This is a genomic window from Pseudoalteromonas sp. CuT4-3 (genome assembly GCF_035666335.1).
Taxonomy (GTDB): Bacteria; Pseudomonadota; Gammaproteobacteria; order Enterobacterales; family Alteromonadaceae; genus Pseudoalteromonas; species Pseudoalteromonas atlantica.
The window spans coordinates 3,227,245-3,284,915 of sequence record NZ_CP142030.1; the positions used below are offsets into that span (position 1 = coordinate 3,227,245).

A 57,671-nucleotide genomic window follows, 5' to 3' on the forward strand; every position below is an offset into this window, starting at 1 on the left:
TCGCGGTTTATATCCACTTTAATATAACGCCCTGTGGCTACACGCTCTGAATACACTGAGACTGTGCCGGGCACATCTTTTAACAATTGCTCAATTTGCTGCCCAATGTTTTGAATTTCTAACAAGCTTGGGCCCGCAATTTTAATACCTACAGGCGTTTTAATACCGGTGGCAAGCATATCAATTCGCGTTTTTATTGGCATAACCCACGCATTTGTAAGGCCCGGTAATGCAACTAAGCTTTCCAGCTCTGCTTTAATTTTTTGCTTCGTCATGCCCTCTCGCCACTGTGATTTGGGCTTAAATTGAATAAAGGTTTCAATCATTGTCAGCGGTGCGGGGTCGGTTGCGGTATCGGCGCGCCCTATTTTACCAAATACAGTTTTTACTTCAGGCACAAAGGCTATGAGCTTGTCTGTTTGCTGTAAAATTTTTCGAGCTTCACCAATAGAGAGCCCTGGGTAAGTTGTTGGCATATACATTAAGTCGCCTTCATCTAGCAAAGGAATAAACTCACTGCCTATTTTATTTACCGGATAAAAGCCTATAACCGTCACTATAAATGCAATAAATAACGTACTTTTTGGAAATTTAAGTACGGTGGCTAACAGCGGTTTATACCCTGCAACCAAGGCTCTATTAACAGGATTTTTATGCTCAGAAATGACCTTACCCCGAATAAAGTAGCCCATTAACACCGGTACTAAGGTTATAGCTAAACCGGCAGAGGCTGCCATTGCATACGTTTTGGTATAAGCAAGCGGGGTAAACATGCGCCCTTCTTGCGCCTCTAAAATAAATACAGGCATAAAACTTACAGTAATAATGAGCAAGCTAAAAAATAACGCTGGGCCTACCTCTGTGGCCGATTTAGTCACTATTTGCCAGCGGTTTTGCTTGGTCAGTGGCGTTTTTTCCATGTGTTTATGCATGTTTTCTATCATTACGATAGCACCATCTGTCATAGCGCCAATAGCAATTGCAATCCCGCCTAACGACATGATATTAGCGTTTACGCCTTGCCAATACATCACAATAAAAGCCATTAATATACCCATAGGCAAGGTAATAATAGCCACCAGCGATGAGCGCACATGAAATAAAAATACCACGCACACTAAGGCTACAATAATGAGCTCTTCAAACAATTTACTACTTAGGTTATCAACCGCGCTTTTTATTAACGTGGAGCGATCGTAAACCGGAATTATTTCAACCCCTTCGGGTAACCCTTGTTTTAAAGACTCAAGTTTTGCTTTTACCCGAGAAATCGTTTCTTGGGCGTTTTCGCCATAACGCATCACCACAATGCCACCCGCAACCTCACCTTCGCCATTTAGCTCTGCAATGCCTCGTCGCATTTGAGGACCTAAGCGTACATCCGCTACATCTCGTAATTGTAATGCACTCCCTTGGGCGTTAACTCCTAATGGAATGGCTTCTAAGTCGGCGACACTTTTAATATAACCTGTGCTGGTTACCATGTATTCGGCTTCAGCCATTTCGATTACTGAGGCGCCAGTTTCTTGATTACCTTGGCTAATTGCAGTTTGTATCAAACTAAGAGGAAGGCCATAAGCACGTAACTTAACGGGGTCTACAACCACTTGGTATTGCTTTATCATGCCACCTACAGCGGCTACCTCAGATACACCTTCAACGCTTTGCAGTTCAAATTTTAAAAACCAATCTTGCAAGCTACGAAGCTGGCTAATATTGAGCTGATTTGTTTTATCGACTAACGCATATAAATAAACCCACCCCACTCCTGTGGCATCGGGCCCAAGTTGTGCCTTTGCACTTGCCGGCAAGCGGCTTTCTACCTGACTTAAATACTCTTGTACGCGGCTTCGGGCCCAGTAAATATCGGTATTTTCATCAAAAATAATATACACATACGAGTCGCCAAAAAACGAAAAGCCGCGCACCGTTTTAGCGCCGGGCACAGACAGCATTGCCGTGGTGAGCGGGAAGGTAACTTGGTCTTGCACTACTTGGGGTGCTTGGCCTGGGTAGCTGGTTTTAACAATTACCTGTACGTCCGATAAATCCGGAAGCGCATCAACGGGTGTCTGTTTAACACTGTAAATACCCGCGCCAAATACAATAATGCTCAGTAACAAGACCAGAAAACGATTAACAACCGACCAGCGAATAACAGCAGCTATCATAATGACTCCCCATGCATTGAATGATGAGCTGCGCCTTCATCAGTAGGGTGCTCAGCAATTTTGCTTATTACAAATTCGCCCTCAATAATGCTAAACGTAAAATGAACCTGCTGATTAGGTGAAAGCGCACTAATATCAAGCTCTTTAGCAAGTATAAAGTCCATAGTAGCAGGGCCTCTGTTCCATTTAGCAATAGCCTCTCTACTAATATTAATAACCCGCTGCGCTGCGTTTATATTATTTATGGTCCCCATTACAGTGGCTGTTTGAACCGCTTCAGCCTTGTCCATCTCCATGTTAGGCATGTCGCTCATGGCGTGAGTGCTTGGTGCGCTCATACGCTTAAAGTCCGAGTCTTTACTCGATTCAGAGTCTATTAAAAACTGCGCAGCAGTCACAACACGGTCTTCTTTGGTAATGCCCGATAGAATAGCCACCTCATGGTGGCTAATTTGCCCTACTTTTACCGCCACCGATTTAAAACGCCCATTGCCTAGGGCAAGTACTACTCGGTTTTGTGCGCCTGTACGAATAAGCGCTTGCTTAGGTATAACTAATTGCGGTGAGTCACTGTGTGTGTGAATACTTACTTGGGCAAACATATTAGGCTTAAGTAGCCCTGCGGTATTTTCAAAACGCAGCCTTACACGTAAAGTGCGATTTTGAGCATTCAGTGCTGGGTAAATGTAATCTACTACGCCCTGCCACTGCTTACCTTGAATGTAATCAAGGGTCATTGTAACGGGAAGCCCTTTGCTCACTAAAGCTGCTTGGCGCTCAAATACTTCTGCCTCTACCCATACTTGATCTAATTTAGCGATGCTCATCATTGAGGTGCCAGGCTTAACATAAAAACCTTCACGTATATTAAGCTCATCAAGCACCCCACTTTGGCGCGCGTAAAATGTAATGTTTTGCATCACTTTTTTATTTTTTTCTAAGCGCTTAATAAAGCCATCAGACACATTTAGCGACGCTAAACGCGCCTTAGCAGCTCGGAGCAATACGCTGTTTTTTCTATTTACTGCGAGTAAAAATTCTTCTTGTGCGTTCACAAGTTGAGGAGAGTAAAGTGTGTAAAGTGGCTCACCAACACTAACGGGCTCTCCTTGCGCTTTTACAAATAAAGTTTCTATCCACCCTTCTACGCGAGGGTGAATATGGGTTAACTGATCTTGATTGTATTGCACATAACCGATTGTTTGAATATCACTTTGCAGTGTTTTAACTTGCACTTTACTGGTTTTAACGCCTAAGTTATTAACCACTTCAGGGGATATTTTTATAGTACCTGGGCTGTCGTTTTCAGCGTTTGCATATACAGGCACCAACTCCATCCCCATCGGTGATAGCCCTGGTTCATCGCGCCTATAGTTACTGTCCATGGGAGCAACCCAATACAGCGGCTTCGCTTTTTTATTATTAGCGGTTGTGGCTAAGTGCTCAGTGTCATCAATCAACCAACGATTAGTAATAAACATTAACGCGGCACCAATAAGCAGCGCTACAAGGTATTTTAAGTTAGTTTTCATTGTTTTATCCTTGTAACTCAGCCATTACTAGCGAGTCTAAACTGGCTGCGTAATAATTTAAGCGAGCAATAATTATGTGTTTGTCTATTTGAATATTAAGGGCATCTATTTTGGCGTTTAGCTCACTAATACGCGCGCGCATAACATCAGAAAAGTCGCCATCGTCACGGGTATACGCGTTTAAAGTAGCCTGAGCTTGCTGCGACATTTGCGGTAATAATGTGTTTTGATAAAGCGTATTGCGCTGCTCAATTCGCTCAAGCTGACTAACCTCTTTAAAGTACTGTCCTTTTAAGCTTTGTAGCGCCACGCGTTTGTCGGTTTTAATGGCCTCTGCATTAGCAATAGCCGCATTAACTTGCTGATCTTGCCTGTTGTCGGTAAATAAAGGTAAATCAATACTCACCCCCACCGAAAGCAAATCAGCACTAGATTCACCAGCTTTGTTATCAGCACGGTAGCCATAACCCATATTTACGCCAAGTTGTGGTTTATAACTTTGTTTAGCAAGGCTCACTTGTGTGCGTTTAGCGGCTATACGTTGATCTATAGCCACCATAGAAGGATGCGCCATAAGTAACTTAATGAGCTCATCAAAGTCTAAGCTATTAAATTGGGTAAGCGGGGCTGGCGCTGTAAAAGTTAGGCTTAATGGTTGGTGTAATATGCTCTGTGGTAACCACTGGGCTAGCCCTTGTTTAGCGGCATCTAGCTGCTGCGCTAATACAATCAGTTTATCTTCAAGCCGTGTGAGCTCCAATTGTGAGCGAATAATATCTTGCTGACGGGTTTTACCTAAACTACTGGAGTAACTGGCTTCGGTAACTTCAATTAACTGGCTAAACAATGCTTTATCTTGTTCAATTAACGCAATACTTTGCTGTGCTCTGTAGGCATTTAACCACAGCTCCATTACCCTAGCTTTTACTTGCGCCTTTCGCTGCGCCCTAAGCCACGGGTGCTCAAGTGCTTCTTCTTTTATTGCTTGTTGGCTAAGTGCCAGACTATTGCCACGGCTAAAGCTTTGGCTTATACCCAGTTTTAACTGCGTCATGTTTTCTTGATCAAACGCAAAGCCATCTACGGGTACACTTTGCAAACCTATGCTTAATACGGGGTCTGGTAGAGTACCTGCAGCAATACTTTGCGCTGTGGCGGCGGCTTGCTTTTGCTCACTGGCGCTCAGCCACGGCTCGTTATTGAGCGCTAGGTTTATGGCATCCGTTAAATTAAGGGTTGATGCTTTTGCTATGGCATCACTATTAAATACAGCACCAAATAAGGTGGCGCTCAATAATACAGCTTTAAAGATTACAGTGCGGGTCATTGCCTGCTCCATCTAAAATTAAAAATAAAATCTTAAATTAATAAGCAGAACAGGCGCTTTAAGCGAATATAGCTAAATTTCACTCATACCTATGGTGTTAAATTAGTCGTTATTTATAGCGACAGTTAAATAGAGTGATTACAAGGCATAAATATCGGCATGTAGGTGTTCTACATGAGGGTTTATAACGCTGTTAACGCTTTATTTGGCACGCTAAATGACTAAATAATCAAGTCGATTGGTATCACACCTATCCTGCGTTTAAGCAAACATAGGAGGGCGATATAAAGTATTACTAGGGGGGGAGGAAATACCGCTATTAAGCTGGGTAACTTTTTCACTCGATAACGAAAAAGCAGTAAATAAGGCCGGGGACGTTAAAATAGAGCTGCTTCCACAGCCATTTATGGGGCAATGACAATCATTTTGAACATCTGCTTCATCACTGCAGCAATCCATCTCCATCATACCTGTATGCAATTTACTCTCGCTCATTACATTTGTGGCATGCTTTGCTGATAGGCTCATGTGTGGCATTTCGCACTGCTGATTTACAGACGCAACGGCTTGCCCCACAAACGTGAGTAGCATCACAACAACGAGTAAATTTGAGTAAAAACGCTGCAAAACAAAACCTATTAAGTAAATTACCCAGTAATAATATTTGAGTTATTAAGCTAACTCAAATAATTAATTTTCTTTTTTAGGCGGTTTAATTAAGCTACTCGCTAAAATAGCAAAAATACAATAAGCACTAAAATACCAAAATCCCTCACCAAAAGTGCTATGCATAATTAGTAAATCGCTACTTTGCCCATGTGCATTGCCTGCCAAATAAGTCACTATTAACGCAATAACAAACACATCCACCATGCTCCACTTGCTCAGTGCGCAAATAACCACAGCTAACTTATTTTTAAATCTGCTGGGCGACAAGCAGCAATACAGTAATTGCAGCAGTAATTTTAAGCTTGGGATCACAATAGAGAACAACCCAACTAACGCCGCTACAAATAAATTATTATTATTAGCTAGCTCGTTTACGGTTCCCCAAATACTTTGTGTTTTGCTATACGCGTTTATTTCACCCTCTAATTTATCAAGTCCCAACATACTAGAGAACATCATTAACATACTGCGAGTACGGCCATCGCCTTCCTCAGCCAGCATTTCTATACCTGCTTTGGCGAGTTGCGATTTATCAATGTTGCCCTCAATCGATAATACAGGTTTGGTAACACCAGGAAATAACAGCCCTAATGCAACCACAATACTTAAAATAGATAACCAATTACGCATACTTATTCTGCAATAGCCTCTATAATTTCGTCACTATACAACAGTGCATCAAGAACATAATTAAAAATATGACCTATATGCAAATCACTGTTTATTGCCGGCATTAACACCGCTATTTTATCCATTTCATCTAGTTCAAACGCCCTAATAAGCGCAAGGCTTTGCCCTAAGATGCCCTCATTGTTTAATAATGCCTGGGCAATACTTTCATCTAGCGAAAACTCTTTAACAATTGCTTCAAGGTTTGTATCTAAAATTGCATCCATCACAGAAAACAACCCAACCAAGTAGCCCTGACCAACCATTTCTGCGTGGTTTTGCCCTAGCAATAGCGCAATAAACTGCGCTCTGGTTAAGGCAAGTTTTGTGAGTTCTGAGGGTTTATCGGCGCCTAATTCGCTCAGCGCCAGCACGCGTACCAGTTGCCTTATGCTGTCCTCTCCTAAATACACAACCGCTTGCGAAATAGAGGTAATGGTTAATTTAGTACTGCCCGAGCGGACATTCGCTAATTTCAATACTCGCGCTGTAATTGCCACATCTCTGGCTACTTGTTTTTGTATTTCATCAAAGCATAAAGATTCTTTTGCCGTAAAGCGCAGTAAATCAAACACAATCACCTTACCCGGCTCCACATCTTTGTAAGTGATCATCTCTGGGCGGGCAAAAAAGTAACCCTGAAATAAATCGCAACCGGCTTGTTTTAACGAGTGAAATTGCGCATGAGTTTCTATGCGCTCAACAATAATTTTTGCATGCGGATTAGCGCGTTTAATTTTTTTTATGCGCATATTGGTTTTAATTATTACATCGTCCATTTCAATTTTGATGTAATCTACATGCGCAAGTAATGGCGCCCATTTATCGTCGCCATCGTAATCATCTAAGGCAAACTTGTATCCCTCTTGCTTGAGCGCTTTCACGCGCTGAGTTACCTCAGCTATTTTGTTCGTACGCTCAACGATTTCTAACACACAATTTTGTGGTACTAACAATTTAGGAAAGTTTTCTAAAATAGTGGCTGAAGAAAGGTTAATAAACGCTAAATGATGCGCTGTAAGTTTGTCTGGCCCTAGCATCATCAGTGTATTAAAAAACAAACGGCTAGTTGCTTGCTCATCAGATGTTCCCACAGGAAATGCGTTATGGGCTGAATCGCGATAAAGCAGCTCATAAGCAAACACATTCTGCTGCGCATCAAAAATAGGTTGCCTTGCAACAAACTGTGTTAGCTTTTGTCCGTTCTGAAAAATATTTGTGGGATTCACTTAATAAAAACCTATCTAATTTGGCACTGTTTATTACAATTAGGTTATACACTGTAATTCAACTGCTATGAAGATTCTAGGATCATTGCAAGCGGAGTTAAATTACATAACACTCAAGGTTAAAAGTTTAGCAAAGGTTACTTATTTGTATTTTTTAAAGTTGTTTTTATCCTTATTTATTTTGCATCTTGCTACGCTTGCTCATGCCCAACAAAACCAGCCAGAACTAAATTACAATGTCAGTGCGTCAGGTAGTCACTACCCTTTTTACACCGGCAACCCAGAAAAACCCGGCATTTTGCCAGAAATAATCACCGCTTTAATGGCGCAAGCAAATATTACCGCCAATCACGTTGAGCTCCCCACTAAGCGAATTACCAAATACTTAGAAAACGGCATAATTGATTTTGATATAATCACTCTGAAATGGTTAGCGCAAAGCGAGCGAGATAACCCTTACTATATTTTTTCAGAGCCGCTGATCCCCGCAACCGAAATGATTGTCGCACTGCCTGATAACGTCGCGCAGTATCAAACTAAGCAAAGTTTATACTCTAAAGAGGTTGGTACAGTACTTGGCTACTACTACCATGATGATGCAAAATTTAACCGCGTCGATTTTCCCTCTGAAAAAGAGCTAATGATTGCATTATCTAAAGCGCGTATTGATGTTGCTATTATGGGTATTCATACCGCAGCATATTGGTCTAAACAATTAAATATTAATACTGAGTTTGGCGCCCAGCATTCGCATGGTTATTTAAGAGTGCGTTTACTTGCTAAACACAAAGCGTTACTGCCTAAAATTAACCAAGCACTTGCACACTTACATAGCAGTGGTTACATAAAACGCATTGAAGATAAATACATTAACCCAATATCCGCACAAAATTTAAGGGATTAGTATCGCCGCCCACCTTTGCTAGGGTATAATACGGCCAAATGTAAACCTCTTCCTATATAAGAACGCCTTATGAGTATTGAAAAAGCCTTAATCGAGCGCAGTAATAACCAGTGTGAATTATGCAGCGCAACCGAACACTTATCTGTTTACGAAGTGCCTCCTGTTACCGAAACCCATTCAGACAAATGCATTTACACCTGCCAAACCTGTAAAGATCAAATAGAAAACAACAGCGAGCTTACCCCAACACATTGGCACTGTTTAAACGACAGCATGTGGAGCCAAACACCTGCCGTACAAGTAGTGGCTTACAGAATGCTAACGCGCTTAGCTGTTGATAATGGCTGGGCACAAGATGCGCTAGATATGATTTACCTAGAAGAAGACACCCTTGCTTGGGCCAAAAAAGCCCTTGCTGAAGATGACGATATAAAACACGTAGACAGTAACGGCGTAGTGCTACAAGCTGGCGATACGGTTACTTTAATTAAAGACTTAGACGTTAAAGGTAGTAGCTTGACCGCCAAACGCGGCACAGCAGTACGCAATATAGGCTTAACAAATAACCCTGAACATATTGAAGGGCGAGTAGATGGCCAACGTATTGTTATTTTAACAAAGTTTGTAAAAAAATAGCGTTAAAGCATTATATTAAGGCGCATTAGCGCCTTTTTTTGTGGCTAAAAAAATTAAGCCATGATTAAGCTCCTCCCCCCTACACTTACCAGCAATATAGGAATAAGGAGCGCAAGCATGGCAAAGCAGCAATTTAGGTTTCAAAAACGTACATTTACTGGCTTAGGTTTATTAGCCCTGAGTACACTCACATTAGCGGGTTGTGAAAAACCAGCTAACGAATCACAATCCACAGTACAAGAAAAAAGCGTTATGGGTTTAACCACGCAAGTGAGCTATAAAGATCGCAGTATGCCACGCCCTGGCTCACAACTAATTGTAACGCTATCTGATGTGTCAAAAGCAGATGTAAAAGCCGAAATAATTACGCAACAAGTAATTGATATAAATAAAGCACCGCCGTATACCGTGGAGCTAGCTTATGATGACAACAACATTGTTGACAAACACCGCTATAACCTCACCGCTAGAATCATTAATAAAGACAAGGTTCTTTATACCAGCACAATGCAGTACGACCCTTTTAAAAATGCAAACTCGGGGATTCTTCACGAAATTGAGCTTGAAAAAGTCGCCTCACCTAAAAGCGATGTTACCCTTATAAATACATACTGGAAAGCCGTTACAATTAATGCGCAAACAGTCAGTGTAAGAACAAAAGAGCCATTTATACAATTTGATAAAGATAACCGCGTTAACGGCTTTTTAGGGTGTAATAACGTCAGTGGCAGCTATAGCACAGAGCAACATTCAATTTCGTTTAGCCAATTGGCAAGTACAAAAAAAATGTGCTCACAAAGCATGGAGCAAGAAGCGGCTATGTTAAACATGCTCAATAACACGCAAAAGTGGGCTATAGAAGGCGAGTCTTTAGAATTAAAAGATAGCAGTGGCAATACGCTTGCCACCTTTAATGCGGTTTATTTTAATTAAATAAAAGCCCAGCTGGGCTTTTACTTTACATAATGGCAGGCAGTTATTCGTCGACTAACTGCTCGCTTCTATAAAACCCGCTAGGCTCACTTAAAAGTTCAACTAACTCAGGTAATATGCTGTCCATAGTTTGTTTTAATTTCCACGGTGGGTTAATAACAATCATGCCTGATGCCGTCATACCGTGTACGTCAGTATCCGCTTGCGTGCCTAACTCAAATAATTGAATATTACGCATTCCCGACTCAATCAACCCTTGCTCCATCGTATTGATTCGCTCTCTATCAACAACGGGATACCAAATCATATATGTGCCGGTAGCAAAGCGCTGGTGCGCCTTAACTAGTGTGCTTACAACAGTTTCGTAATCGTCTTTTATCTCATAAGGCGGGTCAATAAGCACACATGCACGGCGCGAAGCTGGCGGAAGTAACCCTATTAATCCGGCAAAACCGTTTTCGCCACGTACGCGAATAGAGCGCTTACCTTGCATGTTTTGCTCAAGTAACTGTAAATCGCGCGGGTGTAATTCAAAAAACCAGCCTTTGTCTTGACGGCGTAAGTAATGCTCAGCAATTTTTGGCGAACCGGGGTAAAACGCCAGTTCGTCCCCATCATTAAACGATTTAATTAATGCAATATAATCGTTTAGCGCCTCGTGCTCACTGCTATGTTGCCAAAGCTTAGCAATGCCCTCTTTGTATTCTTGTGTTTTTTGGGCATCAGATGAACTTAACTCAAAAAATCCCGCACCTGAGTGGGTATCAATATAATCGAGGGGTTTATCTTTAATGGTTTGATATTGAAGTACCTGTGCAAGTACTAAATGTTTAAGCACATCGGCAGGGTTACCTGCATGAAAAGAGTGTCTGTAACTAAGCATTGTTAATTTTCGCTATACGCAATTTAATATCGGCAGTGAACCATAAGCTCTGTATTTTGGCAACCTATACACCGCTTAGCGAGCAGTTAAGTGAACCATTTATGAACAAAAAAGCCGCCACCCTGAATTATCACTTAATAAACAATAAAATTGTGCTAAAACCACCGTAAATGCTGGCAAAACAACACACTTTGCTTTACATTTGCATGACATTAATTACAGTTATATGAGCGCCTTTATGAACAACACAACTCTTCAACAACTCGAACAACTGATTGACTCGCTTATCGAGCGCAACAACCAATTACAAACAGATGTTGCTAGCTTAAAAGAGCAAAACGCAAAACTAAGCGACGAAAACGAAATTTTACAACTAGAAGCCCTTGAAAACGAAGAAAAGCAAAAAGATGCCAGCTCTACGTTAACAGGCTTACTTGATAAATTACAAAGCGCACAACAGGCAAACTAATGTCTGAGCTGCAAAACCAGCGGGTCACAGTTGAGTTGCTAGGTAAAGAGCAGCAGTTTGCATGCCCGGTTGGGCAAGAAGATGCATTAATAGCAGCAGCACAAAATTTAAATGACTTGGTTGAGCAAACAAAGCAACGCTCATCAGTTCGCAACGAACAACAGGCGATACTTTTAGCAGCACTTACACTTAGCCATGAGTTGCTAGAAGCTAAAACGCATGCCAGTGTAGAGCAACAGCAACAAGATCAACTCATTGATAAACTCAGCCAATGCTTGGCGAGTGACCCAATAAAAAAATAAAAAGCGCCCCGTGCGCTTTTTGTTTATTATGAGGGTAAATAAATGCTGCGCAGAGACACACAATGACATTAAAACCCCTTTTAGTAACTGTAATCCCCGCCCTTTTTATTACCCTTAGCCTATTTTCTCACTCTAGTAAGGCAGCGGTTACTTGGCAGCAAATAAACGAAAATGTACAATTTTTAAAACAACAAGATAAGCTACGTTTTTACGATTCCAACCAAGTGCTCATAGAGGGCGAGCAATGCGCACTCATGGTAGATGCAAGCGGAAACTTTGCAGCCGTTGAAGCACTGGCAAAACAATTAAAAAAACACCTTAAAACCCCGCTCTGTTATTTAGTTGCGACTCACTTTCATGACGACCATTTACTCGGCATGGCCGTATTACAAAACGCTTTCCCAAAAGCGCAGCTAATAGTGCATCAACAGGTAGCCGATAATTTTGCCACATACCAACAGGCTTATGATGATAAGTTAGCAGGCTATGAAAAAAGTATAGAGCTGAGCTATCAGCGCTTAGCCACATTGCCCGAGCAACAGCAAACACAGTGGCGCGAAAAGCTCTCTTTAGCTAAACAACGTTTTTTACGTTGGAAAAAATATCACTTAAAATCACCTAGCACCGTAATCAGCGAGCAACAAAGTATTGATTTAGGTAACTTTGCGGTACAAATAACGCCCGAAAAAGCCCACACAAACGGCGATTTAACACTTAGCACCAATAATGGCACGCTGCTAATAGGCGGCGATATTGTTGACTGGCTACCCTACCCAGGCCACGGCCAGTTACAAAATTGGCAAGCCTTGCTCAAACGCTATATTAATCAGCCTAATTTGCGTACAATACTTCCCGGCCACAACGGGACGCTTGAAAAAGCGCAACTTAAGCAGCCTTTAATGTTTTTAACAAATTTAATAACTCATGTGAAAAACAATAAAAAACAAACGCTTGAGCAACTTACTGAGAGTTTCCCTGCGGATGTTTTAGCACCATATAAACAAGAAGCGTTAAATACAAAGTCGAGCCAGTTATTTTTACAGGCTGGGCTTAAGCGCGCCCAGTTAATTGAGCACGCGCAGTAGTGTTATAAAATAAAGGATTGTAGATAAGAGATGAAGATGCGTGGATTGCTTGTAAGTTGTGTAATTATTTTTTTGTATGGCTGTAACAGCACACAAACACAACCCGAAACAGACGCACCACAAATTTTTACTCACTTTGAGCCAAGCTACGAAAACCAAATAAAGCTTGAGCCTGTACAGCCAAAACAATTGCAGCAAGCCAATACTGCGCCGCCAGTAAAGGCAAAAAAAACGATTGTAAAAAAGCGCCCCGCCAAAGCTAAAAACCTATGGGTGCATATTGCCAACAACCTACATTTTACGGTGTATCAAAATCGCGCCTTAAAAAAGCGTATTAACTGGTATTTAAAACAACCTAACTATTTGCCCACGGTAAATAAACGCGCCGCGCCTTATTTGTATCATATCGTAAAAAAAATTGAGCAAAAGCGCCTGCCTATGGAGCTGGCTTTACTGCCTTTTGTAGAAAGTGATTTTAGACCCACCATTGCCTCATCTCAGCAAGCAGTAGGTGTTTGGCAGTTAGTGGCCGCCACAGCGCATCATTTTGGGATTAAATCCGATCAGTGGTATGACGGCCGACAAGATGTACTTGCCTCCACCGATGCCGCACTTGAATACCTCAGCTATTTACACAAACGCTTTGATGGCGACTGGCTACACGCCCTAGCGGCTTATAATAGTGGTGAGGGGCGTGTTAAACGAGCCATTGAGCGAAATAAAAAACGTGGCAAAAGTACCGATTACTTTTCCCTAAAGCTGCCAAAAGAAACGGCCGACTACGTACCTAAACTGTTAGCGCTAAGCTACTTAGTTAAACACCCGCAAAAAGGTTTTAAGCGTCCTAAACTGGCTAATAAACCAATAACAACGCAAATGAATGTTGGCCAACAGTTTGATTTTTCGGTCATCGCTAAGCTCTCTGGGGTTGGCTCAAAACAGTTGCACGCACTTAACCAAGGCTATTTAAAAAATCAAAGCTCACCTAATGGCCCCCACTCATTGCTTTTACCTATCGGCCAAGATGCACTGTTAAAAAGTCAGTTTTTTAAGTCTAATTTTGCAGGCGAATACATCGTTAAAAAAAATGATACGCTATACAGCATTGCAAGGCGCTTCAACATGTCGGTAAACGCGTTAAAGCAGCTCAATGGCAAACAAAATAATATGATAGGCATAGGTGAAAAACTGCTGGTTGGACAACCTAAAACGCTCCCAAAATCGCTCACTATAGATTATCAAATTAGTCCTTATTTAGAGCCACAAGAAGTCGTGATCCCCACTCTTGAAATAGACTATGAAGTAAAACAAGGCGATAGCTTGTGGAGCATTAGTCAGCTTTACGAAGTGCCGCACAGTGATTTAGCTAAATGGAACAACTTAAGTGCCTCAAGCATTTTAAAGCCTGGCACGCAATTAACGCTATTTATTCCCCAGGCAGAAAAACCCAAACAGCCGCAGCAAAAACAAGATTTACTGCAAGATCTGCAAAAATCACTTATTCAACCACGCTGAGTTTATAAAGCTCGGTATTTCGCGTAAAATCGGCTTTTAACTTAGTCAAAAACTTAAAGAGACAAGCATGCAAATTAGCAAAAATTCAGCAGTTGAATTTCATTACACATTAAGCGAAGCGGGCGAGCAACTAGAAAGCAGTGTAAACCACGCGCCTCTTAGCTATATTCATGGCAGCGAAAGCATGCTTCCTGGCTTAGAAAAAGCCCTTGAAGGCAAAGCCGCAGGCGATAAGTTTAGCGTAACACTTGAGCCAAGCGAGTCATACGGTGAGCGAGTTGACGATTTAATTCAGCGTATTCCGCTTAAGCACCTTCAAGGTGACGTAAAAGTGTGGAAACCAGGTATGACTGCGATGGTGCACTCAAACCAAGGACAACACCAGGTAACATTAGTTAAAGTAGGCCGCTTTAATGCTGATTGCGATTTAAACCACCCGTTTGCAGGCAAAACGCTAACGTTTGATTTAGAAGTGGTATCGGTTCGTGAAGCAACCAGTGAAGAGATTTCGCATGGCCATGTTCACGCTGAAGGCGGCTGTGGTCACTCTCACTAATCACACACCTTAAATTAGGAGCAAATATGTCTAAGGTTGCTATTGTTACAGGCGGTACAAAAGGCATTGGGTTAGCGGTTGTAAAACGCTTTATTGAAAATGGCTACACGGTGCACAATTTGGATATTGAGTACAGCGAGCTGGGGGTTTTTCACCAATGCGATGTGAGTAATGTTAGTGCTGTAAAAGCATGTATTACGGCCATTTGTAAACAAAGCCCACGCATAGATGTACTTGTTTCTAACGCCGGTAAACACCTCAGTGCTAGCATAGAGGATACCGATGAGGACACTTTCGATGCATTATTTGCATTGAACGTTAAAGGGGCCTATGCGGCTGTACAAAGTGTACTACCCAGCATGAAAGCGCAAAACAATGGCGCTATTATTTTAATAGCCTCAGATCAGGCAATAATTGGTAAACCTAACTCGTTTGCCTACAACCTGACAAAACATGCTCTTGCTTCTATGGCAAAAACCACAGCGCTTGATTACGCCCAATTTAATATTCGCGCGAATGCGGTATGCCCAGGGACAATAGAAACCCCTCTATTTCACAACGCGATAGATGCTTATTGTAAAAAAAGTGGGGCTAACAAGGCTGATATAGTGGCAGAAGAAGCAAGCCTTCAACCGCTAAACCGCTTAGGACAAGCTGATGAAGTTGCCGCGTTAGTTAGCTTTTTAGCAAGTGATGATGCAAGCTTTATAACCGGTAGCCTACAAAATATTGATGGCGGCTATACCACACAATGAGCACATGCCGATGAGCCTGAAAATTATTGACCCCCACGTGCATTTTTTTAACCTTGCCGAGGGGCAATATACTTGGCTGCAAGGCGAAAACCCACCAGCATGGCCAAATTTAGAGTTAATAAAACAACCTATTAGCGAAAAAGAGCTACTAGAGAGCAGTGACTTTACCCTCGTCGGTATAGTACATATAGAGGCAGGTTTTGATAACAACGCCCCCATTAACGAACTTAATTGGCTAACGGCGCATTTAAAAAAGCTTCCCTTTAAAGCCATTAGTTACGCTCAGTTAGATTGCGCACCTGTGCAATTTGCAAAAGCAATAAACGCCCTTGCCCACCCCCATTTAATAGGCATACGGGATATCACCGAAGGCGCAGATGCACAGCGATTATTAAACCCAGAGTGCTTTAGTAATTTGCAAACCCTTTGCCAGCAAGGGCTGCATTATGAAGCCCAGTTTGAGCTTGAAAATACCGCAATAGCCGCTCAGCTTGCTCGTTACGCTAAGGCGCTGCCTCAGCTAAAAATAATAATAAACCATGGCGGCCTACCTAATAATATTAATAACTGGCAGCAAAGCATTCGCATGCTAAGTGCGCACAATAATATAGCGATTAAGTTTTCGGGTTTTGAGCTTTTAGCGTTGAATTTACAACAGCAACAAGATTGTTTTGAAACTATGTTCTCGTACTTTGGCGAGCAGCGCATTATGTTTGCGAGTAACTTTCCGGTTTGCCAAATTAACGCAAGCTATAATGATGTTTGGCATAGCCATCAAGCTTTGTGTAAAACAAATAAAATATGGCACAACCTTAGCTACGCCAATGCTAAGCATTTTTATAACATATCCTAGATAAGCTATATTAAATTTAACCACTTACGTAAATGCGGCAATGACTATGACATTACATTCGCGATTATCAGCCCTTGGCATATTAACTATTTTAAGTGGTTGCGCATCTAACACGCAGCCTACTCCTAAGCTGCATCATGCCTTACTTACCGAGCCAAATAGCCAAGCGGTAGAGCGTGTTATAGAGCGCTTAATGCATATAAAAAACGTAACGCTTGCTGACGATACCTTTATTCACACCAGTACCTTTACTCTTAAAAACACAAACCGTAGCGATATAACAGCCAATCAACAGCTTAACTTTCCCGATCAATTTGAGTTAATGATAAACAATAATCGCTGCTATATACGCCACCTTGATAGTAAAGCCACCGCTGAGATAAAAGGCGTTACGTGTACAATTAATCTTGCCAATTAAACCCACTGACTATTCAAATGGTATTGCTCATCGGTATTAGAGAAACACAGCTATAAAAAAGCCGGTAAGTGAGCTATCACTTACCGGCTTTTACTTTAAACAATAGTATTTAAATAACGCTCTTTAAATAAAGCTTAAATTATTTAATTTCTACACGCTGCGAGCGCATAACAATCTCATCATTTAATTCAATGCCTAAGCCTGGCTCTTCTGATACTTCAAAAAAGCCATTTTTTGGTTGTGGATCTTGTAAGCACAGCTCTCGGTTCCACTTTTTAATGGCATATGTATGATGCTCATGAATCAAAAAGTTAGGAATAGCGGTTTCTAAATGAAGCGATGCAGCAGTGGCAACAGGCCCGCCACATACATGCGCCTGAATACGCACATCAAAAATATCGGCGTAGTCACACACTTTTTTAGTTTCAGTAAAGCCACCACATAAACCGATATCGGGTTGTAGTACATCAATGCTTTGATCTTCTAAATAAGGACGCACACCCCAGCGGTTGTATAAACGCTCACCACCTGCAATTGGCACTGCCACTTTATCTGCTACTTTTGCATGTAAAGAATGGTTTAAGTAGTTAACTGGCTCCTCGTAGTACATGCAATCAAACTCTTCGGCTATTTCACCAATTTGTATAGCAGAGGTCGCGCCAGGTAAGCTGTGGCATTCAAAAATAATATCCACTTCGTCACCAACTGCTTCACGTATAGCTTGCATACGAGCACGGTATAGCTTCATTTCACCACGAGAAATTATTTTAGTACGGTCGTAATACGTATTACCGTCTTTATCGTATTGGATAGGGTCCACTTTTACTGCATCATAACCTTCGCCAATCGCTTTTAACGCCGCTTCTGCGTATTCTTGCGGTTGTACTAACGCTTTAAATTCGCTGTCCCAATCAAACTGTAACTGCGATGCATAAGTACGCAGCTTATCGTTTACTTTACCGCCTAGTAATTGGTATACCGGTAAACCAAGTGCTTTACCTTTTATATCCCAAAGTGCTGTATCTATGGCGCTCATTGCTGCATAAACAACAGGGCCGCCACCTAAACCCCAAAAGCTTTCGCGCAACATACGCGACCATAACTTTTCGGTTTGAAACGGGTCGTGCCCAATTAAAAAAGCATCAGCCATTTCTTTTATCATTGCTGCTGCTGCGCTGTGGCCTAAATCGTAAGCTAAACCAGCTTCACCTACACCACTAATACCTTCATCGGTATGAATACGTACAAAAACCGGCGTCCAAGCTGGACGCTCTGGGCAATGAATATCAAATACTTCTACGCGATTTACTTTCATTAAAATTCCTTATTAGCCACGCAGGCTATTGTGCAAAACTGGGATCAAGTCGGTACGCTTTTCGTAACATGGCAGGCCACGCTAATTGCCCACCTGTGCTGCCGCTATGTACCACATTAGCTTGGTTATAAATATTGTCGATAATTGGCTGCGGCACCGGAATAACCTCTTGTGAGCTGGCTTGTAATGCAAGCTGAATTTCGCAGGCACGTTGCAAGTCATAAAAACGCATAAAGGCATCGCCTACGGTTGGGCCTACGGTTAAGCCACCATGATTTACCAATAGCATATGATTGGTATTGCCTAAATCATCTTGTAATACTTTGCGCTCGTCATCATTTACAGCCAGCCCTTCATAGCCATGGTACGACAGCGAAGGGAGCGAAAACATAGAGTATTGGCTTAGTGGCAATAGGCCATTTTTTTGTGTAGCAACGGCAATGGTTTCTTTAGTATGTAAGTGAATAACACAATGAGCATCTTCACGCACTTCGTGAATTGCGCTATGGATAGTAAAACCAGCTGGGTTAATGCTAAAGGGGGTGTCGTCAATAATATTGCCGTGCAAATCAACCTTTACTAGGTTTGATGCAGTTACTTCGTCAAACGTTAAGCCAAACGCATTTACAAGGTAGTGATCAGTGCCAGGTAAACGTGCCGATAAATGCGTGTATATTAAATCCCCCCAACGAAAATGCTCTACTAATCGGTAGCAAGCTGCTAAATCTACGCGCAATTGCCACTCTTGCTCCGTCACTTTATTTTTTAAATCTAGTTGGGGTAAATCAATCATAATCAGCCTTTTAAAATACGTACAACAACAAAAGTACGAATAGATGTTTAGAAGTCTAAAGCAGTATTAATTTTATAGCAAACACAAACAAAACAGCCACACAATTGTGTGGCTGTTTACGCTGCGCTTTAATTTAAAACGATAATACGTTTTTAAACGCGGTGCTTTATTTTACCTTTGAAAGGTAGTCAGCAATTGCTTCAAACTCTTCGTCCGTTACCGTTGCAACCATTGCTTTCATTGCGGCAGTCATACCATTGCTACGCGCGCCCGATTTAATATCTTTCATTTGGGCCACTAAATAGTCTTTGTTTTGACCATTAATTTTAGGGTATGCGCCCATAATAGGTGCTTTACCTTCTGCACCGTGACATGTTTGACACATTTTTTGGGTGTAAAGGGCTTCGCCATCAGCAGCGGCGGCGTTAAACGAAAAACTTGCGGCTAAACTAATACCCGCGCCTACTATTAGTGCTTTCATCTTGCTCATTATATTTACTCTTCTTTTTGACGGTTAGAAAATAGTCTATTGATTGTAGTAAACAATCTAGTAAAAAGCATACGTATCAATTTACGTTAGGCGATCAAACAAACATGACTACGTTTTCAGCCATTGTTGTTAACTTTAGCAAACAATACTGAACAGACACTTACCATACTAAATCATCTGGTACTTCAAAGTCTGCATATGGGTCGTCTTCATCTTTTGGTTTGTTTTCAGGTTCAACATGAAAAACAATGTACTTTTCATCAACTTCTGCGACTTTACGCGCCGGCTCATCATCGAGTACGTAAAACTGCCCTTCCAGTACACAAATAGCTAAACGACCACCCGATAACGCTTTTTGGGTTTTCTCGTTTACATCTATCCCTTTTACTTTGTTATCGTAAGTAAAATTAAAGGTACGCTCACCACGAATAGAGTCTTGGTTATGGTGCTCAAGTATTTGCTTAACACGAGCAACTTGCTCACGTTGCTTAAGCTCTTCTTGGCGCGACTGGTTAAGTTCTTCAGCCTTTTTTTGCTGCTCTAATTTAGTTTGCTGTATGTGCTTTTGCAGATCGCTTGGGTTACTGGTAGCCCCTTTTTTTTGCTTTTTTTGTTGCTTACGTTTTTCTGACTTAGCAACTTTAGCTTTGTGCGATGTTGTTAACCCTGCTTGCAGCAATTGGTCTTGTAATGAACCCATGGCTTTGTTCCACTAAAAACTTATATTAGGTTTATTTTAATCACCAACGAGTACAAATAACAGTGCTATTAGCATTAATCTAGCAAAGGGCTGCATATACACTTTGATTTAGCGCAATTGTTGATGATTTAACCTATGAAATATAAGCCATTTTTCATATACTTTGGCTAACTTATCAGCTTATGTTTTAAGCCTTACAATGCGTTTTGCTCATTTACTTATTTGCTCGGTGTTTATATTTTTTGTGCTGTACGCACCTCAGCCTTTATTGAGCTTATTTGCTAGCGAATTTAACGTCTCCCCTGCGCTTGCCGGCAGCTTAATGAGCGTAACCATGCTGCCTTTAGCAATTGCACCTTTGGTTTATGGGCTATTTTTAGCCAAGCAAAACCCGCTTATTATTTTACGTATTGCTATGTTTATTTTAGGGTTGAGCTGCATACTGTTTACAGTAGCGCCAAGTTTTGAGCTATTACTTTTGGTGCGTTTTATACAAGGCTTAACCTTACCTGCCGCGCTCACCGCGATGACAAGCTTTATTGGTATACGTTACAGCGCAGATGCCTTACAAAAAAATATGACCTTATACATAGGCAGTACCATAGCTGGGGGCTACTTTGGCCGAGTATTAGCCGCTTTATTTAGTGATGTATGGCATTGGCAAAGTTTTTATTATGTTATTTCGATTGTGCTTATTGGCCTGGCTATAAGTATAAAGCCCACGGGCTTTGTGGTATCTAATCAGTCAGCACTTACGCCGTTAACGTATATTAAGCAGCTAAAAGATGCGGCAGTACTAAAATTGTATGGCGCCGTTTTTTGTATGTTTTTTTGCTTTGCAGCCTTATTAAATTACCTACCGTTTATTTTGCAAAACACCTTTTTAATTACAAACACACGCGATATTGGCTTAGTGTACAGCGGCTACTTAATCGGTGCTTTAGCATCTATTGCAACACCTTGGCTTGCTAAAAAAGTGCCTTCAGCTTGGCATTTACTTGCTGCGATTTTTATCGTGTATAACTTAAGCATTGTATTACTTATAAGCCAGCAACTGAGTGTGTTTTTAATCGCGTTTACGTTATTTTGTGCTGCTATGTTTGTTATACACTCAAGCGCTGCTCCGCTTGTTAACAAGATTAGCAAAGCGCCTGCAAGTGTAACAAATGGCGGGTATGTATCGTTTTATTATAGTGGCGGGACACTGGGCTCGTTATTGCCTGGTATTGTTTATCAACACTCAGGGCAAACTGCATTTATGCTTTGCTTACTGAGTGTGTGTTTTATTGGTTTAGTCTTAGTCACTTTAGGCTATCGAGAAGGTAAAAACATTACCCGAGGCTGATGCCCTGTATGCTCAAAAAAGGTATTTAAATCATTTTTTGAAAGCAGCCAAGTTTGGGTGTTTTCAAACGGGTGACAATGAAACAGCTCGTTAAACCAAATATCTTGATCAAGCCACAAAGTAACATTGCTTTGTTTATCGTTTGCTAAAGCAAGCATAGACACACACCCGGGCGCCACTTTTAAATAACGTGCTAACCGCTCGCTAGAGGCAAACCCCAACCGAGAAAGCCCCTGTTGCTTAGATAGGGTTTTTAAATCGAGCTGTTTGTCGTGTGCGGTAATTACTAAAAAGTGCTTTTTGCCCTCGTTATCACGCAAAAACAAGTTTTTAAGTCGCGTACCTGGGCGCTCCACCATAAATGCATCAGCATCTAAACTGGTATGTAACGCAGGGTGTTCTATTACATCGTAATTTATACCTAATTGCGCTAACAACTGCGCAAGCTTTGCTTTATCGGCCAACATACTACAAACAACGCCCTCTTAGCTGCACACTTAAGTCACGCCATAGTACTTGTGTAATTTCGTGTTTATTTTCACAATAGTTATTTTCACTGAGGGTTTCGTTTAAAAACCTGACGGCTTCATCCTCAAGCTTAAGTTTTAACACACTAGAGTCTTCGAAGTGTTCTTGTTCTATGTAACGTTTTACATCAGAGCGGCTCGGTCTTTTTTCGCCTCGCCCGCCGTTATTTAAGTTTATGTTACTACGATGCTCAGCCTTTACCGATACAACATAAGCAAATATTTTGTTACCTTGCTCATCCACGTTCTCATAAAACTGCTTGTTATTTATTTCATAAGGAGGCGCTTCATTACTTGCACACCCTGCAAGTAGCAAAGCAAGTATACAGATACTTTTTTTCATTATTTTTGTCGTTTCGCGAGGTATTTTTCTCGAGTCTATCAAAAATAAACGATAACAGTTAAATATTGCTAAAAAATACTTGACCAAATTTATAAAAATATTTAAAGTTCACCCCGCTTGGAACTCAGCAGCCAAGTAATTACAACTATGTAATTTAGGAATGTGGGGCTATAGCTCAGCTGGGAGAGCGCCTGCCTTGCACGCAGGAGGTCAGCAGTTCGATCCTGCTTAGCTCCACCACTTTCCTACTCTTCTATTACTTCCTATTTTTCATCGTCTTATTATTCTTTTATCTTCTACACAATAACTTTTATATTTGCCCATTCCTTGTTTGTTTAGTCTTTGTTGGCTATAAATTATCTCATCTGTAGCAATCATACTTTTGGCTTAAACAATGGATACCCCTAAACGCACCACGTTAAAAAAGCTCGCTGTCATCGGTTTAACCGCGGGTGTAGTTACTCATGTACCATATGTGTTTGCCCGAAAAAAAGTAACCCTAAGAGTCTTAGGAACACATGTCACGCTACAAGAAGCCATTCGTAAACAAGCAATGCTTGACTTAGGCATAAATATAGAATTTTCCCCTGCAGGTAGTGCTGCCGTATTACAAAAAGCCTCCATGGACCCTGGCTCATTTGATTTATACGAGCAATGGTCAAACAGTATTAATGTACTTTGGCGGGCGGGGTCTATTCAGCCTATAGAAAAAAAACGGCTAACCTACTTTAATGAAATAAATTCTCTAACCAAGACGGGGAAGCTCACCCCCGATGCAAAATTAGGTGCAGGCGACGCTCCTTATAAATTACTCAATGTACAAGAGGACGGCACACTAAGCGTAAACGAAAGCGATTACATTAGCTTTTTGCCCTATGTACATAATGTTGACTCTTTTGGCTATAACACCGCCAAAATAAAACCTGGTATTGCCTACGAAACTGAAAGTTGGGGCTGGTTACTTGATGATGCCCACCGAGGTAAAGTAGGCATTGTAAATGCACCCACAATTGGCTTATTTGACCTTGCCTTGGCAGCACAAAGCAAAGGGTTAATAACATTTAAAGATATTGGTGCGATTACTCGCTCCGAGCTTGACCGTTTATTTAGTATTTTAATTGACTATAAACGCCAAGGGCATTTTGCAGGTTATTGGAACTCGGTGCCAGAGTCTGTTGAATTTATGAAAAGCCAACGCGTGCACATAGAAAGTATGTTTTCCCCCGCTGTGGCCGCGCTCAATAGTCAAAATGTTAACGTGCGATTTGCCGCTCCAAAAGAGGGCTACCGTGGCTGGCATGGGGTAATGTGCTTATCGTCACAGGTTAATAATAACCAAAAAGATGCCGCATACGATTACATGAACTGGTGGCTTTCGGGGTGGGCCGGCGCATTTATTGCTCGCCAAGGGTATTACATTAGTAACCCACAACGCTCAAAAGCAATGCTTTCACCAAGTGAATGGGATTACTGGTACTTAGGCAAGCCCACTACGGTTGACTTACTAAACACCCAAAAACAAGTCGCAGTAAAAGCCGGCGAGCAGCGAAATGGTGGTAGCTATTTAAAACGCTTAAGCAATGTAGCTGTTTGGAATAGCGTTATGCCGACTTACGATTACAGCTTGCAAAAATGGTATGAGTTAATAAGCAGATAATGATAACCCGTTCAATAAAATCAAAAATAATAATTGCCCTATGCGTATTAATTACTTTATTAATTTTGCAAAGTTACCTATTCAATTATTCGCAAAAATCACTTTTTGAGCTGCAAAATGCGCAGCACAAAGCTTTATTACAAAGCGAATCTGTTACCCGTTTAGAAAACGATGTGATTTCTTTACAAAGCCAAGCCATTGCTTATCTAGATCATGCTAATAGCAATACCATTGAAAAGTTTAATATGCACTTAAATGCTGCAAAAAGGGATTTAGATACGCTAAGTACATATTTAAATGAGTATGATGAAAACTATCAAAACAATATAAAGCGCCTTAACGAGTACTTAAATAATTACCAAGATACATTTAATCGCGTAGTCGTTAACAGAACCAAACGAGAGCAGCTGTACATTACACAGTTCAAACAACCTATTGAAGCGCTAAAAGCACAACTCAATGAGCTTAAAAAAAGCACGCTAACCAGCAAGCAAAATAAAATAGTGAATACCCTTTTAACTATTAGCAATATAGAACAAGCAACAACCAATTATTTACACAAGCCAAATTATGATGAAGCACAAAATGTGCAAGATAACCTAGCACACTTAAATACCCTACTGGCGAGTATTGAAACCGCTAATGTTAACCTACTTAATAATACTGACGAGCTTGAGCAAGCTTATAGCCAATTAGTTATTTTAACCCGCAGCTATACGTTTTCGATAAATGTAGTTTTAACAGGAATAGAAAACGAGCTGCTTTACCTAGCCGAAAAAATTAGGGATGTAGAGAAGCAAAAGCTCACCCAGACCGAGCAGCAGCTAAGAGACCACGTATTAAAAAGTACCGAAATGGCCAACCTTTTTGCCGCGCTGATCACTGTTATCATAATAGTAATTACCTTTTTTATATTTAACTCTGTCATTAAGCCCATTGCGAAATTAACTAAGCTGTTAAATGATATGAGCAATGAAAAGCAAGTAACACTAAATAGTGATGAGCATCATCAAAATGAAATTAACTCGGTTATTACCGCGGCTAATGCGCTGTATTTAAAAAACAAACAAACAAAAGAGCTACTAGCAGAAACCCAAGCGCTTAATTCTAAAATGGAATTAATGAATAAAGAGCTTACACTTGCCATCACCCAAGCAAAAAATGCCAACCAAGCGAAAGGTGACTTTGTAGCTAATATGAGCCATGAGCTTCGCACTCCAATGAACGGTATTTTAGGCATGCTGCAGCTATTACAAAGCAGCGCTCTTCCAGCAAAACAAAAACACTATGCAGATAAAGCGTTTTCTAGTGCTCAAAACTTACTGCAAATACTTAATAACGTGCTCGATTTTTCAAAGCTTGAGTCTGACAAAGTAAAGCTTGAATCAATCCCTTTTACTTTGCATACCGTTGCTTCTAATGTAAAAAATTTATTTTCGGTAAATGCGAAACAAAAAGGGTTGCGCCTTAATTTTGTATTGCATGTTGATGCAGGGCTAGAGCTGATGGGCGATCCACTGCACTTGAGCCAAGTTATTAATAACTGTGTAGGTAATGCCATTAAATTTACAGAGCGCGGTGAAGTAACTGTAACAATTGAAGCCACAACACAAGATGAGCAGCAAATACAGTTACGCTTTGGTATTAAAGACACTGGCATAGGCATGACCCCAGAGCAAACCGCCTCAATTTTTGACTCGTTCTACCAAGGCGATTCCAGTACAACACGTAAATATGGCGGCACCGGATTAGGTTTAACTATTTGTAAGCAACTAACCAAGTTACTAGGCGGCGAAATACAAGTACGCAGCACACCTCACGTCGGGAGTGAGTTTTATTTTACACTACCGTTTAAAATGACGAGCAAAGAAGCGCTTAAAAAGCATGCCTTACTAATTACTCCCGATACTGAGCAAATAAAATCACTCACTAAGTTATTAAGTAGCGCTGATATTACTGCAGAAATTACCCAAGAGCCGTTGCGTGCAATTGCAAAAATGTCTCAACCGAGTAACCCTTTTAATATTGTGATCATGACGTTGTCACACAAAGAACTAAAAGATAATTTTATTTTGCAGCAACTGTACTTACAAAAACAAAAAAATAAACACAAACTGCTGCTTATAGTACTCATTAACGATCAAGAGCACCCGCAGGCAGTCCCCGATAGCGATCATATTGATATTATAACAATAGGTAATACTCACACTGATTCTCAGTTAATGCGTTTATTATTGCCCGACTCAACACAGCTTAAAGAAGGAGAGTCTTACCCACAGTTTACCGGTTACACCGCACTTGCAGTAGATGATAACCCTGTAAACCAAGAGATTCTTGAAGCACTATTAACTAAAATGAATATGACTGTTATCTCTGCAAGTAATGGCGAGGAAGCACTCATTAAAGTAGAAGAAAACGCAATTGATATTATTTTTATGGATATTCAAATGCCAGTGATGGATGGCCTAGAAGCGACGCGAATACTGCGTCAAAGGGGATATACAACGCCTATTGTTGCTGTAACTGCAGCTGTATTTTCTAATGATAAAAAAGCCGCCATTCGAGCAGGCATGGATGACTATTTAGTCAAGCCGTTATTATTTGGTCTGCTTTGTGACAGCATAGAAAAGCATCTAACAAAAACCCATACGTTAAGTACATTAAACCTCAATGTAGCACGGGCTAATCTTGAAAATAATAATGAACTCATTAATTCAATATTCACTAAGTTTAATAGCGATTACAGCCACTTTATTGAGGTAGCTGTAAAGCACTTGAAAAATAATGAGCATAAAACATTAGCTAGAGCGATGCATAACTTAAAAGGCTTAGCCGGCACCCTAGGGTTAGAGCTACTAGAGCAAAGCGCTAAAAAAGCAGAGTTAGAACTGAGCAGTAACGCATGCACCGATCTTAGTGTTTTTAATGAACAATTGACCTTAGCACTTTATGCAGTCAGACAACTACTGGTAACAAACTCTTATAATCATCAGCCAGAAGCTATGAGCTCTGGGCAAAATCCAGATACATTAATTGATGAAATCTATTCTTTAGCGTTATCTGCCCGTCCTATTCCTAGTAAATTAGTTAGAGAAATTGCGCTTCAAAAATTCGATCATTCCCATCCATTATTCAAGCTAAAAGAGGCAATAGATAACTTTAACTACGCTTTAGTGATTAAACTTATTGATAAATACAGAAATAACTATAAAAACTAGACAATTATGGCAACTATAAACTAACTTTAAGGGGTAATTAAAGAATAAGGATTTAGTGTGCATTCAACCTTTCTCGCTGGCAGCAATCAACCTGCAGTAACTCAACCGCGAAAGCCTTTGATACTCATTGTTGATGATGAACCTAGCAACCTACATGTATTAGTTGAGGGCCTACTTGCAGACTACGATGTACGCATTTCAACAAGTGGTGAGCAAGCGCTTGTATTTGTTGAATCCACACGCCCAGATTTAATTTTACTCGATATTATGATGCCAGGCATGGATGGCTATGAAGTATGTAAAAGATTAAAAGCAAAGCAAAATACCAAAGGCATTCCCATCATTTTTGTCACCGCACTTACTGAGGTAGAGTCTGAAGAGAAAGGCTTTGCAATGGGTGCCATTGATTATATCCATAAACCTTACAAGTTAGCTTTGGTTAGAGCCCGCATACGTACACACATAACTGCACAAGGCATGCTAGACAGACTTATCGAAAAAAACTTTGACTTACACGACAAATTACTCGAAATAGAAGCCCTTGCAAAAGAGTTAAGCCAACGCGAGGAAGAGCTAAAGCAGCTGTCATCTAAGCAAAAGTTATTTTACCAAGCACTTACCAGCACCGCCGATGGTGTTGTAATTACTAATAGCGATGGCAAGATTATCGCTGTTAATCCATCGTTTTGTAGAATTACCGGCTATTGCGAAGCCGAATCGTTGGAAATGGATTTAAAAGAGATCAAACAAAATAATCACCCAAGTATTAGCTTTGATGAGGTATGGAAGCACGCTAACGAAGCGGGCTACTGGAGCGGTGAACTTGTAACACGAAGAAAAAATGGCGAGCTATACCCTGAGCTATTAACACTTAGCATGGTAAAAAGCGAGCAAGATACCAACATTCACTACATTGGCGTTTTTAGTGATATTTCAAGCGTAAAGGTAACGCAAGAGCGCATAGATTACCTAACTTGGCATGATGAGCTTACAAAGCTGCCAAACCGTAACGGTTTTTTAAAGCAATTAGAACAGCAACTACAAGATTGCAGTAGCGATAAAACATGTGCCTATATTTATATTATCGACATTGACAGCTTCCACTCTATTAATGATGGCTTAGGGCTTTTAGCAGGGGATAATATTTTAAAGGAGCTTGCTCAGCGTATTCATGCCAATGTAGATAAAAAAGATATTATTGCACGCTTAGGCAGTGATGAATTTGCCGCCTTATGTAGCGTAGATAAAGGAATTGGGCGTACACGTGCGCAATCAATCGCCGAAAACAAAGCGCAAGAGCTTTTAAACGCAGTCAACCACCCTTTTGACGTTGATGGGCAAGAAGTTAGCTTAACAATTAGTATAGGCACTTATATTTTCCCGCGTGACGATGTATGGGAAAGTGCTATTGAGACAATCAGAAATTGTGAAGCAGCCTGCTATAAAGCCAAAGAAAAAGGCGGAAACAGAGTTACATTTTTTGATACTACATTTGGCGAGCAAGCTAAACGACGCTTTGAAATTGAACAAGACTTAAGAAAAGCCATTCCTCAAAATGAGCTATCCATATTTTTACAGTCGCAATTTGATAGTAAGCAAACGTTAAAAGGCGCAGAAATACTGCTGCGCTGGGATCACCCTCAAAAAGGCTTTATAAGCCCATGTGAATTTATATCAATAGCTGAAGAATCTGATGTTATTTTTGAATTAGACTGCTGGGTTACAACTAATGCACTTAATTTACTTACCAAGCTTAAATACAGCCACCCAAGTTTAAATATTTCGGTAAATATAAGCGGTCGACATTTTCATGAACCGCGATTTTTAAACTTTATAAGCCAACAAATTAAAAGTGTTGATATTAATCCTCAGCAACTCACAATAGAGATAATAGAGGGGACGCTACTTAATCACATGGAAGCGGCCATTGAAGCCGTGCACTACCTTAAAAAATTGGGCGTACGTGTATCAATAGATGACTTTGGCACGGGCTACTCAAGTTTAACCTACTTAAAACAGTTACCTATTCATGAGCTAAAAATAGATCGCTCATTTGTGCTTGAAGCCCCTACTGATAACAACGATAAATTAATTATTGATATGATTGTCAGCCTTGGCAGGTTGTTTCAATTAGAAGTGGTAGCGGAGGGGGTCGAGAATCAATCGCACTTTGACTTATTACAAGAGTACCCTGAGGTTATCCTACAAGGGTACCATCTGCACCGGCCTGAGCCATTAGAAAGCTGGTTAGAAAAACTAAACCATACTTTGCAAAATGCATAAAAAAACGCCGATTAAACAATCGGCGTTTTTTATAAGTGGAGTATATTACTTACGTACTTGGCCTTCGCCATTAACTAAATACTTTTCAGTTGTAAGTGACTCAAGCCCCATAGGACCATAAGCATGTAGTTTAGTTGTAGCTATACCAATTTCAGCACCTAACCCTAATTGCGAGCCATCTGAGAAACGTGATGATGCATTTACCATTACTACCGATGCATCAACACTGCGTTGGAAAAGCTCAGCCGCAGTATCGTTTTTAGTACAAATAACCTCAGTGTGGTTTGAACCAAATTGAGCAATATGCTCCACTGCAGCACTAAAGCTTGGTACTACACGAATAGCAATTTCTAAATCTAAGTATTCTTCACCAAATTCATTATCAGCAAGTACTGTAGCATTATCGAAGTATTTTGCAGCTTGCTCATCTGCATTAATTTTCACACCTTCTTGGCGCAATACAACGGCACATAAATTTAAAAATTCATCAGCAACGTCTTGGTGAACCACTAGCCCTTCAAGCGCATTACATACGCCTGTGCGCTGTGTTTTACCATTTAATAGTAAATTAAGTGCAACCTCTAAGTCGGCATCTTTATCTACATATAAATGACACACCCCTTTAAAGTGCTGAATAACAGGAATAGTACTGTTTTCTGTAACAAAGTTAATTAAGCCTTCGCCACCACGAGGGATGATTAAATCAATACTTTCGCGTTGCTGCATTAGTTCCATAAGCAATGCACGGTCTGGATCAGGAATAACTGAGATCAGCGCTTTAGGTAAGTTATGTTTTTCAAGTACACCGTGCATTACACTCGCAATGGCTTGCGAGCTTTTAAGGGCTTCTTTACCGCCGCGTAAAATAACACCATTACCCGATTTAAAACACAATGCGCCTGCATCCGCAGTTACATTAGGACGCGCTTCGTAAATCATACATACAACACCTAATGGCACACGCATTTTACGTATTTTAATGCCATTTGGGCGCTCTGTAATGTCGCGTAGCTGACCGACTGGATCATCTAAACTTACAATAACTTCAATACCCTCTGCCATTGCTTCAATGCGCTCTTCGTTAAGCGTTAGGCGGTCGATCATCGAAGCGGCTAAGTTATTATCGCGTGCTGCGCTTAAATCACTTTCGTTTTCTTTAATTATAAATGCTTTTTCTGCGCGTAATGCTGCCGCCATTTCGGTTAACACTTGGTTTTTGGTCTCGGTGTCGAGTAAAGCAAGTGTGTTTGCAGCTTTTGCTGCCTGGCGTGAAATATCCGTAATCAAACTCATGACTTCTCCAATAATGCGATATCTTTTTCTGAAATAACAGGACCAATAGAATCCTGCATTTTTTCGCTAAATTCACTTTGCTCGTTATCTGCAATAAAGCTTAACAAGCAACTACTATAATTTGCGGTGGCTTTTGCTAAACGTGTGCCATCCTCGCTTCTAACTAAAATGGTATCGCCAATGGCAAACTCACCATGAACTTCCATTATTTCGTCGCCACGTATGCAACCGTTTTCACCTTCAAGAGACTCATCAAACGAGCCATCTACAACTACTTCACCTTGCTCATTAGCTGTATGCGTCATCCAGTGCACAGCTTCTTGCATTGGTTTTTCATAAGGAAGGAAAACACTACCAGGGTTGTCACCTGCCAATAATCTATTAAAGGTTTCTTCTTTAAAGCCATTAATAATATAAGTAGCAATACCGTGAGACGTTGCTTTTTCGGCAGCTTCAATTTTGGTTTTCATGCCACCGGTTCCTACAGAGCTTGTAGCACATCCTGCCATAGCATAAATAGACTCATCAATTGATTTTATTTCAGGCAGTAAAACTGCATCGTCGTGCAAATTTGGGTTTTTATCATACAGCCCATCCACATCAGAAAAAATCATTAATGCATCTGCATCAGCGGCCGCCGCTACCATGGCTGATAAGTTATCGTTGTCACCTACTTTTAAGTCATCCGTTGTTACAGCATCATTTTCGTTAATGATAGGCAGTACACCATGCTCTAACAAAGTAAAAATAGTTTCGCGAATACTTTCATAGCGCTCACGGTCACGTAAATCACCATGGGTTAATAATAATTGCGCTGATGGAAAATCGAAAAAGCGATCCCACATGGCCATCATTTCAGTTTGACCTGCTGCTGCCATCGCTTTTTTCATCACAACTGAACGTGGAATGTCAGATGGGAATAAGTGTGAGCCTGCAGCTACTGAGCCTGAAGATACTAAAATAACTTCAATACCACGAGCACGACAGCGAACAATAAATTGCGCAATGGTTAATAAGTAGCGTGAACGGCACCCATCTTGATCTGGAGCAATTAATGCACTACCTACTTTTAAAACAATACGACGCCAATTTAACTTTTGCATAAAATCTCAACTTTCCATTTTATCTGCATTCACATAGTGTGAACTAAAACTAGGTAATTGCGCAAAAAACACGCAATTTCGAATAGGTTGTTTGTTTATACACTTTTTAAACGCACGCAAATACACGACCTAAAATTGCTTTTAGATTTGTAAAGACATGAAACAGCACCAACCAAATTAAATGGAGGTCTATTAAATATAAAAATAAAAAGTGTTGTTTATGTATCGCTGTAAAAAGCTGTGTGCGGCCTTTTTGTTAACAACATACATAGAGCCTCTAAAGTCAGATACACCAACAGATAGGGTGATGACTTAAGGACCGAGATTTAGCCGCCACGATGGGAGCTAAACATTGAAAGTAATAGTTCAACTCAAACATTTATTTACTTAATTGCTTAAATAAACTTGTTTGAAAAAACCATACCAAGATGTTCGATAATACAATAGCTACTAATTAATGGTAAAAATAGCGAACAAATCTATTATTACAGGGCAAATATGACGCTAGTATTAATACATACCGTTATTTTGCAAAATTATATTTAGATGACTAATTGTTTGAACTCTAAATATAATACGCTATTTCAAGGGGTAAGATCAAGGCTAAAAATCACTCTAATGTAGAACTACGCCTCACCTTCAAGCGGTTAATCATTTAAAATCAAATAGTTATATTTATTTTTGAGTTTTAATTCAATTTTTATAAATAAATCAATAAGTTTAACCTACAATTTTTGTATTAAGCGCTAAAATTTTATTAGCAAATTAAACATTTCACGTGTATACCCCTGTATTAATATTTAACAAAAGTTATACTTTTCACATTGTGATAAATAAGGAATTCTTAATTTATGTCAGCAATTTATATAGCCGGTATCGCACTTTGTTCGGTGCTTGCCCAATGGGTAGCGTGGGCGTTTAAAGTACCCGCTATCTTGTTCTTATTGCTTACCGGTTTATTGCTAGGGCCGTTTAGTGGTGTATTAGACCCTGATGCTTTACTGGGTGACTTATTATTTCCTGTTGTGTCACTGAGTGTGGCTGTCATTTTATTTGAAGGCTCCCTTACTTTGCACTTTAGAGAATTAAAAGGCATAAGTAAGGTCGTACGTAACCTGTGCTCTATCGGCATGATCACCACCTGTGTGGTAATAAGCTTAAGTGCCTATTGGTTACTTGAGCTTAACTGGCGGGTGGCTGCAGTATTAGGCGCTGTGCTAGTAGTAACAGGGCCTACGGTAATCGCCCCTTTACTTAATTCGATGCGCCCAACACAAGATATTGACCGTATATTACGATGGGAAGGCATTGTAATTGACCCAATCGGCGCTCTTTTTGCTGTGCTTGTATTTGAAGCAGTCATGCTGGTAGGCCAAGGAGAAGTGCTTAGCCACACTATTGTTGCACTTGTTAAAACAGTCGGCGTAGGGCTTTCTATAGGTGTTGTTGCGGGCTGGATCACCACACAGCTTATGCGCCGTGAATGGCTACCGTTTGAATTACATAAATTTGGCATACTTGCCTTAGTGCTTATTAGCTTTTCGGTATCTAATCACTTAAGTCACGAATCGGGATTATTGGCTGTTACCGTATTTGGTATTTGGCTTGCTAATCAAAATGATTTAGAAATCGATTCTGTACTTGAGTTTAAAGAAGACTTATCGATGATTTTAATATCATCGCTGTTTATTTTACTTGCTGCGCGGCTACAGCTTTCTGACTTGATGATGTTAGACAGCGACGTATTTATATTCCTTGCAGTGGTGTTATTTATAGCGCGTCCATTGTGTATTGCCATATCTACTTTTGGTACTGACTTGCCAATGAAATCGCGCTTGGTGCTATCGTGGATAGCCCCTAGAGGTATTGTTGCAGCTGCTGTTGGCTCGGTATTTGCGCTAAGTATGATGGAAGCTGGCGTAGCTGATGCAGAAAAAATGGTGCCGTTAATATTTACCGTTATTATCATCACTGTGGTATTGCAAAGCTTAACCGCTATTCCTGTTGCTAAACTATTGGGCGTGCGCCAACCTTCTCCAAATACCATACTGATTATTGGTGCAAACCATGTATCTCGCGCTATAGGTAAAGGCTTACAAGAGCAAAGCATTCCTGTTCATCTATCAGACCCCGCATGGGAGAACTGTAAAATGGCTCGTATGGACGGCCTTGCCTGTTATTATGGTAACCCACAATCAGAGCATGCTGAGCGTTACTTGCCGCTCACAACAATAAGAACGGTATTAGCACTTTCACCAAACCGCCACCATAATGCGCTTGGTGTACAATATTTTTCTCACTTGTTGAATGAAAAAAATGTATTTTCACTGCGCTCATCTACCTCGCATGCTAAAGCAAACAAAGACAGCGCAACATTCCTATCTAGACAAATTTTGTTTGGTGAAGATGGCTCTTACGCTCGCCTAAGCAGTATTATTGCTAAAGGCGGTAAAGTAAGTGCGACGCGTATTTCAGAAGAATTTGATTGGGAAAAATACCAAGAGATGAACCCTGAAGCGATCCCGTTGTTTATTTTAAAAGGTGATAAAGACAACGACGACGATACGCCAGTTAAGCTTCGCCCATTTACCAGTAATATGGAAAAGCCACCGCAGGAGGGAGAGCGTGTATGTGCACTTCAGCCGCCAAAAATGTCGGTATTAAAAGACCCTGCAAAATCAAAAACTAAAGAAGAGAGCTAACCTCTTTTGGTTATTGCATAAAAGCCCTAATTAAATATTAGGGCTTTTTTATTTTATAAAAATAGCATGCATTATTGGCACTTACATGGGTAATCGGGCGCGGGCAACAACACTATCTGGCATTTTTTTAGCGAGTAAGCTAAGCGCACGCTCAATTTTTTTATGGGTTGCTTTATCTGCCACCATAGCATTAAATAACCAGCGGTACGCATCTTCAAAGTCACGTGGGCTTCCGTAGCCTGCATTAAAAAGTTTAACCAGCCTTAGCTGTGCTTTTAAGTTCCCTTGCGCTGAGGCCTCTCGTAAATAGGTAATGGCCATAGCTTTATCTTGCTGCACTAAGCGACCCGTGTCGTAATAACGTCCAAGCTGCTCTAACGCAGCCGCTAAGCCTTGTTCAGCCGCTTTACGCATGTAGTACACACCTAATTCCACATTGCGTTCAACACACACGTTATATGCCAGCATATCGCCATATAAAAATTGGTAAGATGGCAGCGCCATTTTATTGGCCCTTGCCTCTATATCTTGTACTAATTGGCAATCGTCTGCCTTTACACGCTGCAAATGTGTATTTTTATTTATTAGTGCAATCAGCTCCGGTTCGGTATAAAGCGGCACCGCAGCGGGCGTTTCTTCAGCTAACACATTGCTACTTATAGATAAAAGTAACGGAGTGAGCAAAGACGCTAGAAAAGTGTTACAGGTAGATAGGCGCATGTTTACCACGTATAAAAAAAAACTTATCAAATAATATACAAAGATCGTTCCAAGGTGAATTTTAGGCATAAAAAAAGCTGCAAAAGCAGCTTTTTTTAAACTAATGATGATTAAGCAAACGGGTTGCGAAGTACCATTGTTTCTACACGATCTGGGCCGGTAGAAATAATATCAACAGGTACACCTGTGATTTCTTCGATACGCTTGATGTAGTCAATCGCAGCTTTTGGTAAGCCTTCAAGGCTAGTTACACCAACTGTGTTTTCAGACCAACCTGGCATCTCTTCATATACTGGTGTTACTTTCTCGTAACCCTCAGCAGCTAATGGCGTTACATTAGTCACTGTGCCATCTTCAAGCTGGTAACCAGTACAGATTTTAAGCGTTTCTAAACCATCTAAAACATCTAACTTAGTTAAACAAAAACCAGAGATGCTGTTGATTTGAACTGCGCGGCGCATTGCCACAGCATCTAACCAACCAGTACGGCGTAAACGACCTGTTGTCGCGCCAAACTCATGACCTTTATCACCTAAGTGCTTACCCACTGGGTCTTGTTTTTCAAGGCCATCGTAAAGCTCTGTAGGGAAAGGGCCAGAACCAACACGTGTTGTGTACGCTTTAATAATACCTAACACGTAGTCAAGGTTTAATGGACCAAAACCAGCACCAGTCGCAACGCCACCAGCAGTGGTGTTTGAAGAGGTTACATAAGGGTAAGTACCGTGATCGATATCAAGTAATGTACCTTGCGCACCTTCAAATAAAATGTGTTCGCCCGCTAAACGTGTTTGATCTAAAAGCTCAGTTACATCAACAACCATTGCTTTTAAGATGTCTGCAACAGCCATTGCATCATCAAACGTTTTTTGGAAATCAACAGCATCTACTTTGTAGTAGTTAACTAAAGTGAAGTTATGGTATTCAAGTACTTCTTTTAGTTTAGCTGCGAATAATTCCGGATTGAATAAGTCACCTACGCGTAAACCGCGACGGGCTACTTTATCTTCGTACGCAGGACCGATACCACGGCCAGTTGTACCAATTGGCTTGTCGCCGCGAGCAGTTTCGCGAGCTACATCTAATGCAACATGGAAAGGCAGAATTAACGGACATGCTTCACTAATTAAAAGACGCTCACGTACAGGTACGCCACGCTCTTCTAACATGCCAATTTCTTTCATTAGCGCTTCTGGTGATAAAACCACACCATTACCAATCACACATTTAACATTGTCACGTAATACACCCGATGGAATAAGGTGTAGAACTGTCTTTTCACCGTCAATAACTAAAGTATGACCCGCATTGTGGCCACCTTGGTATCGAACTACTAAAGATGCTTTGTCTGTAAGGAGATCAACAACCTTACCCTTACCTTCGTCACCCCATTGGGTGCCTAATACAACAACGTTTTTACCCATTGTAAATTCACTTCGAGAAAATTAGGACGAGATTTTACCAGAAAACGGAAGTAAAGATCACCCCTGTTCAGCTTATTTTTTCTGCGCGTATTTTTTAGGCCATCACACTTTTTAAATAACCACATATATAACAGTAATTTAAAGTTTTAAATTATGCTTAACAAAAAGCCCCGCATAGGCGGGGCTTTATAACTTTTTAAATGATTAAGGCATCGCTTATTGCGCTGCAGCGCCTTTCATATATTTAAAGAAGTCACTATCTGGTGAAAGTACCATAACATCTTGTTTATCTTTAAAGGTCTTTTTATACGCCTCTAAAGAACGAACAAAACCAAAGAACTCTGGATCTTTGTTGTATGCTTTAGCATAAATAGCGGCAGCTTCTGCATCACCTTGACCACGTACTGAGCGCGCATTACGCTCTGCATCAGCAAGCATTACCGTTACACGGCGGTCAACATTAGCACGAATAGTTTCCGCTTTTTCTTGACCTTCCGAGCGGTGCTCTTTTGCAACAGCAGTACGCTCAGCGCGCATACGTTGGTAAATAGAACTACTCACTTCTTGTGGTAAGTTAATTTGCTTAACACGTACGTCAAGTACTTCAATACCTAACTCGCGCGCACTTTCAGAAGCTTGTACTAACGCCTCTTCCATTAGCTCACTACGCTCACCCGATACAATCTCGCGAATAGTACGCGTACCAAAGTTAGTACGCAGACCATTATTAACTTTTTGCTTTAGTAGTGTTTCAGCGTATTGCTTATCACCACGAGCACGAAGGTAAAATGCGCTAAAGTCGTTTACGCGCCATTTAACAAACGAATCAACAATTAAGTCTTTTTTCTCGCTTGTTACAAAGCGGTCTGGCGTGCCATCTAGCGTTTGAATACGTGCATCAATACGACGTACTTGGCTAAAAAATGGTACTTTTAAGTGAAGGCCTGGGCTGTATACAACGGCTTTGTCTTCACTGTCTTTTTCAACTTTGCTAAATAGCAACACAATCGCTTTTTGCCCTTCAGGTACTACAAATACCGCAGAGAAAGACATAACAATGGCAGCTAATAGTATGACTAAACTAAAGTTTTTCATTACGCTTATCTCCCGTTATTGTTAAAGCGATCACTGTTAAAACGGTCATTACCGCTATTCACAGTGCTATTTCGTGATGTATTTACTTTATTGCGTAAATCTTGAATATCACTTGAGCTTGGTAAAGCTACACGTGTTGCAGTGCCTTGCTTTTCCATAATTTTATCAAGTGGTAAGTACATCATGTTGTTACCGCCTTTAACATCAACAATGACTTTAGAACTGCTGCTAAGCACCTCTTCCATAGCATCAATGTATAAACGTTCGCGCGTTACTTCTTTAGCTGCTTGATACTCAGGTAATAGCTTTTCAAAACGAGCCACTTCACCTTGTGCTTCAAGTGTAATGCGTTCTTGATAACCTTCTGCTTCTTGCGTCATACGTGTTACTTGACCACGCGCGCGCGGTTCAATCTCACGTGCATACGCTTCTGCTTCACGGATGAAACGCTCTTCATCTTCTTGTGCGGCAATAGCGTCATCAAATGCATCTTTTACTTCAGTTGGTGGACGTGAATCTTTAAAGTTCACATCGGTCACAATTAAACCTAAGTTATACGGTTCGATGATTTTATTAAGCTCATCCCACGTATTTTGACGAACAACTTCACGGCCATTAGTCAGTACTTGGTCCATTTTTGCATGGCCAACAACGTAACGTAACGCGCTATCAAGCGCTTCTTCTAAGCTGTTATCAGCATTAGTTACGCTAAACTTGTAAAGGTACGGGTCAATAACACGGTATTGCACTTCAAACTCAACGCTTACTACGTTTTCATCTTCCGTTAGCATAAACCCTGATGCAGATAATGAACGCACAGCTTCAATATCTACCGGGATAACCGTTTCAATAAAGGTCATTTTCCAGCGTAAGCCTGGCTCTGCAATACGGTCATACTTACCAAATTGCAGTACCACACCACGTTCGGCTTCTTTAACCGTATAAATACCACTTAACGCCCACACAATTGCGGCGATAATGAGGATAAATGAAATACCGGCTCCGCCAAGTCCACCGCCACTATTATTGCCGGATTTTTTACCGCCAAATATGCCGCCTAACTTGTTGCTAAACTTACGGAACACCTCGTCTAAATCAGGTGGGCCTTGATCACGTCCGCCTTTATTGTTCCACGGATCTTTGTCATTGCCATTATTACCCGGTTCATTCCAGGCCATAGCTATACTCCATTGTTATCTAAATAAATTAGGAAATTGTGTTAAATCTATCAAATCTACCGCGTTTCTCATACAAAAACCGACATTTATATGCCAATTTTTAATCGCGATTGATAAAACCCTCAATTTCAGGACCAAACTCTTTAATTAATCGGTTCCATTCAACTATAGGCAAACGTACATCCAACAACCAGTTACCATGTTCATCAAAGCGCTCTTCATGGACTGCACTTAAGCTAAATAAAGACGCTCTTAACCGGCCATATTGAGGGGCAAGTAATAACGTACCACTAAGCATTTTCTTAGCAAGCAGGTCACTTATTGCTTCACTAAGTAGCTCACACCCTTCGCCGGTTTGTGCAGATAACCATACTCTTATAGGCTGCCCTTGGTCATCCCGATCAATTCGTGGGCTTACATCATCAAGCGCATCAATTTTGTTATAAACTAATAATTGCGGTACTTCATCAGCTTCAATCTCTTTTAAAACCGACTGTACTTCCTCTATGTTTTCGCGTCTGCGCGGGTCTGCCACATCAATTACATGTAATTGTAGGTCGGCTTCACGCGTTTCTGTTAATGTTGCTTTAAAGGCTGCCACTAAGTCATGTGGTAAGTGGCGAATAAATCCCACTGTATCGGCCAAAATAACCGAACCAACATCACCTATATCAAGTTTACGTAGTGTTGGGTCAAGCGTGGCAAAAAGCTGATCCGCTGCGTATACATCTGAGTCTGTTATACGGTTAAACAGGGTTGATTTACCTGCATTGGTATACCCTACAAGCGACACGGTAGGAATTTCGTTACGCGTACGCGCACGTCTACCCTGCTCGCGTTGTACAGCCACTTTGGCTAATCGGGCACGAATATTTTTAATGCGCGCGCGCAATAAACGTCTATCGGTTTCAAGCTGTGTTTCGCCTGGGCCTCGTAAACCTATTCCCCCTTTTTGGCGCTCAAGGTGAGTCCACCCTCGGATTAATCGAGTAGACATATGCCTAAGCTGAGCAAGCTCTACTTGTAGCTTACCTTCGTGGGTACGGGCTCTTTGGGCAAAAATATCAAGAATAAGTGTTGTTCTATCAAGTACACGACATTGGCAAACGCGCTCTAAATTACGTTCTTGAGACGGACTTAATTGATGATTAAAGATGACAACATCTGCATTGTGGATTTTGACAATCTCAGCTATTTCTTCTGCTTTACCGGTACCGACGAATAGTTTCGGATGTGGTGCTTGGCGGCTGCCTTGCACAACCGCCAAACTACTAACACCAGCAGAAGATACCAACAACTCTAATTCATGAAGATCTTCACGATCGCCATCTTTAGGTAAGTCGATATGAACTAAGACTGCCTGTTCGCCGGATTCATAGCGGTCAAACAAGCATTACGCTCCTAATTAAATATTTCCTGGTTCTTGCTCTTCAGTGTCATCGCTCCCTTGAACACCTTGGAAGTTGACTGCACGAGCAGGTACAACTGTTGAAATTGCGTGTTTATACACCATTTGGTTTACAGTGTTTTCAAGTAAAATAACAAATTGGTCAAATGACTGAATTTTACCTTGTAATTTTATGCCATTTACCAAAAAGATTGATACTGGAATGCGCTCACGACGTAGTGCATTCAAAAATGGGTCTTGTAACGATTGGCCTTTTGCCATGTTATTGTTCCTTCGTTCTAGGTGTTATTATAATTTAAGTAGCTGAACTTATTTAATTAAATAATTCGCAACTACTACTAGCTTAGCGAACTTACTACGCGATGCAAGTTTTCTTCATCGTCTGTTGTTAACCAAGTAACATCAGGCCAACTCCGTAACCACGTTAGCTGACGTTTTGCCAGTTGACGCGTTGCAGCAATGCCGCGAAAAACCATCTCATCATGGTCTACTTCACCCGCAAGATAATCCCACATTTGTCTATAACCTACACAACGAATAGAAGGCATATTGGGGTGTAAATCCTTACGTAGATATAGGGTCGAAACTTCTTTTTCAAACCCCTGTTCTATCATTATTTTAAACCTTTTTTCAATTCGCTGATGTAATTCACTGCGATCATCAGGCGCAATCGCAAATTGATGAAAAGTATAAGGTAACGTTGGCTGCTTTTGCTTTTGCAATTCAGTCATTGTTTTACCACTAATACGGTAAACTTCCAAAGCTCGATTTATTCTTTGTGAATCATTTTCACTTATTTTGTCGGCCGCTTGCGGATCTACTTTAGCCAGCTCTTGATGTAAATGTGGCCAGCCAAATTGTTTTGCTTGGGATTCAAGCTCTGCTCTAACTACTGGGCAGGCTCCTGGCAGTGGCGATAATCCATCAATTAAAGATTTAAAGTACATCATGGTGCCACCCACTAATATTGGTACTTTACCTTGTTGATGGAATTCATCAATTTTTTTTATCGCATCACGTCTAAAATCGGCGACCGAATAGGTTTCGCTCGGATCGAGTAAATCAATTAAATGATGCGGAGCACGAGCAAGCTCTTCTGCATCGGGCTTTGCCGTACCTATGTCCATACCTTTATACACTAACGCTGAATCAACGCTGATTATTTCTGTATTTAAGTGCTCACACAGTGAAATTGCCAACGCCGTTTTACCAGCTGCGGTTGGGCCCATTAAAAATATGACCGGTAAATTGCTCAACACGGGTACCTTAATTTAATTGCGTTAAATAGTGTTCTAGGTCTATTTTAACTGCTTTTTCCTTTAAACGTTCAATTGTTTGCGGATTATTTTGTAAGCTAATTTGTAATTCAATAAATGCATTACTTTCATAAAAGCGTTCTGGTACACAACTAAGCTGCCATGTGAGCCACGCTTTTAACTCGTTGAGCTGTGTTTTACATGCGCCAAGCAAGCTTTCAACCGCGGCTGATACTTCAAGTAGATATAAACACGTGGGTAGCTTTTTAACCATCACAAACTGTTTTTCAATAACTAGCTCAAAGCCTAATAAAGTAAACCACGATTGCTGCTGAGCTATTAGTTCGCAGTCAGCTTTTTCAAGGTTAACCCTTACGGGTAGTAGCAAGGCTTTACCCTCTAAATTACCCAGCTCTTTTATTTGTGCATGCCAGTAATCAACAAGTGCATGCTTATAGTGTGAGCAAAATAAATGATGCTGCTGAGTAAATACACACACGCCTTTATTTACATGTAATACCTGCACACTTTTTAATGTGTGTGCAGCGCTTTCATCAGTAACGGGCTGCGTTGATACACTATGCTCAAAATGAGCGGCTTGTTGCTCACTCACCCCTTGATAAAATGCATTTACATCGTGATGATTTGCACCATGTTTTTGAGACAGTGAAGCATACCCCGCAGCGCCCCCCCCTGACCCTGCGCGATTAGAGGGGGCACGACTAGTAAAACCACCGTTTTGTGAATCTATTGGTTGCAACTGTGACTTAGGGTAATCATACCCCTGCTGAACTGGCTGGTTATTAGCCGCATGACTTGGCTGCTCAATAAACGCTGAGGATTGGTAATCGTCTGTGGGCGCTTGATTAGTTGCAAATTCGCCTTGTAGAGGCACAACTACTTGCTTAATCGCCTGTAATATAAAGTCGTGCACTAACCGGCCTTGATGAAAACGCACCTCGTGCTTTGCAGGATGAACATTTACATCCACTTGCCTTGGGTCAATATCAATATAAATAACAAAACCTGGGAGTTCTTGCGCTCCACTTACCTCTTCAAACGCCTGACGAATAGCATGTAAAATTAGCTTATCGCGCATCATGCGATTATTTACATATGTATATTGCGTGGTATTAGCTGATCCCACTGGCAATACCCAACCATGTAGCTGTAAACCACTTTCACCAGATTGAATATGCAACCCTTGCTCAGCAAAGGCTTTACCTGCAACTTGCGCAACCCGAGTAATCGCTTGATTTGGATCGGTTTTAGCACGGTACTGCCTAACTACCTTTTGGTTATGCGTCAGTGTAATCGACACATCAAAACGACTCAGTGCAATACGCTTTATAAGCTCATCAATGTGGCTAAATTCGGTTTTTTCGGTGCGTAAAAACTTGCGCCTTGCTGGGGTGTTAAAAAATAAATCTTTAACTTCTATCGTTGTGCCATCTGGGTGGGCTACCGGCTTTACTTGCACGTCCATATCGCGGCCCTGTGCAAACGCTTGCCACGCGGCATCTTGTGCTTTGGGCTTTGAGCTAAGCGTTAAACGCGATACCGAACTAATAGATGCAAGCGCTTCCCCTCTAAACCCTAAAGAACAAATGTTTTCTAAATCATCGAGTGATTTAAGTTTACTTGTTGCATGGCGCGAAAGCGCTAAAGTGAGCTCATTTTTGCCAATACCTGAGCCATTATCACGAATACGAATAAGCTTGTGGCCGCCCCGCTCTATGTCTATTTGCACACGCGTTGCGCCCGCGTCTAAGCTGTTTTCTACTAATTCTTTAACCACTGAAGCCGGGCGTTCAACCACTTCACCTGCCGCTATTTGGTTAGCTAATCGTGCAGGTAATATTTCAATACTCATGAGGCCCCTAATACGTGTACAGGTTTAATAAACATCAACTCTGCGGTATGTCCAGCTCTTGACCTATAAACAAGGTGTTTGAACGTAGTTGATTAACTTGCTTTAATTTGGCTACCGATACGCCATACCGACTCGCTAATAGGCTTAGCGATTCACCCGGGCGAACTTTATGTTTAGTTGGGTACTGCGATTTAAGCTTTGCAAATAACGAATCATCAGGTGGGTTTTTTAAGTAATAATTTTTTATAGACGTAAACATCGCTTTAGCTAAGCGTTCCTGATGATTAGCGCTTTTTAACATGCGCTCTTCACGGGGATTTGAAATAAAACCTGTCTCAACCAAAATGGAAGGGATATCTGGCGACTTTAATACGGCAAGACTTGCATGTTGTGGATCTTTTTTATGTAATTTAGCGACCTTTTTTAGCTCTTTTACTACTTCTTCGGCCACACTAAGCCCTGTTTTCATTGAGTGGTCCATCGACATATCAAGTAGCGCTTGCGCGAGGTATTTTTCGTTAGCAGCATCTTTAATTACATCGGCTGCACCACCTAAAAGCTCTGAGTGTTTTTCTTTATCTTCTATCCATTTACCAATCTCAGAATTAGCGCGACCAAGCGATAACACCCACACCGAAGCACCATTTGGCCCAGGGCTGGTAAATGCATCAGCATGAATTGACACTAAAAAGTCGGCTTTTTTCTGGCGTGCTCGGTTGGTACGGGTATTAAGCTTAACAAAGTAGTCGCCACTTCTTACCATGCGCGAAATCATGCCACGTTCGCCGTCAATCATACGCTCTAAACGTTTAGCTATTTGTAGAGTAATGGTTTTTTCATACGTACCAGAGGGGCCAATAGAACCTGGGTCTTCTCCGCCATGGCCCGCATCAATTGCAATAACAATGTCTCGCTCTTGGCTTAATTGGCGCTTTTTAGCTGCTTTTTGGGCAGGTGTAGAGCTTACTGCAGGTTCACTTTTATTATATAAATCCACAACTAACCTGTTTTTGTACGGGCCAGTAGGTGCCAGCGCAAAAATAACCGGCTTAATAGGCGCGGTTAGCTCAAATACAAAACGTACACTTTGTTTATTTTTAGGTTTTGAATAGCGCAGCTTGCTTACAATTTTGTGCTTAGAAGGAATACTCGGTAATACTTTTAACCCTTTGGTGTTTTCAAGGTCGACCACTAAGCGACTCGGGTTTTTAAGCATAAAATAGCTAAAATCGGGCTTATCATCTAAATCAAATACCACCCGCGTGCTATCTGGCGAGGGCCATACGCGTACACTATTTATGGTATTTTTTGCCCACAATGGTAAGCTCACAGCGAAAACTATGAAACAAATAAAAAGTTTAACTACACCTCGATTCATTATAACTACCATTGCCTTAACTATTTATTATTATGAGAGCGGGCGCCTTGACCCGCTATTAGCTTATTAACCTAAACGTTGGATAGTAAATCTACCTTAAACTGCTATTTTGTACGCCAACTAAAAAGGTAACTTTGATGCTTTTATATTTCAATGTGTTAGTAAGTATATTAACTCGGGTTTAGGTTAGTTAGTTTTTCGACAATTGCTATTCCGCGCTCGCTGGCACTATTAATAACAATTTTGCGCTCATCGCCAACGTAACTTAAGGTAATGTCTAAATCGGGAACTGGTATAAATTCCCCCCCTTTTTCTGGCCACTCAACAATACAAATAGCCTGCTCAGAAAAGTAATCTCTTATACCCATGTACTCAAGCTCTTCAGGATCGCCCAACCGGTATAGGTCAAAATGATATACATTAGCACGTGTCAGTTCGTATGGCTCTACCAGCGTGTAGGTTGGGCTTTTTACCTTACCAGTGTGGCCAAAGCCTTGCACTACACCACGCGTAAATGTTGTTTTACCTGCACCTAAATCACCGTGTAAATAAATTACTGCACCTTGCTCTATAATAGCAGCCACTTTGTTACCCATTGCTACTGTGGCTATTTCATCATTTAGGTGAGCTTCAAAACTACGCGTCATTGTTACCTCAAAAATTTACTAAAAGCGCATCTTTGCTAATCATACCAGAATATTTCTTGAAGGCGATAAATTGGCGTTTTAGGCATAAAAAAACCGGCCTAAGCCGGTTTTAATTAACTGGGGCTTTATAGCCCTAGTTTTTTCTCAAGGTAGTGGATATTTGTACCACCACTTTGGAAGTTTTCGTCTGCAAGAATTTTTTTATGTAATGGCGTGTTTGTTTTGATGCCATCAATAACTAATTCGTTCAACGCATTACGAGCACGGGCAATAGCCACATCACGGTTTTCACCGTAAGTAATAAGCTTACCAATCATCGAATCGTAATGTGGGGGTACTGTATAGTCAGCATAAATATGGCTATCCCAACGAATACCTAAACCACCTGCAGGGTGGAAACGTGTAATTTTACCCGGCGACGGGATAAACGTTTCTGGGTCTTCTGCGTTAATACGACATTCAATTGCATGGCCGCGGATAACCACGTCATCTTGCGTGAAAGATAGCGGTTGCCCAGCAGCAATTTTTAGCTGCTCTTTAATTAAATCAACACCGCTTACCATTTCAGTCACTGGGTGCTCAACTTGAATACGGGTGTTCATTTCGATGAAGTAAAATTCGCCGTTTTCGTATAAAAACTCAAACGTACCCGCACCACGGTAACCAATTTCGATACATGCACGTGTACAGCGCTCACCAATAAATTTACGCACTTCTGCCGTTATACCTGGAGCAGGCGCTTCTTCAACTACTTTTTGGTGACGACGTTGCATAGAACAGTCACGCTCACCTAAATGAACAGCATTACCTTGCCCATCAGCAAGTACCTGAATTTCAATATGGCGAGGGTTTTCAAGGAATTTTTCCATGTAAACCATGCTATTACCAAAAAACTGTTTCGCTTCTTGTTGAGTAAGTGCGATTGAATCAATTAATTCAGATTCGCTTCGTACTACACGCATACCACGGCCACCACCGCCACCAGCGGCTTTAATAATTACCGGGTAACCAATGCGCTTTGCAATTTGCATGTTGCGTTCTTTGTCATCCGATACCGGACCGTCAGAACCAGGTACACATGGTACACCGGCTTTACGCATTGCATTGATTGCCGATACTTTATCGCCCATAAGACGAATAGTGTCGCCTTTTGGACCAATAAATACAAAGCCACTTTGCTCAACTTGGTCAGCAAAATCTGCATTTTCTGAAAGAAAACCATATCCTGGGTGAATCGCTACAGCGTCTGTTACTTCAGCAGCCGCAATAATGCGCGGAATATCTAAGTAACTTTCAGTGGCTGGAGGTCTACCGATACAAATGGTTTCATCTGCAAGTAATACGTGCTTAAGATCGCGATCCGCCGTTGAATGCACAGCAACCGTTTTGATCCCAAGCTCTTTGCAGGCGCGCAATACGCGAAGTGCTATTTCACCTCGGTTTGCAATGACTACTTTATCTAACATAAGAGTTGGCCTTTAGGTTACTAAATTATTCAATGATGAATAGAGGTTGATCAAATTCTACTGGTTCGCCATTTTCAACTAAAATAGCTGTAACTGTACCCGCTTTATCTGACTCAATTTGGTTCATCATTTTCATTGCTTCAACGATACATAAAGTATCACCTACTTTTACTTGAGAACCTACTTCTACGTATGCTGGCGCTTCTGGAGAAGCTGCTGAGTAAAATGAACCAACCATAGGTGATTTAACTTGATGGCCTGCAGGCGCTGCTGGTGTAGCATCAGCTTCAACGGCTGGCGCAGCTTGTGCTGGTGCCGCAGGTGCTGGAGCAGCAAATTGCTGTGGTGCGTACTGAGCGTAAGCAGGACCTGCGCTCATGTTGTTACGGTTAATACGTACTGATTCTTCACCTTCAGTGATTTCTAGCTCAGCAATACCTGATTCTTCTACTAATTCGATTAGCTTTTTGATCTTGCGAATATCCATGAACGACCCGCCTATAAGTTTGTTAGTTTAAATTAATTCGAGTTTTGCAACCGGCTCACGGCAGCGTTCAATGCTGCGTGGTAACCCATTGCACCTAATCCACATACCACACCTTGCGCCACATCAGAAAAATACGAATGATGACGAAATGCTTCACGTGCATGCACATTACTTAAGTGCACCTCAAAAAAAGGAATATCAACGCTTAACAATGCATCACGTAAAGCGACGCTAGTATGCGTAAATGCAGCAGGATTAATAATTATGTAATCAACTGCCTGCCAAGCATCGTGTATTCTTTCAATAAGGGCTTGCTCACTATTACTTTGAAAATGCGTAAGCTGAACATCTAGACCCTTTGCGGCAGTCGTTAGTTCGCTCATAATTTCACCAAGAGTGTGCAAACCGTACTTTTCTGGCTCACGCTTTCCTAGCATGTTTAAATTTGGACCATTTATAACTAAAAGTTTAAATTTTGCAGCCATAATACGCGATATATCCTCTAAGTAATGAGTTAAGCCGTTGCGAGCTAATTTTGTACACTAAAGTAAGTATAAAAAACAAAAATTGCAACAAATTCTCACGTTAGCCAACTATTATAGTCAGTTCGATGTAAATAGCAGCAAAATACTGGTCTAATCTCTGGAGGTGTAATAAATATGACGTAATTGAAGGCAAGCCACTTGGTAAGCCCAAGCGGCTAAATTGCACTATTATTGTGCGCTGGCGCGCACTGCAGCTAGGTGGGTGGCAAAATCATCGGCGTTTAAAAATCCTGTAACGCGCTCTGAACTTAGCTCTTGCCCTTGTGTGTTAAAAAACAAAATACTGGGTAAACCAAACACAGTGAACTCTTCCATCAGCTCAATGGTGGTGTCATCACTTTGTGTTAAATCGATTTGAATTAACTGATAGTGACTAAACTCGCTCTGTACTTTGGCATCTGGAAATGTGTAATGCTCAAACTCTTTACATGCCACACACCAATCGGCGTATAAATCAACCATCACCAGTTTGCCTTGCTGATTAGCTTCAGCAACAGCGTTTTTTAGCTCGGTTAAATTAGCCACTTGTTTAAACTCATTACTTTGCTGACTAACCTGCTCAACCTGTTGCTGCGGCCAAATAACGTTTTTAGCTAATGTAAAACCAGTAAGTACTAAAAATGTAGCACTAAACCAAAGCGCTGTTTTAAGCTTGCTTTGTGGCTGAGCACTCTGCCAATAGTGTAAATAAATAGCCGTTGCCAGTGCTAAAATACCCGCCATAAGTAAAATAATGTCGGCGCTTATTATTCGCTCCAATAAAATAAGTGGCACAACAAGCATAATAAAACCAAATAACGTTTTAACTTGCTCCATCCAACCGCCTGCTTTAGGAAGCAATTTGCCACCAGACGTACCGAGTAATAAAAGCGGTAGGCCCATTCCTAAACTTAATACATACAGGGTTAAACCACCGACAAGGTAGTCACCACTTTGCGCTACAAATAATAGCGCAGCAGACAACGGAGCTGTGGTACAAGGTGATGCAATTAAGCCCGACAATACCCCCATTAAAAACACACCTAGGTAATTGCCGCCTTTTTGGTTATTACTGACTTGCGTTAGCTTGCTCATCATGGCGCTGGGTAACTTAATTTCGTACCAGCCAAACATCGACATTGCGAGCAATACAAACAGTAAACTAAAACTAATAAGTACATAAGGGTGTTGTAAATACCCCTGCACTTGCCCGCCTAAGGCCGCCACTACCAACCCTAATGCAGCATAAGTAAGCGCCATACCTTGTATATATACAAACGACAACGCAAACGCTTTTTTAGTAGACAGGTTTTGCTGCCCTGCAATTAAACTCGATAAAATAGGAAACATAGGGAACACACAGGGTGTAAACGCAAGCCCCACCCCAACAGCAAAAAATATGAGTAAATTGGTTACTAAACTTTGACTTGCTAATCGCTCTGTAAAACTTAAATCTTGAGTGGTTGTATTGCTTTGGCTACGCGTTGAGTCTACAGAAGGAGTTAATGCGTTTAATGTATCAGCGGCATCAGCAGATGAGTTATTACCTTGCGCTTGCTCTGAGGCAATAACGCTTAAAGGAATACTAATAACCTCAGGCGGATAACACAGCCCAGCTTTGGCACAGCCCTGATAGCGCACCTTAACAACAGCCCCCTCTGTAACATTACTGAGCTTACTTATAACACTCACACTATTGAAAAAAACTTCGGTTTTGCCAAAAAACTCGTCTTCAATTATTTCGCCAGTACCGGCATCGCCTACCTTTATGTTGGCGCCTTTAGCGATAATTTCTATTTTCTTTTTATAAAGGTAATAATCAGGGGCTATATCCCACCCCACAAATAAAGTGCTACCTTGCTGATCAAAATCAAATACAAACGCTTGGTCTACGGGTAAAAAGGTTTGCTGTGGCGGGGCAAGTAAATCACCTAGCACATTATTGGTGTTTGCCTTTGCAGGAAGCGCCAGCAAGCTAACCAATAATAAAAAGAAAAACCGCATTAATTTAATACCTCATCCATCCAATGAAAATAAGCCAAATTACCAGTGGCCACATCAACCACTTGAATTTCGGGTACTTCGTAACTGTGTAAACTTTTGATAGTTTCAAAAACATCATTCATTTTTTCTGATTTTGTTTTAATCAGTAGCTTTGCTTCTATCTCTTGGGCAACATCGCCTTCCCACATATAAACTGAGGTCATATTTGGTAAAATATTTACACACGCCGCTAATTTTTGCGCTACAAGTGCTTTTGCTAAAGTGCGTGCTTCAGCCTCATCTTTGCACGTGGTAAATATCATTTTAAATTGCGTAGTCATAATTAACCTTTACTAATTTATAGGGAACTAATGCAATAGTATCTGATAGCTAGTGTAATGTGTAGGCGATGAATAATTGTAGATATTAAGCAATTATTAATCACTTTAAGCTCAACCTTGAAAATAGACCCTTTCACCCTCACTTATATTTCATCCACTCTTTTGAGTGCCATTATTTAGAGAGCCCTATGTTTAGATTTTTATTTGTGTTGTTTATTATCATTCCTATCATCGAAATTGCGCTACTAATACAGGTTAGCGATGTAATTGGTGGGTTTGCGACTATAGCCCTAGTGATTGTTACGGCTATTTTGGGCGCTAGAATGGTTAAACAACAAGGTATGGGTGCATTACAAAATGCACAAAGCCAAATGGCCCAAGGACAAATGCCAGCTAAAGAATTATTTACCGGTATTTGCGTGATCATTGCGGGTGTTTTATTGCTAACCCCAGGCATTATGACCGATGTATTCGGCCTACTATTATTAACCCCCTCAATACGCAATAAACTTGCTGCAGGCCTTGCAAGTCAAGCAACGGTACGCATGAGCACAGGTGCACAGCAAGGCTCTTCGGCCTTTACACAACACCCACACTCGCAGCAAGAACAACAGCATGTAAATAAACCAACTACCATTGATGGCGAGTATGAGAGAAAAGATTAAAAATTTATCGATTTTTCTCTTGGAATTTTACACTCTACCCCCATTAATGAATGCAAATTAGAAAAGCTTTTTTCTGTACTGTTCAGAAACTGTTAGGAGAACTAAAAAAATGAACATTCGTCCTTTACAAGATCGCGTAATCGTTAAGCGTCTAGAAGAAGAAACCAAGTCTGCTGGCGGTATTGTATTAACTGGCTCTGCAGCTGAAAAATCAACTCGCGGAGAAGTTATTGCTGTTGGCAATGGTCGCGTTCTAGATAACGGTGACGTTAGAGCTTTAGAAGTAAAAGCCGGTGACACTGTGTTATTTGGCTCATATGTTGAAAAAACTGAAAAGATCGAAGGTCAAGAGTACCTGATCATGCGTGAAGACAACATTTTAGGCATTGTAGGCTAACCCTACTTTTCGTTTAATAAACATTTAAGAATTTAGAGGAAATTAAAGATGGCAGCAAAAGAAGTACTTTTTGCAGGTGACGCACGCGCTAAAATGCTAACAGGCGTAAATATCCTAGCAAACGCAGTAAAAGTGACCTTAGGCCCTAAAGGCCGTAACGTAGTACTAGATAAATCATTTGGCTCTCCAGTGATCACTAAAGATGGTGTATCTGTAGCAAAAGAAATCGAACTTGAAGACAAGTTTGAAAACATGGGTGCACAAATGGTGAAAGAAGTTGCATCTAAAGCAAATGATGCAGCGGGTGACGGTACTACTACCGCAACTGTACTTGCGCAATCTATTGTAAACGAAGGTCTTAAAGCGGTTGCTGCGGGTATGAACCCAATGGATCTTAAGCGCGGTATTGATAAAGCAATTATCGCTGCAGTAGAAGAGCTTAAAGCGCTATCTGTACCATGTGCTGATACTAAAGCTATTGCACAAGTAGGTACCATTTCAGCTAACTCTGATAAAGAAATTGGCGACATCATTGCACAAGCAATGGAAAAAGTAGGCCGTAACACAGGTGTTATTACTGTAGAAGAAGGTCAATCACTAGAGAACGAACTAGATGTTGTAGAAGGCATGCAGTTTGACCGTGGTTACCTATCTCCGTACTTTATCAATAACGCTGAAAAAGGCGCTGTTGAGCTAGACAACCCGTTCATTCTACTTGTAGATAAAAAAGTATCTAACATTCGTGAGCTACTACCTACATTAGAAGCCGTTGCTAAAGCAAGCAAGCCACTATTAATCATTGCTGAAGACCTAGAAGGCGAAGCACTTGCAACGCTTGTAGTTAACAACATGCGCGGTATTGTTAAAGTATCAGCAGTTAAAGCCCCTGGTTTTGGCGACCGTCGTAAAGCAATGCTACAAGATATCGCCGTATTAACTGGCGGTACTGTTATCTCTGAAGAAATTGGTTTAGAGCTTGAAAAAGCAACTATCGAAGACCTAGGTACTGCTAAGCGTGTAGTAATCACTAAAGATGATACAACTATCATTGATGGTGCCGGTGAAGAAGATGGCATTAACGGCCGTGTTGCTCAAATTAAAGCACAGATTGAAGAAGCAACGTCTGACTACGACAAAGAAAAACTACAAGAGCGTATGGCTAAACTTGCCGGCGGTGTTGCAGTAATTAAAGTAGGCGCAGCGACTGAAATTGAAATGAAAGAGAAAAAAGACCGTGTTGAAGATGCATTACATGCAACTCGTGCAGCGGTTGAAGAAGGCGTGGTACCTGGTGGTGGTGTTGCTCTAGTACGTGCTGCTAGCAAGCTAGTTGAGCTACTTGGCGACAACGAAGACCAAAACCACGGTATCAAAGTTGCTCTTCGTGCAATGGAAGCACCACTTCGTCAAATCGTAACAAATGCAGGCGACGAAGCGTCAGTAGTAATAAACGCTGTTAAAGGTGGCGAAGGTAACTACGGTTACAACGCAGCCTCTGGCGAATACAACGACATGCTTGAAATGGGTATCCTAGATCCAACTAAAGTAACACGCTCTGCACTACAATTTGCAGGTTCGATTGCGGGTCTAATGATCACTACTGAAGCAATGGTTGCTGAAATCCCTAAAGAAGAAGCTGCTGGTGCCCCTGATATGGGTGGCATGGGCGGAATGGGTGGTATGGGCGGCATGATGTGATCATCCTCCTTTAAGCACCTTGCTTATATAAAAACCCAGCTTCGGCTGGGTTTTTGCTTTTTAATACAAGCCTATTGTTATTGCTTAATTTATCTCCACATCTATACCATAAGTTATTGGATTAAAGGTAAAAGGATTTGCTTAATAATAATGAAATAATCATCTTCTTTATTTTGGTATCACTTATAACAGGGTTAGTGGTATTTATTGCTTGGATTATGCTTAAGCTCGTTATATGGGGTAAGAGCATGTCTAAAGGAGCGTATTTATTTTTAGCATTTTTTCCACTAATTTCACTTATGCCTATTCCACCCCCCTACTTATGAAAATGTTCAAAAGGCCAAGCAAGAGCAGCGTAAACGAAAAGAAGACTCAGGTGACGACCCTACTAATGAAGATGAGTAAGCCAGTTTAGCTACGTAAATTAAAACACTCTTTAAGGAGCTTTAAGCATGTTCTAAGGTTTAAAACAGAGTGAATCCTTTTAGTACTAACCCTATATGCGAAGCCAATGTATAACGTACAACCCCCCTTAAAATAAGCTTTAATAAACATTTACCTATACTATTCAACCCTGTATTGATATGTGAAAATACACCGACATAAAACAACTTAAGGTTTTTAAGTTATGCCAAAGCAGCATATAGGTAGTATTGCTCTTGTTGTAAAAGACTATGACGAAGCAATCGCATTTTATACAAAAAAATTAAGCTTTGAATTAGTGGAAGATACGGATTTAGGTGATGGAAAACGCTGGGTGTTAATAACTCCACCCAACTCAAACGGCACACATATATTACTTGCACAAGCCACAGAGCCTGAGCAGTTTAACGCTGTTGGCAATCAAGCAGGTGGCCGTGTATGGCTATTTTTAAACACTGACAACTTTTGGCGCGACTACGAAAGCATGCTAGAAAATGGCGTAGTATTCCATGAGCAGCCTCGTAATGAGCCTTACGGTACGGTGGCCGTATTTGAAGATCTCTATGGTAACAAATGGGATCTTATTCAACAGAGCTAAATACTTAGTTGATTAACGACCTGACTATTTGAAATAAATCCGAGGGTAGCATGCCGCGCTGCCCTTGCTCTTCAGCCGCAACCTCACCTGCTCGAGCATGAAGAGTTACCCCGTATCGCGCTGCTTCATCGATACTAAGCCCTTGAGCAAGCAATGCACCAATAATACCTGTAAGTACGTCGCCACTCCCTCCCACGGCAAGTGCTGCGTTACCATTTTCACACACCCAAGTACTTTTACCGTTATCAATTAAAGACCCAGCGCCTTTTAATATGCAAGTAGCATTATACCGTTTTGCGCATAGTCGCACGCTTTCAAACCTATTTGACTCTATTTCAGAGGTGTTTTTGCTAATGAGCCGAGCCGCCTCACCAGGATGCGGAGTAAGGACACATTGAGCCAACGTATAAGCACTTGCATTTTCAGCTAATAAATTAAGTGCATCAGCATCAAGTACAAGCGGCGTATTGTGCTCTTGGCAATAGTGCATTACAGTGCAAAACGTTTTTTTAGCCCATTCATCCTGCCCAAGTCCAGGGCCAAGTACAACACAACTTGCCCACTCTAAAGCCTGTTCAAGGTTTTCACTCATGACCATTAACTCTGCCCTACCTATGCTTATTGGCATAATAGAACTTTGGTGCGTATAAACCTTCACCATCCCTGCACCTGCTCGTAGCGCAGCTTCACTACTGAGCCTGATTGCACCCGCAGTACCTTGGTTGCCCCCTACGCATAATAACTTGCCATGATTGCCCTTATGGCTATTTAAAGCCCGAGAGCCCAAGCGATTAAAGCTGTCTATATTTATCAAGTGAGCACAAGGTGAAGCGAGTTGACTAAAAGTATCTTCAAGTGCTAATTCATCGAGAATCAACTCACCGGCATGCTGTTTACCTGTCCCTGTAGAAAGGCCTTGTTTAATCGCAATAAAAGTAAGCGTTTTTGTTGCCTGAATAGCTGCGCCTAATACTTCACCTGTATTTGCATCAATCCCTGAGGGAACATCAATACTTAAAACAGGCTTTTCGCTTTGGTTGATGGCGGTAATAATCTCACAATAATTTTCGCGAACAGGTGAATTAAGCCCAGTACCTAGTAACCCATCAATCACACAGTCACAGCAATCTAAATCACTCTTTGCAAACTCGTTAACTATGCCACCAGTATCAAGCCATAGCTGCTTTGCTTTAGCAGCGTCACCACTGAGTGTTTTTGCAGGATCTATAGCGCAAACTTTAACCTCTGCACCAGAGTCCTTAATTAAACACGCGGCTATGTAAGCATCACCCGCATTATTGCCATTACCTACAATAATCAAAGTAAGCTTAGCGTTAAAAGACTGCCACTGCTTGTATACTGCCTCTCCCGCTCGCTGCATTAAAGTAAATAAATCTATTCCACATTGCTTAGCCGCCTCTCCCTCATAAGAGCGAACCTGCTCTTTTGTGTAAATATGCCTTTGTTTATTTAACATAGAAACTCGCCATAAATAAGTGTGTAGATGCTCTATAATTATAGCTTGGGATAAAAGAGCACTTTTCAATAGCGGATTTAGCATGTTAAACAGCTATTAAAACGAAAATTGAAGGCTTTAGTACAAAGAGTGTGAGTTCTGTGGTGGGCTTTTGCCGCGGGTTTCGTGATACTCAACCCACGCTACAGAGGTGGTGATATTACGTAAAGACATGTATTTAACTTGTCTGCGGAAGTAAAAAAGCCCGGCTCTTTCGAGTCGGGCTTTCTTGTATTTGAAGCCTGGCGATGTCGTAGTGCCCACAGCGGTAGAGAGTCACATAGCAAATGGGACATTATCATTGTGTCGGGTCGGCCTTCCGTGGGGCTCGCCTTCGAGCTGTTTTGTTTGAATACTGAGTTTGGCATGGGTTCTTGGTTATTTACTAAATCCCAGACAGCAAAAAACCCGTCACATCGCTGTAACGGGTTTCTCTTATTTGGAGCCTGGCAATGTCCTACTTTCACATAGCAAATGCTACACTATCATCGGCGCTGTTTCGTTTCACTACTGAGTTCGGCATGGGGTCAGGTGGGTCCAAAACGCTATGGTTACCAAGCAAATTAGGTGCAAAGGATTAAGGACAAGCACGTAGTGCTTCTTTTTCCTTTGCGCAAGGTGCCTCAACTTTAACGCTACGCGCTAAGAGTCACCTCATAAATTTGGAAAATTCTGATAATATTTTTTAAGTCTAAGTATTTATCTACTTTAGCTATTAACTTCTGTCGCTTGTTTCTGTCACAAAACGCGTTTGGCGTTGTATGGTTAAGCCTCACGGGTAATTAGTACAAGTTAGCTTAATGGCTCACACCACTTCCACATCTTGCCTATCAACGTTGTAGTCTTCAACGGCCCTTCAGAGACTTTAAAAGTCTAGTGAGAAATCATCTCGAGGCCTGCTTCGCGCTTAGATGCTTTCAGCGCTTATCAGTTCCGAACGTAGCTACCGGGCAATGCCATTGGCATGACAACCCGAACACCAGCGGTTCGTTCACTCCGGTCCTCTCGTACTAGGAGCAACCCCTCTCAATTCTCAAACGCCCACGGCAGATAGGGACCGAACTGTCTCACGACGTTCTAAACCCAGCTCGCGTACCACTTTAAATGGCGAACAGCCATACCCTTGGGACCGACTTCAGCCCCAGGATGTGATGAGCCGACATCGAGGTGCCAAACACCGCCGTCGATATGAACTCTTGGGCGGTATCAGCCTGTTATCCCCGGAGTACCTTTTATCCGTTGAGCGATGGCCCTTCCATTCAGAACCACCGGATCACTATGACCTACTTTCGTACCTGCTCGACGTGTCTGTCTCGCAGTTAAGCTGGCTTCTACCATTACACTAACCGTACGATGTCCGACCGTACTTAGCCAACCTTCGTGCTCCTCCGTTACTCTTTGGGAGGAGACCGCCCCAGTCAAACTACCCACCAGGCACTGTCCGTAACCCCGATTCAGGGGCCAACGTTAGAACATCAAAACTACAAGGGTGGTATTTCAAGGACGACTCCACAACAACTAGCGTCGCTGCTTCAAAGTCTCCCACCTATCCTACACATGTAGGTTCAATGTTCAGTGCCAAGCTGTAGTAAAGGTTCACGGGGTCTTTCCGTCTAGCCGCGGGTACACAGCATCTTCACTGCGATTTCAATTTCACTGAGTCTCGGGTGGAGACAGCGTGGCCATGGTTACACCATTCGTGCAGGTCGGAACTTACCCGACAAGGAATTTCGCTACCTTAGGACCGTTATAGTTACGGCCGCCGTTTACCGGGGCTTCGATCAAGAGCTTCGTCCGAAAACTAACCCCATCAATTAACCTTCCGGCACCGGGCAGGTGTCACACCGTATACGTCATCTTGCGATTTTGCACAGTGCTGTGTTTTTAATAAACAGTCCCAGCCACCTGGTCACTGCGGC

General features: G+C 41.3%; 51 protein-coding genes, 1 tRNA gene and 2 rRNA genes (2 of these 54 only partly in view). 21 read left to right on the forward strand and 33 right to left on the reverse strand.

The features are described 5' to 3' along the window. From VOI46_RS14945 to VOI46_RS14970, 6 genes are all read right to left on the reverse strand, one after another. On the reverse strand, window positions 1-2,171 hold the 5' portion of the coding sequence (locus tag VOI46_RS14945; protein ID WP_004587629.1) for an efflux RND transporter permease subunit. It extends 952 nt beyond the left edge of the window; the window shows 2,171 of its 3,123 coding nt (coding positions 1-2,171); its start codon is at window positions 2,169-2,171; its stop codon lies off the left edge, out of view. Next, window positions 2,168-3,703, reverse strand: coding sequence for an efflux RND transporter periplasmic adaptor subunit (locus VOI46_RS14950; protein ID WP_004587630.1), 1,536 nt, complete (start codon window positions 3,701-3,703; stop codon window positions 2,168-2,170). The genes VOI46_RS14945 and VOI46_RS14950 overlap by 4 nt, the downstream gene beginning before the upstream one ends. A 4-nt stretch (window positions 3,704-3,707) precedes the next feature. Next, the gene (locus VOI46_RS14955; RefSeq protein ID WP_004587631.1) at window positions 3,708-5,030 is read right to left on the reverse strand and encodes a TolC family protein; all 1,323 of its coding nucleotides are present in this window, start codon (window positions 5,028-5,030) and stop codon (window positions 3,708-3,710) included. Window positions 5,031-5,291: 261 nt separating this feature from the next. Further along, a complete protein-coding gene (locus VOI46_RS14960; RefSeq protein WP_282337671.1) occupies window positions 5,292-5,657 on the reverse strand; it encodes a hypothetical protein in 366 nt (121 codons plus the stop codon). A 63-nt stretch (window positions 5,658-5,720) separates the two neighbouring features. After that, the gene (locus VOI46_RS14965) at window positions 5,721-6,329 is read right to left on the reverse strand and encodes a paraquat-inducible protein A (RefSeq protein ID WP_004587633.1); all 609 of its coding nucleotides are present in this window, start codon (window positions 6,327-6,329) and stop codon (window positions 5,721-5,723) included. Between the two features lie 2 nt (window positions 6,330-6,331). Further along, entirely contained in the window at window positions 6,332-7,597 is a 1,266-nt protein-coding gene (locus VOI46_RS14970; RefSeq protein ID WP_004587634.1) for an EAL domain-containing protein, read from the reverse strand. Between the two features lie 145 nt (window positions 7,598-7,742). Between VOI46_RS14970 and VOI46_RS14975 the strand changes: the two genes are divergently transcribed. From VOI46_RS14975 to VOI46_RS14985, 3 genes are all read left to right on the forward strand, one after another. After that, window positions 7,743-8,501, forward strand: a complete 759-nt coding sequence (locus VOI46_RS14975; protein ID WP_039972241.1) for a transporter substrate-binding domain-containing protein — start codon at window positions 7,743-7,745, stop codon at window positions 8,499-8,501. Window positions 8,502-8,570: 69 nt separating this feature from the next. Then, window positions 8,571-9,137 carry an alkylphosphonate utilization protein gene (locus VOI46_RS14980; protein ID WP_004587636.1) on the forward strand — a complete coding sequence of 189 codons (567 nt, stop codon included), beginning with the start codon at window positions 8,571-8,573 and terminating at the stop codon, window positions 9,135-9,137. Window positions 9,138-9,254: 117 nt separating this feature from the next. Continuing rightward, window positions 9,255-10,070 carry an META domain-containing protein gene (locus VOI46_RS14985; protein ID WP_004587637.1) on the forward strand — a complete coding sequence of 272 codons (816 nt, stop codon included), beginning with the start codon at window positions 9,255-9,257 and terminating at the stop codon, window positions 10,068-10,070. A 43-nt stretch (window positions 10,071-10,113) separates the two neighbouring features. Here VOI46_RS14985 and rlmJ read toward each other — a convergent pair whose 3' ends face one another. Continuing rightward, window positions 10,114-10,953, reverse strand: coding sequence for a 23S rRNA (adenine(2030)-N(6))-methyltransferase RlmJ (gene rlmJ, locus VOI46_RS14990; protein WP_004587638.1), 840 nt, complete (start codon window positions 10,951-10,953; stop codon window positions 10,114-10,116). Between the two features lie 238 nt (window positions 10,954-11,191). Here rlmJ and zapB point away from each other — a divergent pair, with 238 nt between their 5' ends. The 8 genes from zapB to VOI46_RS15030 all read left to right on the forward strand — a co-directional run bounded on the left by zapB (window position 11,192) and on the right by VOI46_RS15030 (window position 16,906). After that, window positions 11,192-11,422, forward strand: coding sequence for a cell division protein ZapB (zapB, locus tag VOI46_RS14995; RefSeq protein WP_004587639.1), 231 nt, complete (start codon window positions 11,192-11,194; stop codon window positions 11,420-11,422). Beyond that, complete coding sequence (locus VOI46_RS15000) at window positions 11,422-11,724, forward strand: cell division protein ZapA (protein ID WP_004587640.1); 303 nt, start codon at window positions 11,422-11,424, stop codon at window positions 11,722-11,724. Before zapB ends, VOI46_RS15000 begins: the two co-directional genes overlap by 1 nt. Before the next feature lie 62 nt (window positions 11,725-11,786). Next, window positions 11,787-12,809 (forward strand): MBL fold metallo-hydrolase, encoded by a 1,023-nt coding sequence (locus VOI46_RS15005; protein WP_004587641.1) that lies wholly within the window; start codon window positions 11,787-11,789, stop codon window positions 12,807-12,809. 36 nt (window positions 12,810-12,845) lie between these two features. Then, the gene (locus VOI46_RS15010) at window positions 12,846-14,324 is read left to right on the forward strand and encodes a LysM peptidoglycan-binding domain-containing protein (RefSeq protein WP_004587642.1); all 1,479 of its coding nucleotides are present in this window, start codon (window positions 12,846-12,848) and stop codon (window positions 14,322-14,324) included. 67 nt (window positions 14,325-14,391) lie between these two features. Continuing rightward, the gene (locus VOI46_RS15015; protein WP_004587643.1) at window positions 14,392-14,880 is read left to right on the forward strand and encodes a peptidylprolyl isomerase; all 489 of its coding nucleotides are present in this window, start codon (window positions 14,392-14,394) and stop codon (window positions 14,878-14,880) included. A gap of 26 nt (window positions 14,881-14,906) precedes the next feature. Beyond that, window positions 14,907-15,635, forward strand: coding sequence for an SDR family oxidoreductase (locus VOI46_RS15020; RefSeq protein ID WP_004587644.1), 729 nt, complete (start codon window positions 14,907-14,909; stop codon window positions 15,633-15,635). Window positions 15,636-15,645: 10 nt separating this feature from the next. Beyond that, entirely contained in the window at window positions 15,646-16,488 is an 843-nt protein-coding gene (locus tag VOI46_RS15025; RefSeq protein ID WP_004587645.1) for an amidohydrolase family protein, read from the forward strand. Window positions 16,489-16,528: 40 nt separating this feature from the next. Further along, the gene (locus VOI46_RS15030; RefSeq protein WP_138725018.1) at window positions 16,529-16,906 is read left to right on the forward strand and encodes a hypothetical protein; all 378 of its coding nucleotides are present in this window, start codon (window positions 16,529-16,531) and stop codon (window positions 16,904-16,906) included. 139 nt (window positions 16,907-17,045) lie between these two features. Here VOI46_RS15030 and VOI46_RS15035 read toward each other — a convergent pair whose 3' ends face one another. From VOI46_RS15035 to VOI46_RS15050, 4 genes are all read right to left on the reverse strand, one after another. Further along, window positions 17,046-18,221 carry a mandelate racemase/muconate lactonizing enzyme family protein gene (locus VOI46_RS15035; RefSeq protein ID WP_004587647.1) on the reverse strand — a complete coding sequence of 392 codons (1,176 nt, stop codon included), beginning with the start codon at window positions 18,219-18,221 and terminating at the stop codon, window positions 17,046-17,048. Between the two features lie 25 nt (window positions 18,222-18,246). Beyond that, entirely contained in the window at window positions 18,247-19,014 is a 768-nt protein-coding gene (locus tag VOI46_RS15040; protein WP_004587648.1) for a class II aldolase/adducin family protein, read from the reverse strand. Window positions 19,015-19,180: 166 nt separating this feature from the next. Continuing rightward, window positions 19,181-19,504: a c-type cytochrome gene (locus VOI46_RS15045; RefSeq protein ID WP_004587649.1), complete on the reverse strand. Its 324-nt coding sequence runs from the start codon at window positions 19,502-19,504 to the stop codon at window positions 19,181-19,183. Window positions 19,505-19,664: 160 nt separating this feature from the next. Then, a complete protein-coding gene (locus VOI46_RS15050; protein WP_004587650.1) occupies window positions 19,665-20,204 on the reverse strand; it encodes a DUF2058 domain-containing protein in 540 nt (179 codons plus the stop codon). Between the two features lie 199 nt (window positions 20,205-20,403). Here VOI46_RS15050 and VOI46_RS15055 point away from each other — a divergent pair, with 199 nt between their 5' ends. Then, window positions 20,404-21,549, forward strand: coding sequence for an MFS transporter (locus VOI46_RS15055; RefSeq protein WP_004587651.1), 1,146 nt, complete (start codon window positions 20,404-20,406; stop codon window positions 21,547-21,549). On the opposite strand, the gene VOI46_RS15060 is transcribed toward VOI46_RS15055, so the two are convergent. Both VOI46_RS15060 and VOI46_RS15065 read right to left on the reverse strand, forming a co-directional pair. Beyond that, on the reverse strand, window positions 21,516-22,016 hold the full coding sequence (locus VOI46_RS15060) for a prolyl-tRNA synthetase associated domain-containing protein (protein WP_004587652.1): 501 nt from the start codon (window positions 22,014-22,016) through the stop codon (window positions 21,516-21,518). The genes VOI46_RS15055 and VOI46_RS15060 overlap by 34 nt on opposite strands. A 1-nt stretch (window position 22,017) precedes the next feature. Then, window positions 22,018-22,419, reverse strand: coding sequence for a hypothetical protein (locus VOI46_RS15065; protein WP_024031465.1), 402 nt, complete (start codon window positions 22,417-22,419; stop codon window positions 22,018-22,020). A gap of 164 nt (window positions 22,420-22,583) precedes the next feature. Between VOI46_RS15065 and VOI46_RS15070 the strand changes: the two genes are divergently transcribed. From VOI46_RS15070 to VOI46_RS15085, 4 genes are all read left to right on the forward strand, one after another. Next, window positions 22,584-22,659 (forward strand) — tRNA-Ala (locus tag VOI46_RS15070). Window positions 22,660-22,813: 154 nt separating this feature from the next. Then, window positions 22,814-24,076 (forward strand): extracellular solute-binding protein, encoded by a 1,263-nt coding sequence (locus tag VOI46_RS15075; RefSeq protein ID WP_004587654.1) that lies wholly within the window; start codon window positions 22,814-22,816, stop codon window positions 24,074-24,076. After that, window positions 24,076-27,294: an ATP-binding protein gene (locus VOI46_RS15080; RefSeq protein WP_004587655.1), complete on the forward strand. Its 3,219-nt coding sequence runs from the start codon at window positions 24,076-24,078 to the stop codon at window positions 27,292-27,294. Before VOI46_RS15075 ends, VOI46_RS15080 begins: the two co-directional genes overlap by 1 nt. A 57-nt stretch (window positions 27,295-27,351) precedes the next feature. Continuing rightward, window positions 27,352-29,577 (forward strand): EAL domain-containing protein, encoded by a 2,226-nt coding sequence (locus tag VOI46_RS15085; RefSeq protein WP_004587656.1) that lies wholly within the window; start codon window positions 27,352-27,354, stop codon window positions 29,575-29,577. A 45-nt stretch (window positions 29,578-29,622) separates the two neighbouring features. Here VOI46_RS15085 and VOI46_RS15090 read toward each other — a convergent pair whose 3' ends face one another. Further along, window positions 29,623-30,870 carry a glutamate-5-semialdehyde dehydrogenase gene (locus VOI46_RS15090; RefSeq protein ID WP_004587657.1) on the reverse strand — a complete coding sequence of 416 codons (1,248 nt, stop codon included), beginning with the start codon at window positions 30,868-30,870 and terminating at the stop codon, window positions 29,623-29,625. Next, window positions 30,867-31,973: a glutamate 5-kinase gene (gene proB, locus VOI46_RS15095; protein WP_004587658.1), complete on the reverse strand. Its 1,107-nt coding sequence runs from the start codon at window positions 31,971-31,973 to the stop codon at window positions 30,867-30,869. The genes VOI46_RS15090 and proB overlap by 4 nt, the downstream gene beginning before the upstream one ends. Before the next feature lie 851 nt (window positions 31,974-32,824). Between proB and VOI46_RS15100 the strand changes: the two genes are divergently transcribed. Further along, window positions 32,825-34,675, forward strand: a complete 1,851-nt coding sequence (locus VOI46_RS15100) for a sodium:proton antiporter (protein WP_004587659.1) — start codon at window positions 32,825-32,827, stop codon at window positions 34,673-34,675. A gap of 81 nt (window positions 34,676-34,756) precedes the next feature. Here VOI46_RS15100 and VOI46_RS15105 read toward each other — a convergent pair whose 3' ends face one another. The 15 genes from VOI46_RS15105 to cutA all read right to left on the reverse strand — a co-directional run bounded on the left by VOI46_RS15105 (window position 34,757) and on the right by cutA (window position 50,455). Next, window positions 34,757-35,395, reverse strand: coding sequence for a tetratricopeptide repeat protein (locus VOI46_RS15105; RefSeq protein WP_029772606.1), 639 nt, complete (start codon window positions 35,393-35,395; stop codon window positions 34,757-34,759). A 110-nt stretch (window positions 35,396-35,505) separates the two neighbouring features. Continuing rightward, window positions 35,506-36,819 carry an adenylosuccinate synthase gene (locus tag VOI46_RS15110; RefSeq protein ID WP_004587661.1) on the reverse strand — a complete coding sequence of 438 codons (1,314 nt, stop codon included), beginning with the start codon at window positions 36,817-36,819 and terminating at the stop codon, window positions 35,506-35,508. Window positions 36,820-37,035: 216 nt separating this feature from the next. Continuing rightward, complete coding sequence (gene hflC, locus VOI46_RS15115; protein ID WP_004587662.1) at window positions 37,036-37,914, reverse strand: protease modulator HflC; 879 nt, start codon at window positions 37,912-37,914, stop codon at window positions 37,036-37,038. Window positions 37,915-37,919: 5 nt separating this feature from the next. Next, window positions 37,920-39,092 carry an FtsH protease activity modulator HflK gene (hflK, locus tag VOI46_RS15120; protein WP_004587663.1) on the reverse strand — a complete coding sequence of 391 codons (1,173 nt, stop codon included), beginning with the start codon at window positions 39,090-39,092 and terminating at the stop codon, window positions 37,920-37,922. A gap of 100 nt (window positions 39,093-39,192) precedes the next feature. Then, entirely contained in the window at window positions 39,193-40,482 is a 1,290-nt protein-coding gene (gene hflX / locus VOI46_RS15125; RefSeq protein ID WP_004587664.1) for a ribosome rescue GTPase HflX, read from the reverse strand. A gap of 15 nt (window positions 40,483-40,497) precedes the next feature. Further along, entirely contained in the window at window positions 40,498-40,761 is a 264-nt protein-coding gene (gene hfq / locus VOI46_RS15130) for an RNA chaperone Hfq (RefSeq protein ID WP_004587665.1), read from the reverse strand. 77 nt (window positions 40,762-40,838) lie between these two features. After that, window positions 40,839-41,756 carry a tRNA (adenosine(37)-N6)-dimethylallyltransferase MiaA gene (miaA, locus tag VOI46_RS15135; protein WP_004587666.1) on the reverse strand — a complete coding sequence of 306 codons (918 nt, stop codon included), beginning with the start codon at window positions 41,754-41,756 and terminating at the stop codon, window positions 40,839-40,841. 10 nt (window positions 41,757-41,766) lie between these two features. Next, window positions 41,767-43,629 (reverse strand): DNA mismatch repair endonuclease MutL, encoded by a 1,863-nt coding sequence (gene mutL / locus VOI46_RS15140; protein WP_004587667.1) that lies wholly within the window; start codon window positions 43,627-43,629, stop codon window positions 41,767-41,769. A 34-nt stretch (window positions 43,630-43,663) separates the two neighbouring features. Next, window positions 43,664-45,007 carry an N-acetylmuramoyl-L-alanine amidase gene (locus tag VOI46_RS15145; protein WP_004587668.1) on the reverse strand — a complete coding sequence of 448 codons (1,344 nt, stop codon included), beginning with the start codon at window positions 45,005-45,007 and terminating at the stop codon, window positions 43,664-43,666. Window positions 45,008-45,177: 170 nt separating this feature from the next. Then, entirely contained in the window at window positions 45,178-45,654 is a 477-nt protein-coding gene (tsaE, locus tag VOI46_RS15150) for a tRNA (adenosine(37)-N6)-threonylcarbamoyltransferase complex ATPase subunit type 1 TsaE (RefSeq protein ID WP_004587669.1), read from the reverse strand. 125 nt (window positions 45,655-45,779) lie between these two features. Next, a complete protein-coding gene (accC, locus tag VOI46_RS15155; RefSeq protein ID WP_004587670.1) occupies window positions 45,780-47,120 on the reverse strand; it encodes an acetyl-CoA carboxylase biotin carboxylase subunit in 1,341 nt (446 codons plus the stop codon). A gap of 25 nt (window positions 47,121-47,145) precedes the next feature. Continuing rightward, window positions 47,146-47,607 carry an acetyl-CoA carboxylase biotin carboxyl carrier protein gene (accB, locus tag VOI46_RS15160; RefSeq protein WP_004587671.1) on the reverse strand — a complete coding sequence of 154 codons (462 nt, stop codon included), beginning with the start codon at window positions 47,605-47,607 and terminating at the stop codon, window positions 47,146-47,148. A gap of 32 nt (window positions 47,608-47,639) precedes the next feature. Then, complete coding sequence (aroQ, locus tag VOI46_RS15165; RefSeq protein ID WP_004587672.1) at window positions 47,640-48,092, reverse strand: type II 3-dehydroquinate dehydratase; 453 nt, start codon at window positions 48,090-48,092, stop codon at window positions 47,640-47,642. 228 nt (window positions 48,093-48,320) lie between these two features. Continuing rightward, complete coding sequence (locus tag VOI46_RS15170) at window positions 48,321-50,135, reverse strand: protein-disulfide reductase DsbD (protein WP_004587673.1); 1,815 nt, start codon at window positions 50,133-50,135, stop codon at window positions 48,321-48,323. Continuing rightward, window positions 50,135-50,455, reverse strand: a complete 321-nt coding sequence (gene cutA / locus VOI46_RS15175) for a divalent-cation tolerance protein CutA (RefSeq protein WP_004587674.1) — start codon at window positions 50,453-50,455, stop codon at window positions 50,135-50,137. Before cutA ends, VOI46_RS15170 begins: the two co-directional genes overlap by 1 nt. Before the next feature lie 188 nt (window positions 50,456-50,643). Here cutA and VOI46_RS15180 point away from each other — a divergent pair, with 188 nt between their 5' ends. The 4 genes from VOI46_RS15180 (at window position 50,644) to VOI46_RS15195 (ending at window position 54,236) form a co-directional block, all read left to right on the forward strand. Continuing rightward, window positions 50,644-51,120, forward strand: a complete 477-nt coding sequence (locus VOI46_RS15180; RefSeq protein ID WP_004587675.1) for an FxsA family protein — start codon at window positions 50,644-50,646, stop codon at window positions 51,118-51,120. A gap of 109 nt (window positions 51,121-51,229) precedes the next feature. Next, window positions 51,230-51,517: a co-chaperone GroES gene (locus tag VOI46_RS15185; RefSeq protein ID WP_004587676.1), complete on the forward strand. Its 288-nt coding sequence runs from the start codon at window positions 51,230-51,232 to the stop codon at window positions 51,515-51,517. Between the two features lie 48 nt (window positions 51,518-51,565). Further along, window positions 51,566-53,215, forward strand: a complete 1,650-nt coding sequence (gene groL, locus VOI46_RS15190) for a chaperonin GroEL (RefSeq protein ID WP_004587677.1) — start codon at window positions 51,566-51,568, stop codon at window positions 53,213-53,215. Between the two features lie 628 nt (window positions 53,216-53,843). Beyond that, a complete protein-coding gene (locus VOI46_RS15195) occupies window positions 53,844-54,236 on the forward strand; it encodes a VOC family protein (protein WP_004587679.1) in 393 nt (130 codons plus the stop codon). 4 nt (window positions 54,237-54,240) lie between these two features. On the opposite strand, the gene VOI46_RS15200 is transcribed toward VOI46_RS15195, so the two are convergent. The 3 genes from VOI46_RS15200 to VOI46_RS15210 all read right to left on the reverse strand — a co-directional run. Then, complete coding sequence (locus tag VOI46_RS15200; RefSeq protein ID WP_004587680.1) at window positions 54,241-55,713, reverse strand: bifunctional ADP-dependent NAD(P)H-hydrate dehydratase/NAD(P)H-hydrate epimerase; 1,473 nt, start codon at window positions 55,711-55,713, stop codon at window positions 54,241-54,243. A gap of 483 nt (window positions 55,714-56,196) precedes the next feature. Continuing rightward, window positions 56,197-56,311, reverse strand: a 5S ribosomal RNA gene (gene rrf, locus VOI46_RS15205). Window positions 56,312-56,513: 202 nt separating this feature from the next. Further along, window positions 56,514-57,671: ribosomal RNA gene (locus VOI46_RS15210) — 23S ribosomal RNA — on the reverse strand (it continues 1,729 nt past the right edge of the window).

Bases quoted from the DNA above. Each gene is read 5' to 3' on its own strand.
- VOI46_RS14950 (WP_004587630.1), bottom strand. From the start codon at position 3,703: ATGAAAACTAACTTAAAATACCTTGTAGCGCTGCTTATTGGTGCCGCG.
- VOI46_RS14955 (WP_004587631.1), bottom strand. From the start codon at position 5,030: ATGACCCGCACTGTAATCTTTAAAGCTGTATTATTGAGCGCCACCTTA.
- VOI46_RS14965 (WP_004587633.1), bottom strand. From the start codon at position 6,329: ATGCGTAATTGGTTATCTATTTTAAGTATTGTGGTTGCATTAGGGCTG.
- VOI46_RS14980 (WP_004587636.1), top strand. From the start codon at position 8,571: ATGAGTATTGAAAAAGCCTTAATCGAGCGCAGTAATAACCAGTGTGAA.
- VOI46_RS14985 (WP_004587637.1), top strand. From the start codon at position 9,255: ATGGCAAAGCAGCAATTTAGGTTTCAAAAACGTACATTTACTGGCTTA.
- rlmJ (WP_004587638.1), bottom strand. From the start codon at position 10,953: ATGCTTAGTTACAGACACTCTTTTCATGCAGGTAACCCTGCCGATGTG.
- zapB (WP_004587639.1), top strand. From the start codon at position 11,192: ATGAACAACACAACTCTTCAACAACTCGAACAACTGATTGACTCGCTT.
- VOI46_RS15000 (WP_004587640.1), top strand. From the start codon at position 11,422: ATGTCTGAGCTGCAAAACCAGCGGGTCACAGTTGAGTTGCTAGGTAAA.
- VOI46_RS15005 (WP_004587641.1), top strand. From the start codon at position 11,787: ATGACATTAAAACCCCTTTTAGTAACTGTAATCCCCGCCCTTTTTATT.
- VOI46_RS15010 (WP_004587642.1), top strand. From the start codon at position 12,846: ATGCGTGGATTGCTTGTAAGTTGTGTAATTATTTTTTTGTATGGCTGT.
- VOI46_RS15015 (WP_004587643.1), top strand. From the start codon at position 14,392: ATGCAAATTAGCAAAAATTCAGCAGTTGAATTTCATTACACATTAAGC.
- VOI46_RS15020 (WP_004587644.1), top strand. From the start codon at position 14,907: ATGTCTAAGGTTGCTATTGTTACAGGCGGTACAAAAGGCATTGGGTTA.
- VOI46_RS15025 (WP_004587645.1), top strand. From the start codon at position 15,646: ATGAGCCTGAAAATTATTGACCCCCACGTGCATTTTTTTAACCTTGCC.
- VOI46_RS15030 (WP_138725018.1), top strand. From the start codon at position 16,529: ATGACTATGACATTACATTCGCGATTATCAGCCCTTGGCATATTAACT.
- VOI46_RS15035 (WP_004587647.1), bottom strand. From the start codon at position 18,221: ATGAAAGTAAATCGCGTAGAAGTATTTGATATTCATTGCCCAGAGCGT.
- VOI46_RS15040 (WP_004587648.1), bottom strand. From the start codon at position 19,014: ATGATTGATTTACCCCAACTAGATTTAAAAAATAAAGTGACGGAGCAA.
- VOI46_RS15045 (WP_004587649.1), bottom strand. From the start codon at position 19,504: ATGAGCAAGATGAAAGCACTAATAGTAGGCGCGGGTATTAGTTTAGCC.
- VOI46_RS15050 (WP_004587650.1), bottom strand. From the start codon at position 20,204: ATGGGTTCATTACAAGACCAATTGCTGCAAGCAGGGTTAACAACATCG.
- VOI46_RS15055 (WP_004587651.1), top strand. From the start codon at position 20,404: ATGCGTTTTGCTCATTTACTTATTTGCTCGGTGTTTATATTTTTTGTG.
- VOI46_RS15060 (WP_004587652.1), bottom strand. From the start codon at position 22,016: ATGTTGGCCGATAAAGCAAAGCTTGCGCAGTTGTTAGCGCAATTAGGT.
- VOI46_RS15065 (WP_024031465.1), bottom strand. From the start codon at position 22,419: ATGAAAAAAAGTATCTGTATACTTGCTTTGCTACTTGCAGGGTGTGCA.
- VOI46_RS15075 (WP_004587654.1), top strand. From the start codon at position 22,814: ATGGATACCCCTAAACGCACCACGTTAAAAAAGCTCGCTGTCATCGGT.
- VOI46_RS15080 (WP_004587655.1), top strand. From the start codon at position 24,076: ATGATAACCCGTTCAATAAAATCAAAAATAATAATTGCCCTATGCGTA.
- VOI46_RS15090 (WP_004587657.1), bottom strand. From the start codon at position 30,870: ATGAGTTTGATTACGGATATTTCACGCCAGGCAGCAAAAGCTGCAAAC.
- proB (WP_004587658.1), bottom strand. From the start codon at position 31,973: ATGCAAAAGTTAAATTGGCGTCGTATTGTTTTAAAAGTAGGTAGTGCA.
- VOI46_RS15100 (WP_004587659.1), top strand. From the start codon at position 32,825: ATGTCAGCAATTTATATAGCCGGTATCGCACTTTGTTCGGTGCTTGCC.
- VOI46_RS15105 (WP_029772606.1), bottom strand. From the start codon at position 35,395: ATGCGCCTATCTACCTGTAACACTTTTCTAGCGTCTTTGCTCACTCCG.
- VOI46_RS15110 (WP_004587661.1), bottom strand. From the start codon at position 36,819: ATGGGTAAAAACGTTGTTGTATTAGGCACCCAATGGGGTGACGAAGGT.
- hflC (WP_004587662.1), bottom strand. From the start codon at position 37,914: ATGAAAAACTTTAGTTTAGTCATACTATTAGCTGCCATTGTTATGTCT.
- hflK (WP_004587663.1), bottom strand. From the start codon at position 39,092: ATGGCCTGGAATGAACCGGGTAATAATGGCAATGACAAAGATCCGTGG.
- hfq (WP_004587665.1), bottom strand. From the start codon at position 40,761: ATGGCAAAAGGCCAATCGTTACAAGACCCATTTTTGAATGCACTACGT.
- mutL (WP_004587667.1), bottom strand. From the start codon at position 43,629: ATGAGTATTGAAATATTACCTGCACGATTAGCTAACCAAATAGCGGCA.
- VOI46_RS15145 (WP_004587668.1), bottom strand. From the start codon at position 45,007: ATGAATCGAGGTGTAGTTAAACTTTTTATTTGTTTCATAGTTTTCGCT.
- tsaE (WP_004587669.1), bottom strand. From the start codon at position 45,654: ATGACGCGTAGTTTTGAAGCTCACCTAAATGATGAAATAGCCACAGTA.
- accC (WP_004587670.1), bottom strand. From the start codon at position 47,120: ATGTTAGATAAAGTAGTCATTGCAAACCGAGGTGAAATAGCACTTCGC.
- accB (WP_004587671.1), bottom strand. From the start codon at position 47,607: ATGGATATTCGCAAGATCAAAAAGCTAATCGAATTAGTAGAAGAATCA.
- aroQ (WP_004587672.1), bottom strand. From the start codon at position 48,092: ATGGCTGCAAAATTTAAACTTTTAGTTATAAATGGTCCAAATTTAAAC.
- VOI46_RS15170 (WP_004587673.1), bottom strand. From the start codon at position 50,135: ATGCGGTTTTTCTTTTTATTATTGGTTAGCTTGCTGGCGCTTCCTGCA.
- cutA (WP_004587674.1), bottom strand. From the start codon at position 50,455: ATGACTACGCAATTTAAAATGATATTTACCACGTGCAAAGATGAGGCT.
- VOI46_RS15180 (WP_004587675.1), top strand. From the start codon at position 50,644: ATGTTTAGATTTTTATTTGTGTTGTTTATTATCATTCCTATCATCGAA.
- VOI46_RS15185 (WP_004587676.1), top strand. From the start codon at position 51,230: ATGAACATTCGTCCTTTACAAGATCGCGTAATCGTTAAGCGTCTAGAA.
- groL (WP_004587677.1), top strand. From the start codon at position 51,566: ATGGCAGCAAAAGAAGTACTTTTTGCAGGTGACGCACGCGCTAAAATG.
- VOI46_RS15195 (WP_004587679.1), top strand. From the start codon at position 53,844: ATGCCAAAGCAGCATATAGGTAGTATTGCTCTTGTTGTAAAAGACTAT.
- VOI46_RS15200 (WP_004587680.1), bottom strand. From the start codon at position 55,713: ATGTTAAATAAACAAAGGCATATTTACACAAAAGAGCAGGTTCGCTCT.